The sequence below is a fragment of the Leisingera sp. F5 genome, assembly GCF_001593695.1.
This window is the reverse complement of record NZ_LUKH01000033.1, coordinates 1-49870: the sequence shown is the minus strand read 5'-3', so window position 1 is coordinate 49870 and position 49870 is coordinate 1. Positions and strand designations below refer to the sequence as shown.

Sequence of the window (49870 nt, the reverse complement as noted above, 5' to 3'; positions counted from 1 at the left end):
ACATGCTCGCGGGTCCATAGCGGTACTCAAGAATGCTTTGAGAGGCGACGAGCGCTATGCCTGGCGAGGACAGCTTGAAGGATCTTTCATCGCTCTGGATCTCTACTTGTCCAGTTCGAAGATACACTGCTTCCAACTGAAAGCCTGACATCGGTCCGAATATTTCGCCTTCCCGGTATGTACTCTCGCCGAAGGCAAAGGTTGCATCTGATCCAACAATGTTCGCAACGGATAGGTCGCTTCGGCATGTGCTCATCTTGTAGCTCTTCGCTAGTTAAACAAGGAATATTGTCTTTTTATTTTCTCTAACTGGCAAAATGAATGGCACATCAGAGTGCCTTGCGCACCCAATATGTTCACTATGGACAACTATTAACCACAAGAGATACGTGAATCCGATTGAGTGAATCGAGCCTCCCGTCAACAATTTCCAAAACGGGAGAAAAGTATCGTGGAAATTAGAGAACTGATCCGTGCCGGTCATGGCGACATCAAAGCCGACCTTGTGATTGCCAATGGCCAGCTGATCAATGTTGCGTCCGCCGAGGTCTACCCGGCGGAAGTCGCGATCAAGAGCGGCTACATCGTAGCAATTGGCGATGTCGATCACTGCAAGGGACCGGAGACACAGTATCATGACGCCGAAGGCCGCTATCTGGCGCCTGGCATGATCGACGGACACCTGCATGTGGAATGCTCGAAACTGTCGGTCTCCAGCTTTGCCGAGCTGGTAGTTCCCTATGGCACAACCTCAATTGTATCCGGACTGGACCAGATTCTGGTGGTTTCCGGCCTCGAGGGCGTGCGCCACTTCTTGGATGAAGCCAATGCTGGCCCAATGACCATCCACTGGGGGGCGCCGTGCAAGACGCCCTACACAATGCCGCGCTCGACGGTGAACCATTACTTCAGCCCCGACGATCACCGCGCCACCCATGACTGGCCGGAATGCATCGGCATCTGGGAAACCGTGCGCGAGTTCATCCAGGAAGAAGACGATCATGTGATCGAAGCGCTGGAGATTGCGCGCAAGAATAAGCTGCCGGTGTTCGGCTGCTCACCGATGTGCAAGGGTTCCAAGCTGGCCGGCTATGCCAGCGCCGGGATCCGGCTTGACCACGAAAGCTATGAGGTGACCGAGGCGCTGGAGAAGCTGCGCAACGGCATGTTCATACTGATCCGTGAAAGCTCAATCAGCCATTTCCTGGAAGAGAATATCCAGCTGGCCACCAAACACGCGCCAGAAGCCGCGCACCGGGTCAGCTTCTGCACTGACGATGTGGTGGCGACAGATATCCTCAAGCGGGGGCATCTGGACAATATGGTCCGCATGGCGATCCGCGCGGGCGTAGCGCCGATGGAAGCCATTCAGATGGCCACAATCAACAGCGCCGTCGCCTGCCAGATCGACCATAAGGTGGGCCTGATCGCGCCGGGCCGCCAGGCCGACATCGTGCTGGTGGACAGCCCGGAAAGCTTCAACGTTCAGCAAGTCATCGCCAAGGGCAAATTTGTGGCGCAGGACCGCAAGATGCTGGCCCCGGTAACCCGCCCTGAGCGTCCGAAGTTCCTGACCGAAACCATGAAGGTCGCCCCCGTCACCCCTGCCGACCTTCAGGTCCGCACGGAGGAACAAGCGGTCAAGGTGCTGTCGATGAATATGTCGACCGAAGTGCCCTTTGTCCGCAACCGCCGCGAGGCGGTGCTGCAAGCCAGTGACGGAGTGGTGCTGCCGGATACCGGGCAGGATGTGCTCTATGTCAGCGTGATCGAGCGCTACGGCAAAACCACCAACAAACCGGTCGCCTTTGTCTCGGGTTTTGGCCTGAAATACGGCGCCATGGCCACTTCCACCGCTCCGGACGACAACAACATTGTCTGCATCGGCACCAATCCGGAGGACATGGCGGCGGCGATTAACTGGGTGATCGTCAACGGCGGCGGCCAGGCCTTCGTCAAAGACGGCGAAGTGACCGTCGGTCTGGAACTGCCGATCGGCGGGATCGTCTCGGATATTGACCCTGTCGAAATGGCCGCAAAAGAAGAGGCACTGGACGCGGCAGCGCGTGAAGCCGGCTGCCAGCTGGAATGGCCTTTCATGAACATGTTTGTGCTGTCCATCACCGCCATTCCAGAATTTGCGATCACCGATCTTGGTGCCGTCGACTGCGTGGCGCTCAAGACCTTCGATCCGGTGCTGGAACCGGCCTGACATCAGCGGCGGTCCTTACCCTGCGGAAATCAAAAGACAGGGACGGACAGCTGCCCGCAGCGCCAAGCGGCGCAGGCATAGGGGGCCGGGGCACTAGCCATTGGCAAAGGGCTCCGGGCCGCAAAGACCCCCAGGAAAACAACAACGGGAGGAAGAACCCATGAACATTCTTAAACACGCAGCACTTGCAGCATTGCCATTTGCCGCGGCGGCCGGGATCGCCGCAGCCGAGGCGCCAACCGAATTGGGCATCGGCCTGATCCTCGCCACCGGGCCGGAAGCAGCCTGGGACGCCACTTTGCTCCGCGACCTGGAAGGCGTGGTGGAAGCCGCGCCGCATGGCCTTGATATCTTCTACAAGAACATCAACGGCAAATGGGGCGAGGACGCGGGCGATGCGATGGAACTTCTCGTCAAGACTGGCCGATACCAGATCATCTGGGCGCACAGCAGCTATTCCGACCAAGTCAAGGCGCTGCAGGAGAAGTATCCGGATATTTTGTTTGTCCTGGTCGGCTCCGGCAACGAAGGTTTGGGTGGCAACGCCTATTGGGTCTACAAGCGCGCGCATGAACCCTCCTACTTGCTTGGCGTGCTGGCTGGCCGGCTGACCGAGAACGATGTGGTCGGTGTGGTCGGCCAGTTCCCTTCTGAAGACGTGAACGACCAGATCAACAGCTTCTTTGCCGGCGCGCGCGCAGTGAACCCCGACGTGCAGCGCAAGGTGGCCTTCATCGAAAGCTGGTATGATCCGGCCAAGGCCGAGCAGTTCACCAACGCGCAGATCGCCGCCGGTGCCGATCTGACGTTCCAGTTGGTCGAAAGCTTCGAGACCTGTGAAAAGGCCGGTATCATGTGTTTTGGCAACTATGTCGATCACGGTGAGGTCTCGCCGGACTCGGTGGTGGCCAGCGCGCTGATCTCCTGGACCGAGGACATCAACTGGGTGATCGGCGAATGGTACGACTATGCCGCCAACGGCACGCCCTACGATGGCAACACCTCCGAGAAATGGGTGCCGATGGCCGAAGGCGGCAGCGCCCTGTCCGGCTTCCACGCCTATGAGGACAAGCTGCCCGCCGGGCTGAAAGACGAGATTTCCGCATTGTCCGCGCAAATCGCGTCCGGAGAGCTGGCGATCCCGGTCGACCTGTCACTGCCCGCTTCCGACTGACCGATACCCCGGCTTCCCGCTCTGGCGGGCGGCCGGCACATCCAGGAAATTGACGATGCCCAACCCGACCATTGAAGCCCGCGGGCTTTGCAAAAGCTTTGGCCCGGTCCGCGCCAATCACGACATCAGTTTTTCGGTTCATACCGGAGAACTGCTGTGTTTATTCGGCGAAAACGGCGCAGGCAAATCAACGCTTTCGGCCTGCCTCACCGGCCTGTTCCCTCCGGACAAGGGCGAGATCCTGTACAAGGGCGCGCCGCTCAAGATGAGTTCTGCCGCCGATGCCATCCGAGCCGGCATCGGGCTGGTGCATCAGCATTTTGTCCTGGTGCCGGATTTCACCGTGCTGGAAAACATTGTCATCGGCTCGGAAAAGCGGCTGGTGGTTCATTACGGCGAGGCCGAAGCCAAGTTGCGGCGGATCTGCGAGACCTACGGCATCGATATCGACCCCAATGCGCTGGTGCGGGACCTGTCGGTGGGTGAGCAGCAGTGGGCTGAACTGCTGAAAGCGCTCTATTTTGATGCCGATCTTCTGATCCTGGACGAACCCACTGCCACGCTGGACATCGAGAACTCCAAGAAACTGTTCCGCATCATCGATAAGCTCAAGGCGGACGGCGTGGCGCTGATCCTGATCTCGCATTTCCTGGACGAGGTAATGCAGGCCGACCGGGTAGCAGTGCTGCGCCAGGGGGAGGTGGCGGGCATCCGCTCCACGTCCGAGACCTCCCCCGAAGAGCTGACCCGCATGATGGTGGGCCGCGATCTGGAGCCGAAGATCCGGCAGGCCTCTCCTGTCGGCCCTCCGCGGCTGCTGCTGGAGAATGTCACCGTTGGCCAAAGGGGGCAGAAGCCGGAGCTGAGCAGTATCTCGCTGACGATCCATCAGGGCGAGATCTTTGGGATCGCCGGGGTGGCCGGCAATGGGCAGAATCCGCTGATGGAGGTGATCGCCGGTGTGCGGGCGCCTGCCTCAGGCCGGATCACCCTGGACGGGGCCGAGATCAACGGCCTCAGCGCCCGCACCATCAAGGACATGGGTCTGGGGCACATCCCCGATGACCGCTTTGTCGAGGGGCTGGTGCCGGAGCTGTCGATTGAGGAGAACCTGATCCTCGGCGACCACCGCGGTTATTTCGCCCGCGGCGGGCTGCTCGATTTTCCCAAGATGCGCCTGAGCGCCGAGCAGATGATCGCAGAATTTCAGATTTCGGCGCCCTCTGCAGAGACCCCTACGGGCAACCTGTCGGGCGGCAATGCCCAACGGGTGATCCTGGCCCGGGAAAAGCGGCTGGCAACGCGGGTCCTGCTGGCCAACCAGCCGACCCGCGGGCTGGACGTCGGGGTGATCGAATACATCCACACCAAGCTCTTGGAGAAGCGCGCCGAAGGCGTCGCGGTGCTGATCGCCTCCTCCGAGCTGGAAGACCTGATGAACCTTTGCGACCGGATCGGCGTGCTGTTTCAGGGCCGCCTGATGGGGATCGTTGATGCCGGCACAACCAATCTCGAAGAAATCGGCCTGCTGATGGCAGGCCAAGCGATGGAGGAGGCCGCATGATCACCATCACGCCCCGCGCATCCGCCGGCTGGCAAGCCCAGCTTACCGCCTATGTTCTGGCACTGGTCCTGGGCTTTGGCGCCTCGGCCCTGCTGATCACCGCAAGTGGCGCCAGTGTCTCCGAAGGGTTCGGCGCGCTTTACGAAGGCGCCTTTGGCAGCTGGGAGGCAGTGCTGCAGAGCCTGGTTGCGGCCACCCCGCTGATCTTTACCGGCCTTGCCACCGTCATCGCCTTCCGCGCTGAAATCTGGAGCATCGGCCAGGAAGGACAGATGTTTGCCGGCGCCATGTGCGGCTATTGGGCCAGCCTGTATCTGGGCGGCACCCCGTGGCTGGTTGCTATCCCGATCGTTATCCTGGCCGCCATGGCCGGTGGCGGCGCCCTCGGCGGGCTCTGCGGTTGGCTGAAGACTCGGTTCCAGGTCAATGAGATTATCTCGACCGTGATGCTGAACTATGTCGTGGTCTATCTGCTTTCTTACCTGCTGGCGGGCGGCCCGTGGACCGCTGAGGGCTCGACCTCCTATCACCAGACGCCGGTCTTTGCGGAAAACTTCCACCTGCCGCGGCTGGCGGAGGGGGTAAAGCTGCACATTGGTTTCCTCCTCGCCCTGGCCGCGGCTGCCGCCTGCTGGGTGGTCCTCAAGAAAACGCCGCTGGGCTTTGAGATCCGCGCCCTGGGCTTCAACCCGACCGCGCTGCGGTTCAAGGGGGTGAATGTCACCCGCACAGTGCTGATTGTCATGTGCCTGAGCGGCGCCTTGTCCGCCCTGGCCGGGGTCTCGGAGATCTTTGGCGTCAATTACCGCCTGCGCGGCGATGTGATGGCGGGCCTCGGCTTTACCGGCATCATCGTCGGCATGATCGGCGGGCTGAACCCCATCGGTGCGGTGATTGCGGCGCTGCTGTTCGGCGCCTTGGCCAATGGTTCGCTTTACATGAGTGTGCTGTCCGACATCCCGCCGTCGCTGGTGCCTGCCATGCAGGGCATTCTGCTGCTTTTCTTCCTGAGCGCATCGGTTCTGGTCCGCTTTTCCATCAGCATCGGGAGGCCCGTTCATGTCTGAGTTGCTGACCCCTGAAATCCTCATGTCGATCATGATTGCCGCCATGGGCGTGGCCACCGTGATCCTGCTGGCCGCCCTCGGTGAACTGGTGACCGAACGTTCGGGCATCTGGAACATGGGCGTCGAAGGCACCATGCTGTTCGGCTGCCTGATCGCCTATCTGGTGATGGCGGAGACCGGCTCACCCATCCTGGCAGCCCTGGTGGCGATGTGTGCCGGGCTGGCGGCGGGGGCATTGATCGGCTTCATGACCGTGACCCTGCGGGTGGATCACTTTGTCACCGGCTTGGGCTTTAACCTGCTGGCCAGCGGCCTGACCCTGTTCTGGTTCCGTAGCTATGTCGGCGGCGGCAAGCCGCCCAGCTATTCGACCATCAATGAATCCCCAATCCCGCTGCTCTCAGACATTCCGGTGCTCGGCCCGATTCTGTTCGACCAGCACCTGCTGACCTATGCGGCCTTCCTGAGCGTGCCTTTCATCGCCTTCTTCCTGCGGCGCACCACTTACGGGCTGGAGACCCGCGCCGCGGGCGAAAACCCGCAGTTCCTGGAAGCCAAGGGCCTGTCGGTCGCCACCCGCCAGTACAGCGCACTGCTGTTCGGCTCGGCGCTGACGGCGCTTGGCGGCGCCTTCCTGATGCTGGCTTTTGCCGACCAGTTCCGCCCAGACATCTCCGGCGGCCGCGGCTGGCTGGCGATTGTCGCGGTGATTGCCGGCAATTGGCGCCCGGTCCGTACCATGATCGCCGTGCTGGTCTTTGCCATCCTGGACAGTGTGGCGGTGCATGCGCAGGGCGTCGGGGTCGACATCCCCTATCAGTTCTTCCTGATGCTGCCTTACGTGGCCTCGATCTTGCTGCTGGTGATGATCCGCAGCCGCTCGGGCCAGCCCGCCAAGCTTGGCGTTCCCTATCTCAGACACTAACAATCGGAGCCCCCATGCCAATTCCCACCTGGACAGAATCCGCACCGCGCCTGATCGACACCGCCATGGGGCGCACCCCCGCAGACAGCGTCATCCTTGGCGGCAAATGGGTGAATGTGTACTCGGGCGAGATCATCCCGGATACCGATATCGCCGTTGCCGCCGGGCGGATCGCCTATGTCGGGCCGGATGCAAGCCATGCCATCGGTCCGGACACCAAAGTGATCGAAGCAAACGGCCGCTATATGGTGCCGGGGCTGTGTGATGCGCATATGCATGTCGAAAGCGGCATGGTCACGGTCACCGAGTTTGCCCGCGCGGTGATCCCGCATGGCACCACCTCGATGTTTATCGACCCCCACGAGATCGCCAATGTGCTCGGTCTGCCCGGCGTCCGCCTGATGCATGACGAGGCGGCGGGCCTGCCTATCAACGTGCAGGTGCAGGTCCCGTCCTGCGTACCCTCGGCTCCAGGTTTGGAGAACGCCGGCGCCGATTTCAGCGTTGATGATGTGAGTGAGGCGCTCGGCTGGCCGCAGACCTGCGGCTTGGGGGAGATGATGAACTTCCCTGGCGTCGCCATGAATGATCCCAAGATGATTGGCGAAATCGGAGCGACACAACGGGCGAACAAAACCGTTGGCGGGCACTATGCTTCGCCCGAACTTGGGCTGATGTTCCATGGCTACGTCGCGGGCGGTCCAGCTGATGATCACGAGGGCACTCGCAAAGAAGATCCGGTCGCCCGCATCCGCCAGGGCATGCGCGCCATGCTGCGGCTGGGGTCGGCCTGGTACGATGTTGCCGAACAGATCAAGGCGGTCACCGAGGACGGCATGGATCCGCGGAATTTCCTGCTCTGCACGGATGACAGCCACTCTGGCACGCTGGTGAACGACGGCCATATGAACCGGGTAGTCCGGCACGCGATTGAACAAGGGGTAAAGCCGATCACCGCCATCCAGATGGCCACCCTCAACACCGCCCAGCATTTCGGGATGGAGCGTGACACCGGCTCCATCGCCCCGGGGCGGCGGGCCGATATCATCCTGACCTCCGATCTGCCCACCCTGCCGGTGGAACTAGTGATGGCCGCTGGCGAGGTGCTGGCGGAAAACGGCAGGCTCACCGCCGATATCCCCGCCGCTGACTATCCGGAATTCGCCAAGAACACCGTCAACCTGGGCAAGCGTCTGGCCGCGAGTGACTTTGATATCCACGCCCCGGCAGGCGCCGCCGAAGTCCGGGCAAGGGTCATTGGCGTCATCGAGAACCAGGCCCCGACCCGGGCGCTGGAGGCGACCCTCGCAGTCGAAAACGGGCTGGTGCAAATGGACGGAGCCCAGGACATCTGCCAGATCGCACTGGTCGAACGCCACCGCGGAACCGGCGGCGTTGTAAACGGCTTTGTGTCCGGCTTCGGCTACGACACGCCCTGCGCGGTGGCCTCCACGGTTGCGCATGACAGCCATCATATGATTGTCGTTGGCACTTCAAAAGAAGACATGGCCGCTGCAGCTAATCACCTGGGCAAGGTGGGCGGCGGCATTACCGTGTTTTCCGGCGGCAAGGAACTCGCAACGGTTGAGTTGGCGATTGCCGGCCTGATGTCGGAGGAACGCGCAGAGGTCGTCGCAAGGAAGGCAGCGAAGATGGTTTCAGCAATGGCAGAATGCGGTTGCAGGCTGAACAACGCCTATATGCAGCACTCACTGCTGGCTTTGGTGGTGATCCCTGAAATCCGGATTTCCGATTTGGGAATTATTGATGTCACCAAATTCGAAAAGGTTGATCTGCTTGTCTGAAGAGGCAAACACGCAGATTTCTTCACCTGAGGATGAAACAGCTTTCGGTAGGTGAGGCTTACGCCGAACTCCCTCCGCTTATCGAATGTGCCGTTGTGTTGGTTAACGGTTGTTTCAGCTTCCCCAACTGGCCCCGCGAAAGCGGGGCTTTTCTTAGCTGAAAGCCTCAAAAGTGAACGAAAGCAACCATTGCGTCTTCCTTCCTAGCTTAGCGGGGTTCCGGTTCGGACGACATGCAGTGAAACCGGTGCCGCACTGCGGGCGCTAACTGAGTTGTTGCCGAAACGCACGCCGTCGCCGCTTCAGGACTATGTGCTCGGGCGCTTGGAGGGCGCCAAGGGGCCGGAATGGCTTGACGCTCAGGGGATTGAACAGGCGTTCCGCGCAACCGAGATGCTGGGGGCGGTTTTGAGGTTTGGTGCCCGTACAAAAGCGGCGGATCTGGATCAGATGGACTGGGACGCTGCAGGGCAGGCCGGCTGGAAATTTACCTCCGGCGGGGAGAGCGGGGTCAGAACCGCTCTGGATCAGTTTCTGGAAAATGCCCGGATGACATCGGATGGCCCTCTGCGGCGTGTGCCGACATATGGATTGCTCTACTCTTGGCTCGGGTCCGCGGCACTGTCCAAAGATCCAGGGCCGATTAGGGGCATCCTGCGCGAACACATTCTGGATAACCTGGACGTACAGGCGGGCCAGCTGCTGCTTGGAAAAGCCGTGATGACCCCACGCCGGAGCAGCATTGCCTCCTTGGCAGCTTCCGAGGGTGTGCATAGTGCTACGTTGGAAAATGCTCTGCTGGCCAAGGGAATGATCTCAGAGGCCGATGCGGAGCTGCCTGGATCCCATGTCTTGGTGGATTATGAGATCGGTAAAGTCGTCTCAGAGGAAGTAAAACGGGCGGTTGCGATCACCCTGCTGCCGCAAATGCTCAATGCATCCAGGAACTTGGTTGCAGCGCTGTTGGACGTGGGGATCTTGACCCTGTTGCATGACGGCGGGTTGTCGAAGGTCAATATCAGACGGGCGGTTGATCGCGAGCAGGTTTCCGCGCTTCTCACGCGCCTTGAGCGCATCGCTATGCCTGTTTCCAAGGTGCCCGGTACCATGGTTCGCTTGACGAGGAGTGCTGCAATCACCCAGAAGAATATGCCCTCGGTATTGGCTGCTTTGTTTGGCGGCCAGTTTCGGCGTGTCATGCGGCTGGAAGCAACGCCTGGCCTTGGTGGTCTTCTGGTCGACCCGAAGGAGATCAAAGCGCTAACATCGCGTGGCAGGCCCGGTATGAGTGCCAGCTGTGCCTTCATGATGCTGGGTATCGGTGAGGCCGCGGGTAAGCGGTTGATTGCGGAAAAGACCGGCGAAGCTGTTTTTGAAACGGTTTCCGTACCGGGTGAAACCGAGCCGTGGATTACCCCGGACGCCATGGCCAGCTTTCGCGCCAAGTATGTGACCTTCAAAAGCCTTATGATCGAGGCGAACTGCAAGCAGCCTCAATTAAAACGGATGCTGGCTGATCACGAGGTGAAACCGGCATTCGACCCGAAGACCCTGGGTGCGATTCTTTACCGAAGGGCTGACTTGCCAGACTTTCTGGACACCTAACCTCCACGTCTTTTGAGATCCAAATTGCCGCCTTCGGGCGGCAATTTTTGAAACTTTCGATGGCAGATAATACTGTGGAAATGGCAGAAAAACCGCCCCGGCTGGTTTTGTGTGGAAATGGAGTGTTTAAAAACAATAGCTTACGAGGGCAGTGCCGGCATCAATGGCAGTTTTTCAGTGGTCCCGACATTTGAGAAGAAAAACAAAGCTGCTGACAGCGATCGCGGAGCTGACCAACAATCCGGCCTGCATCGCCATCCATCGCAAAGGGTGCCAATTCGGATAGCGGTACTTTTCTTCTGTGCCAGGCAGTCATCGAACAAAGTCACTGTGATCATCGTTGTGAAGCTGGCAAAGCCCCAAGGCTTCCAATGAACAGCAGCGCTCGAAGAATGTTTTTTTGCTTCATGCAGGACGTTAGTCACGGTGCGCAGAACAAGTAAAGTATGCAGCGCCCACAGTACTATCTGTGAGCGCCACTGCGAACTCAAACAGTAAGTCTCTCTCGTTCTGACACCGGCTTAGGCCCGAGTGGTGCAGTGCGGAGAACGAATAGTTACCCGGTGATCTCTTTCATCACGCCCAGGAACGTCGCCACTTCGCCGACGCTGTTGTAGTGGCACATGGAGACGCGTACGCAGCTGTCCATGCCCAAGGGCGTCAGGATATTGCCGGAGTAGTGGTCCGCTTTGCGCAGGTGAGTGCGGATGCCCTGTTCGTTCAGCCGTTTTACCACATCTGCCGATGGCACGCCTTCGACGGTCAGCGACACCAGCCCCTCGCGCGCGGGGTTGTCTGCACCGCCCAGGATAGTGACGCCTTCCATCTCCGCGAGGCCGGGCAGGTTGCCGGAGCCGTGGATCATCGCATCGGTCAGGGCCTTTTCATGAGCATGGATTGCCTCGCCTGCCGCCACGAATTTTTCGCGCCGGTCGGTGGCATCGCTCACCTCGCCGCCAAGCCACTCCAGGTAATCGGCAACGTCGGACAGGGTGGCATAGCTGCCGGTGTCGCGGGTACCCATTTCCCAGTTGTCTTCCGGCCCATCGATCAGCGCGTTATGCGGCACTTGGGTCAGCCGGTCCGAGATCCACGCGAGGCCATAGCCGTGGCGCGAGAACATTTTGTAGGGCGAGATCACATAGCCATCGACGCCATAGGCCGTGAGGTCGATGCGCCCGTGGGCGGCGTGCTGGATGCCGTCGACGATAATCAGGCAGTCCGGCGCCACTTCGCGGATGGCTGCGGCGCAGGCGGCCAGATCCACACCCATGCCGGTGACCGGCGAAGTATGGACGATGGTGGCCACCACGGTGTCCGGAGTGACCGCCTTGGCATAGGCCTCCGCGGTGAGGGTGCCGGTTGCGTCGTCATGGGGGATCAGCACATGGGTTTGCCGCGTCACCCCGGCCCAGCGGGTGCAGGCAGAGCGGGTGGCCGGGTGTTCCAGCGTTGAGCCCAGCACGGTGCCGCCCTCAGCTGACCCTAGGCAGGCGTTCATGATCAGGCGGAACAACAGCTCGGTACCGCTTTCGCCGGCAAAGAACTGGCCGCCGGGTGCGTTCATAAAGACGCGCATGTCGTCCTTGGCCTTGGCGATCACCCGTACCAGTTCATGGCTGCCGGGGTTGTCGCGGCCCTGGTTATCGGGGATGGCGGCGTATTGGGCCGAGGTGTCCACCACCGATTTCAGCGTCAGCGCGCCGCCGGCGTTTTCAAAGAAGATCCGGCTCCCCTGCCGCGGGCAAGTGTCGACCTGGGCAAAACGGTCCCGGATTTGTTCTAGCAGGGTATCGGTGATCTGGCTCATGTGATGGTCCTATCAGGCGGAATTAGCGTTTCCGCGCCAGATTAAGGGCCAGGCATTCGAACCACATGCAAAAGATTTGGGGGCTCAGAGCCGGAAATCTCTGTGAAAGAACGGCCGGTCAGAGCCGATTTCTGTTGAGAGAAACGGTGGTTTTTCGCGGTGAGCGTTCGCCCGGGCGGGAGCGGAACGCGCCCGCCGTGGGGCGGGCGGACGCGTGCCCGCCACTTGCGTGACGGGCTGGTGACCAATTCGAGGTCAGGTAATGAAGCCGGAAAACGGCGCGCGCAAAGCGGCCCTATGCACCATTTCCGACAGGGTGATGATGTCAAACACCGGCCGGTTCAACTCTGCCTGAAGGGCATGGGCATAGGGCGGCAGATCAGTGCATTCCAGCACGATCGGGCCGATTTCCGGATTGCGGGCAATCATGCCTTTGGCGGCTGCCAGCAGTTCCGCCTCGACCTTGGCCAGATCCATGGCCGTGCGCTCGTTGCGCAGGATCACGGTCGAGAACTCCTCGGCATCGTCCAGCCCCTGCACCACGATCGGCGTGTTCTCAGCACCGACGCCCTGCAGATGCGCTTCGGTCAGGCTGCCGGAGGACGCGGTGATCACCCCCACCGTCCGGCCGGTCATCTGATGCGCCAGCGGCACCTGGATCAGCGAGGAGACAAACACGGGCACATTCACTGCCGCGGCAATCTCGCGCTGGAAAATCGCCAGGAACCCGCAGGAGCCGGTGATGGCGCGCACGCCCTTGGCCTCCAGCCGTTTGGCCGCCTCGATCAGCCGGTCTTTCATTTCGCCGGTGGGGTTGGCCAGCAGTTTCGGCACGGTGATCCCGTCCAGCATTTCATAAAGCGTGGTGAAGGCCAGGCTGGAGGGGTTCTTGATATGGCCGGGCGGTTTGGGAAAATAGCTTTCCAGCGCCAGCACGCCAATAGAGACGCCGCAGATATTCTGCCCGCCGGGGTGGATGGTCATGTCGTGATCCTTTCGTACCGCCGTGCGCGAAACGGCGCGAGGTCTTCGTTCACTGGGGTTTCGCTGACGATATCCGCCACCAGCCGCCCGGTTTTCGGGGCCATCATCAGGCCATAGTGGCTGTGGCCGAAGGCGGCGATCAGATCGGGGAAGCCTTCGACCTCGCCAATGCAGGGCAGGCTGTCGGGCAGGCTGGGGCGCTGGCCGGACCAGGTCGCCATGTCGGCGGCGTTCAGATCGGGCAGAAGTGCCTTGGCCAGCTCCACCAGCCCGTCGAGCCGTTTCTGATTGAGCGGCTGATCAAGGCCCGCGAATTCAGCGGTGCCCGCCACCCGCAGCCCTTCCTCCATCGAGGAGGCCACGAATTTCATGTCCATATCCATGATCGAGTTGTTCAGCGCGACGCCCGGATTGCGGAACGACACGTGATAGCCGCGCTCGGATTCCATGGGGATCCTGATGCCCAGCGGTTTCAGCAGCTCACCGGACCAGACGCCCATCGCCAGCACCAGCTTGGGTGTCCATTCCTGACCCGCATCGGTGGTATAGGTCCAGCCGCCGCGCTCGGCAGGCAGGATGCCCCGCACGGTCTGGGTCAGGATTTCACCGCCCATGGACTGGAACTTCTCTGCCAGCACAGTGCCGATCCGGCCCGGAGAGGTTGCCCGCGCCTGGCCTTTGATCAGGATCGCGGCCTGAAACTCGGGCGTCAGCGCCGGTTCCAGCTCGCGCAGATCCGCGGCGCCGATGCGTTCCATTTCGGCGCCGCGCGCGCGGCGCATTTGGTAGTCGACCGACTCCAGATTGGCGGCCTCCGCATTGCGGAAGGCATGGACGTAATAGCTGTCCTGCACCAGATCCTCGTGCCCGGTGCCTGCCAGATGCAGCCGGTACATCTCCACGCAATTGCGGTTCAGCGTGTCCATTGCGTCAGAGATCTGCTGGATCCGCCCGTCGCGCCCTGCCGACAAGAACCGCAACCCCCAAGGCGCGACCTTCGGCAGATAGCCCGGCTTAACCGTCACCGGCCCCAGCGGGTCCAGCAGCCAGCCGGGCACCTTTTTCCACAGCCCCGGCATGGATTGCGGCACCACTGACCAAGGGGAGATGATGCCGGCATTGCCATAGGACGTCGCCTGACCCGGCGCGTCCCGGTCAATCAGCCGGACCCGCAGGCCCCGCTCGGCCAAAGACAGGGCCGAGCAGATGCCGACGATCCCGGCGCCCAGGACCGTCACATCGGGGGTGGCGAGGCCGCTCATTGCGCGGCCTCGGCCTGAAGTTTGCGCTGCCGGCCCAGCTGCTGCAGCAGCACCGGGGCCATCACTACAAGTGCTGCAATGTCCGAACCGCCCGAGGGCGCCACCAGCAGCAGGCCGCCGATGGCCATCAGCAGCCGCCAGATGCCGTTGAGCGGCGCCAGGAAATAGGCCGAGACAGCCGTGGCGATGGCAAAGACACCTGCCGCACAGGTGACCGTGACCTGAGTGAAGCTCAGCAGCGTGAAATGCTCCGGCAGCACGATCAGCATGGTGGGCGCGTAGACAAACACCATCGGCACCATCAGCTTGCCCAGTCCCAGGGTAAAGGCGTTCAGCCCGGTGCGGAACGGGTTCGATCCCGCAATCCCCGCCGCCGCATAGGCCGAGGCACAGACCGGCGGGGTGATCTCGGAAATCACGCCGTAGTAGAGCACGAACATATGGGTGGCGAGCGGCGGCACACCCAGCTGGCTGAGGGCCGGCGTCGCAACCGCCACCAGCATGATATAAAGCGCGGTGGTCGGCAGGCCGGCCCCCATCAGGATGCAGGCCATGGCGATCAGCACCAGCGACAGGAACTGCTGGATCGACGGCTGGCTGAAGGCTTCAATCGTGGTCCAGTCCAGCAGCGGCGCAATGGCCGTTGCCATATCCGCCGCACCGCCGGTGACCATGAAGCCAAGGCGGAAGCCAACGCCGGTGGTGTTGATCACACCCACCACAATCCCCACCGCAGCCGAGGCCGCACCCACCGCCAGCGCATACTGCACGCCGACATGGAAGCTGTCGAACAAGTCGCGGAAGCTTTGCCGTTCGTTGCGGTGCAGGCAGCCGATGATCGTCAGCGCCGCCAGCATGCCCGCCATCACCGGCGTATACCCCTCGCCGGAATAGGGCGAGGCCTTCCAGAATATGAACCCGAACAAAGCCAGCGGCACCAGCAGGGTTGCGGGTTTGTCAAAGGCGCAAAAACCGACCACCACACACAGGCTAAGGCCGATAAAGGCCGCCATATTCGGCGAATAGCCCGAGAACAGCACCAAGAGCAGCGCGATCAGCGGAATGATGGTGTACCAGCCGTCCTTCCAGACCTGCAGGAATTTCGGCAGCTGATCCTTGGGATAGGCGGTGAGGCCCAGTTTCTTGGCGGTGAAATGCACGATCGAGATCACCCCGATGTAATGCATCATCGCCGGCACAATCGCCGCAATCACGATGGTGGTGTAAGGCACCTCCAGATACTCGGCCATCAGGAAGGACGCCGCCCCCATGATCGGCGGCGTGATCTGGCCGCCAGCCGAGGCTGCGGCCTCAACCCCGCCTGCGAAGTGGCCCGGATAGCCCATCTTCTTCATGTTCGGGATGGTGAGCGAGCCGGTGGAGACCGTGTTGGCGATGGAAGAGCCGGAGATCGTGCCGAAGAAGGCAGAGGAAACAACCGACACTTTGGCCGGGCCACCAGTGTAGCGGCCAGCCATGATCATGGCGTTGTCGACAAAGAACTGCCCAAGCCCCATCCGCTGCGCCACCACGCCGAACAGCACAAAGTGGAACACCACGGTGGAGACCACCCAGAGGGTGACGCCGAAAATGCCTTCGGAGGGGAAGTACATGTTGTTGACGAACTGCTGCCAGTTGACGCCCGGATGCTTGAGGATCTGCGCGGGCATATAGGGGCCGAACAGCGCATAGACCATGAACACCAGGATGATCAGCGGCAGCACAAAGCCGATGGTGCGCCGCGCGATCTCCAGCACCGTCAGGATCAGCACCGAGCCAAAGAACACATCCAGGCTGGACGGGTTGCCCTGCCGCAGCGCCTGTTCGGCAATGTCAAAACCGAACATGTCAAAGCCGCGCCAGCTGACCCACAGGAACAGCGCCGCCGCCATGCTGAGGCCGGTCAGCGCCCAGTCATACAGCGGCACATTGCCGGGGCGCAGCGCGCTGGCACCGCGCCATTCCAGATTGCGGGCGGATTTGATCAGCGGGAAGCCCACAAAGATGAACAGGAACAGCCCCGCCAGGTGAATGCCCATATGGACATGATCCACCGGCGTGCCGAACCCGGCCGTCCACAGATGATACAGGGCAAAGGCAATGCTGGCCCAATAGATGAACCCCTTCAGCCTGGGTCCGTTGTCGCGCGTGTTCAGAGCGGAATCATACTGCTTCTCCAGCTCCTCCAGCGCTTTGTTGTCAAGATGAGTGTCCAGGGACATCGGGGTTTCCAGTCTAGAAGGGTCAACGGGCACGCCTGTGCATCCGCGCCTATGCAGGCTGCAGGCGGGCAGGGGCACCGGGAAACAAAAGGCGGCAGCAAGGCGGACCCTGCTGCCGCAGTTCAGGGGGAGGAGTTACTTCAGCAGGCCGATTTCGCGATAGAACCGCTCAGCACCCGGATGCAGCGGAACGCCGATGCCCTCAACGCCTTCCAGCGCGGTTTCCAGGGTGATCGCCTTGCCCTTGGGGTGGCCGTTGTCCAGCAGCTTGCGGGCGGTATCGGACCACATCGCCTTGGTGATGCCGTAGATCAGCTCTTCATCCATGTTGGCATTTGTGACCAGCATGCCGGAGACCGCCACGGTGTTCACGTCATAATCCACGCCCGGATAGGTGCCTGCCGGAATGGTCGAGGGGATGTAGTAGGGCACGGTGGTATTGGCCTGTTTGATCTCTTCCGCCGACCAGTTGTGCAGCTCCATCCCCTTGGTGTTATCCAGCTGGATCATTGCCGCAACCGGGGTGCCCGCCGCATAGAAATAGGCATCCAGCTGGCCGTCGGCGATGCGCTCGGCGGATTGGGCGTTGTTCAGCTCGGCTTCATCCATGTTGCCGCGGTTCACGCCGTGGTCATCCAGGATCAGCTCAACCGCGATCTGGGTGCCGGATCCGGCCTGCGCAATGCCCACGCGCTTGCCCTTCAGGTCGGCGAGACCGTCCAGCTTGTGGCCTTCGGGCAGTACCAGATGCAGATCCTCGGGGAACAGGTTGGCGATCACCCGCAGGTCGGGCTTGGCGTTGCCTTCAAACTTGCCGGTGCCGTGATAGGCAAAATGCAGGGTCGCGGCGCCGGACAGGCCTGCTTCCATCTGGCCGTTCTGGATGGCGTTCACATTATGGGCCGAGGCGTTGGTGGACTGCGCCATCGCCACCAGACCGGGCACGCCGCAGTTGCCGCCTTCGTCACAGGCACGCGAGCCGGGCGGGTTGGAAATCGCATTGGCGATGATGCCGCCGATCGGAAAATAAGTGCCGCCCGCGCCGCCGGTGCCGATGCGGAAAAAGGTCATGTCCTGCGCTGCAGCGGCGCCGGTCAGCATGGTGCAGGCCAATGCGGCCCCGGTCAGTTTCTTGAAAATTCCCATTATCTCTTCCCTTGGTTTTTTGGCCGCAGCTTGCCCGCTGCAGCTCACTCCTCCGATCTTTGCATCATGGAAAAGGAAATGCATAAGTACAAATTTAAAATTATACGGTATGTATAGACTTAATTTATGGTGGCTTAACATGAACTCTCACCAGCTTGCGGTTTTTCACGAGGTCATGAAAACCGGCTCGGTCAGCCAGGCGGCGCGCAACCTGCACCGCACCCAGCCTGCGGTCAGCGCGGCGATCAAGACGCTGGAGGCGGAACTGGGCCTGACCCTGTTCCTGCGCGAGGGCCGCCGCCTGGTGCCGGTGCCCGAGGCGCAGTACCTGATGGAGGAAGCGACCGAGATTCTGTCGCGGATGGAAACCGCGCAGCAGAATCTAGCCAATATGCGCGACCGGGTGCAGGGGTCGATCCGGATCGTGGCGATGCCGGGACCGTCCACCTATCTGCTGCCGGAATTCATCAGCCGCTTTGTAGACGGCAAACCCGAGGTTCGGGTGACGCTGGCGACGCGCTCCTCGCCGCAGGTGCGCAGCCTGGTGGCGGCCGGCAGTTTCGACATCGGTTTTTGCGACATGAGCCGGTTCCGTGGCGACCGCAAGCTGTACATGGCGGAGGAACTGCCCAGCAATTGCCTGTGCGCTGTGCCGGCCGGTCATCCGCTGGCGGACCGCGATGCCATCACCGCCGCCGATCTGAACGGGGTGCCAATGGGCGCGTTGCAACCCGATCACAACACCTATCAGGCCACTTCGCAGGCGTTCCTGGCTGCCGGCGCCGAATTCAACCTGCGCTATGACGCGCAGTATTTCCTGCCTCTGTTCCACTTCATCGCCGCCGGCCAGGCTTGCGCCATTGTCGATGTCCTCAGCGCTGAAAGCTATCGCCGCAGCAACGCGGGTGAGGACAGGATCCGCTTCCTGCCGTTTGAGCCGCAAATTTCCTTTGGCTATTCCATCCTGACCCCCAGCGAACGGCCCCTGTCCCAGCTGGCCGCCAGTTTTGCCAAGGCCTGGCGGGAGCATGTCACTGAAATCCTTTCGGAAGCTGCCGGGTAGCCGGATTCTGGGAAAATCCGGGGCGCCTCCCCAACTGCGGGGTGGAGTTTGCGGCGGGCCCGCGCCCGCCCGGTTTTCCACTTAGGGAGTACCTTCGGCGCAGCCCCTGCCGCGCCCCCGTCCACCGGCGGGACGGGCACTTGGCGCAATGATCCAGCCGTTTCAGAGCAATCTCAAATTTGGTCTTCACATCTATCTACAGAATTGTATACAGTTTGGAGCACGAATCCTGGGCCTCCGCCCGGCAGTATCCATGACGGCAAAAGAGGGCCTCCCATGCAGAACACAATGACCAGCACGATGAACGGCGCCGAGGCGATGGTGCGCTCTTTGGAAGCGCACGGCGTCACCCATATCTTTGGCCTCTGCGGTGACACCACGCTGCCCTTCTATGATGCGATGAACCGGTTGGAGCACGGCATCACCCATGTCCTGACCCGCGATGAGCGCAGCGCGGCCTATATGGCAGACGGGTTTTCCCGCGTGACCGGCCGGGTTGGCGTTTGCGAAGGCCCGTCCGGCGGCGGTGCCACTTACATCCTGCCGGGGCTGATCGAAGCCAACGAAAGCTCTTACGCGGTGCTGGCGATCACCACCGACATTTCCGTGGGGTCTTACGGAAAATTCCCGCTGACCGAGGTCAATCAGGAGGTCCTGATGGACCCGCTGACCAAGTTCAACACGGTGATCAAACGCGCCGATCACATCCCGCGCATGGTGCGCCAGGCGTTCCGGGCGATGACCACCGGCCGCTCCGGCTCGGCGCATTTGGGCCTGCCCTATGACATCCAGTATGATGATGTCCCGGCAGATGACATTTGGGGCGACCCCAAGCATCAAAGCTACCCCTCCTACCGCGCAGCCCCCGAACCGGGCGCAGCAGAGGCCGCAGTCGAGGCCATCTTCACCTCCAAGTCACCGCTGATCGTCTGCGGCGGCGGCGTGGTTATCTCGGGTGCGATGGAGGAGCTGGGTCGGCTTGCCTCCCGCCTCGATATCGCCGTCGGCACCTCGATCTCCGGCAAGGGCTCGCTTGCCGATACCCACCCGCAATCGCTGGGCGTGGTCGGCTCCAACGGCGGCACGGATGAAACCTGGGAGATGATGGAGGGCGCCGATCTGGTGGTCTTCATGGGCTGCCGCGCAGGCTCCACCACCACCTCGCGCTGGGAGGCGCCGAAGCCCGGCCAGCGCATCGTGCATTTCGACAATGACCCGATGACTATAGGCGCCAACTACCCGACCGAGGTCGGCGTGGTCGCAGACCTGAAACTGGCGCTGCAGGCGATGAACGCCTGCCTCGACAGCCGCGAGGGCGAAATGCCGTCCTTCGGCGGCGCCGCCAAAATTGCCGGCATCAAGCAGCGCAAGTTTGCCAAGTTCGAAGAGCTGGCAAACAGCAAGACCGAACAGGTGCTGCCCGAGCAGATCATTCACGCGCTGAACCAGAACCTGCCGGACGACGCCATCGTGGTCTCCGACCCCGGCACCAGCTGCCCTTACTACAACGCTTATTCGCAGCAGAAACACCCGGGCCGCCAGTATATCACCAACCGGGCCCATGGTGCGCTGGGGTATGCGCTGTCGGCATCACTTGGCGCCTGGTTCGGGCGGCCCTCCAGCAAAGTTGTGGGGATGATGGGCGACGGCTCCTTCAACTTCACCTGCGGCGAGCTGGAGACCGTGGTGCGCTGCAACGCGCCGATCACCTATGTGGTGTTTTCCAACGCCAACTTCGGCTGGATCAAGGCCAGCCAGCGTGACGATTGCGGCAAGCGCTATTACAACGTCGACTTCAACCGCACCAACCACGCCGCGGTGGCCGAAGCGTTCGGTGTCAGGACCTGGCGTGTGGAACGGCCCGAGGATCTGGACCAGGCGATCAAGGAAGCCTTTGCCCATGACGGCCCGACCCTGATCGACGTGGTCTGCCAGGCGCTGGAAGAGGCCGCCGCCCCGGTCCGCCGCTGGATGGGATAAGATTTGCTGAGCTGACAAGCTCTCTTCCGCCCGGCCGTTAGGCCGGGCAGCGCCCGCCCCATGGGCGGGCGCTGCCCTCAGTGTTCCGATTCAAAGCCTCCGCCTTCCAATTTGCATTTTCCCTCCTGCCGGTTATCACTCCTGAAACCTTGATTTCAGGAAAGGCACCAGTCCATGGACACACCTACCGCCCCCAAAGCCGGAGCCATGCTGCACCTGCGCGGCAACACGCTGTCCGAAGGCGAGCCGGTGGCACTGCCGCTGACGCAAAGCTCAATGTACCACCTGCCGGGTGACTGGACCGGCGGCCCCAGCTATGGCCGGGTGGACAATGCGACGTGGGAGCAGCTGGAGCATGTGCTGGCCTATCTGGAGGACGCGCCAACGCTGGCCTATCCTTCGGGAATGGCGGCGATCTCGGCGTCGCTGTTTGCAACGGTCAAAGCGGGGGCAAAGATCCTGATCCCCTCGGACGGCTACTACGTCACCCGGCGCCTCAGCGAGCGGTTTCTACAAAATCTGGGCGTGCAGGTCGAACAGCGACCCACCACCGGATTTGCCGAGGGCGGCTTTGATGGCTTTGACGTTGTTTTTGCGGAGACACCATCGAATCCCGGCCTGGACCTCTGCGATCTGCGCGCGATTGGTGATGCGGTCCATGCGGCAGGCGGGATCCTGATCGTGGACAACACCACCATGACCCCGCTGGGACAGCGGCCGCTGGAGCTGGGCGCGGATGTGGTTGTGGCCTCTGACACCAAGGCGCCGGGCGGGCATTCGGATGTGCTGATGGGGCACCTGGCCACCCGCAACGAGGATATCCTGCAAGCCGCGCGCGAGTGGCGCCAGTTCGGCGGCGGCATCCCCGGCCCGCAGGAGGCCTGGCTGGCACACCGGGGGTTGGAGACTTTGGACGTGCGGTTTGACCGGATGTGCAGCACAGCGGAAGTGCTGGCGGAACGGCTGGCGGCGCATCCGCTGGTGCAGGACATCCGCTTCCCCGGGCTGGCCTCCGATCCTTCGCACGAACTGGCCAAGCAGCAGATGGCGCGGTTCGGCTTCCTGATCTCGATCACTTTGGACAGCTCTGAACAGGCGGATGCCTTCATCAACTCCTGCCCGCTGATCCGCTCCGCAACGTCCTTTGGCGGGGTGCATACGTCGGCTGAACGCCGCGCCCGTTGGGGCGATGCGGTGGCGCCGGGGTTTGTGCGGATCTCGGTTGGAACAGAGCCGGCCGAGGAGCTGTGGAGCGCCATGGCCGCCGCGCTGGAGATGCTTGGCGGCTAGGGGTCCAGACAACAAGACAAGCTGTCCCCGCCGGGACAGCTTGGTGAAACCCCGCAGGCCGGAGGGCCATTCAGGCGATCTGCGGCACCCGGATGCGGTGCTGATGCATCTTCTGGTAATGCGGCAGCATCCGGCGGTGGACGCGGCGGACACGCTCGGGTGTGTTCTCGATCTCCACGTATTTGCGGGCCTGGCGGGTGAGGCCGGTGGATTTCGCCAGGTTGGCGTGGAAAGACCCGCCGTCCCACCAGCTGTGCGCGGAAGGGTCGCCGCCGGGCTCCCAGGTTAACGCTTCCTTAATGAATGGAATGCCGACCGCCTCGCAGAAGGCTTCGGTCACTTCTTCGGGATTCTCCAGCAGATCATCGCTGTCGACCACCGGCGGCGGGGTGCCGTTCAGGACGGTCAGCAGGTCGAACAGCGCCCGCTGCTCGGGGAAGCCGGCCTCCAGCTCATCAAAATCCGGCCATTTGTTGTACATCGAGGTGATGGTCTTGGCCGGGTCGCGGATCAGGAAGGCATGGGTGAAGTGGCTGAGGAATTCAGGATCCCACATATGGTTGATATAATGCGGAAAATCCTTGAGGAACACCGGGCCCTTCTGGGCGCGGGCCTTGATATCCTCCCAGACGCTTTCCAGGGTCAGGCCGGGGGTGGTTTTCTCGCCCTCGGTATAGCGCGGCCACAGCGGGTCTTCGCCCTGATACCAGGCCTCGCCAAAGGGTTCATGCAGGCAATCGAGGTCGCCGCGCTGGCGCATCATCCATTCAAACGCGGTGGAGGTGGAGCGGGGCACGGCCCACAATGCGACAATCTTATGCATCAAGGGGTTCCTTTTACAGAGAAGACAGCAGGGAGCCCTGCGGTGTTTCGGGTTTCAGGCCCAGGGTTTTGAAGATCCGCCAGTAAAGCGCGATGTCATGGCCGATGACCGGCTTGCCGAGGCGCTCCTCCAGCTCTGCCGCGTAATGCACCGGGCGCTGCGCGATGCCGTCGGAGGCGCGGCGGTAATTGCTCATGCCGTTGATCAGATAGGCATCGGCCTGCGGCGCTTGTTCGGCGGTGCAGTCGAAGGATTTCCAGATCAGATCCTCGTCAAAGCACCAGATGCAATTGTCGACGTCTTTCTGGGTTTCGAACCATCCCTGATCGTGGAAATTTCCTGCCCAGACCACATCGAATCCGGCTTCCTTCAGGAACCCGACGGTGCCCTGATACCAGCTGTCCGGGTGGTAGCAGGCGTTCAGGGCGACCTTTTCGACATTCTGGTCGCGCAGGGCTTCGACCATGGCGTAGCCGGCCATGTGAAAGGGGGTTTCGTACTTGTCGCTTAGCATTTCGCAGTGCTGGCGGATGCCCTCGACGCCTCTCCCTGAGGCGTGCACCCAATTCGACCCCACCTGGCCGCAAACGTCGGCACCGTTGTTGGCCATGCATTCGACGAATTCTTCCAGCAGGCCGAAATTCTTCTGCCGCTGGCCCAGCTGATGGGCGTAGTCCGGCACGTGCAGCATCCGGCCATGCACGCCCACCGAGCGCGGCGCCATGCGCAGAAAATCCGAAGGGGCTGCGTCAAAGTCATGCGGCGGCGCCGTGAAGCCGACCTGATGCGGGAACAGCTTGTTCTTTGGATTGGCCCAATGGGCGGGTTTTTCATAGTCCGGCATTGCGGCTCTCCCTGTTTGCGCTTGGGGGAGAGGCTGGGGCAGGGGGCTGAGTCTGTCTATTGCTTTTGCGTGCTTGCAGACATATCCGTTTTGGTATGATGATGCGAAGATACAACCTGCCTTCGGTGAATGCGTTGACGGCCTTTGAGGCGGTGGCGCGGCTGCAGGGGTTTGCGCGGGCGGCGGCGGAGCTGAACACTTCGCAGCCGGCAATCAGCCGCCATATCCGCAATCTGGAGCTGCGGCTGGGGGCGCCCTTGTTCGACCGCAGCGGTTCGCAGATCCGGCTGACGCGGAAAGGCGAGGGGTTTTATGCCTCTGTGGTACAGGCTTTGGACGGGTTGCAGCGGGCGGCGGGGGAGTTTGTGAAGCCTGAGACAGGGGTGACGATTACCTGCTCTTACTCGGTTTCGCATCTGCTGCTGCTGCCGCGCCACAGCGCGCTGCGGGCAGCCTTGGGCGCAGAGACAGAGCTGCGGTTTGTCACCGCCGAATACAATTTGACCGGTGCAGCGATTGATACCGGCGCAGATATCGTCTTTGAGTATTCGCAGATCCCGCCGGAGCGTGAGCATGTGGCGGTCTGCAAGGAAGAAGTGAAACCGGTCGGAACGCCGGAAATCATCGCACAGGCGTCCTTTGCGTTGAAAAACGGCGGCACTCCGCCCGGATTGCTGAGCTTGCGGCAGGAGAACTTCGGCTGGCTGCGCTGGGAGGACTGGCAGGAGGGGTGCGGCATCATGCGTGCCTGGCCGCAGGCGGACAGCTTTGACAATTACGTCTTTCTGCTGGAGGCCGCGGCGCAAGGGCGCGGGCTGGCGCTGGGATGGCGCGGTTTTGCGGACCCTTACTTGGAGCGGGGGCAGCTGGCGGAGTTGCCTGGTGCGTGGTTCAGCCGGGACACATGCCTTTATGCCCGGCTGACCCGCTTTGGCGCGCAAAACCCGGCCGCACGCAAGTGTCTGGCCTTGCTGGAGGATATCCGGCAGTTGCGGGATTTCAGGTCAGCGACTGATAAAGCGACGTGATCCAATTACTGACCGCCTTTACTTCCTCCCGCTGCGTGGCGCGGTCGTTGACCACCATATAGTGTGAGCGGCGTTTTGGCAGCTTATAGGCGGTGGGCGCGGTCACCAGCCCCTGCTCGATATACTGCCGGGCAAAGCTTTCCAGCACCATCGTCACCCCGTGGCCGGCCGCCACCGTCTGCAGCGCCAGCAGTGAGGAATCGGCCTTGAGCCAGTCGGTGGTGACCTGCAGCGTCAGCCCGTGCAGGTCGGCCAGCCGACCCCAGTCGGTTTCCGAGCCGATGATCTGCACCACATCGGCGCGGGCGAGATCCTCGATCGACGGGTTGCCGCCAAGCGCTGCGGCATAGGCCGGGCTGCAGACGGGAATAGCATTTTCGTGGCCCAGGTGCAGGATCTGCGCCTCCTGCCAGTCGCCGGAGCCATAGCGGATGTCGATGTCCAGCGCCTCCTCGTCAAAGCGGCTGGACCAGACGGTGGTGGAGAGCTGCACAAAGATTTCCGGGTGTTCGGCCTGGAACCGGGCAAGCTGCGGCGCAATCACCAGTGCGGCACAGGAAATCGTCGCGCGCAAGCGCACCACCCGCTTGCGTTTCTTGCTGAACAGCCCGGTGGTGGCGCGCTGCATGTCGTCAAAGGATTTGCGGATCGGCTGGGCATAGGCCTGGCCGGTATCGGTGAGCGCCACGCCGCGGGGCAGGCGCTTGAAGAGCTGGGTGTTCAGATGTTTTTCCAGCAGCCGGATCTGCTGGCTGATGGCGGCAGGGGTCAGGCCCAGTTCCTCGGCCGCAGCAGAGAAACTGTTGAGGCGGGCGGCGGCCTCGAAGGCTTTGAGCCAAGTGACGTAGGGCAGGTCAGTCATGCACACCTTTAAGCACAGATTAGCCTTAGGGGTAAAACCCATTGTTTGAATTAACTATACGCCAATGCGCAAGCTGGGCGAGATCAAGGGACTCGGGCTTGCCATGGCACAAACATATGACTTCATTATCGTCGGGGCCGGTTCGGCGGGCTGTGTGCTGGCGGACAAGCTGACGGCAAATGGCCGCTACACCGTGCTGCTGATTGAGGCGGGCGGCACTGACCGGCGGTTTTGGATCAAGATTCCGGTGGGGTATGGCTTCACCTTCTCGGACCCGGCGGTGAACTGGCGCTATTCGGCAGCGCCGGATCCAGGGCTGAACGGGCGCGAGGCCTATTGGCCGCGGGGCAAGGTCCTGGGTGGCTCCAGCTCGATCAACGCGATGGCCTATGTGCGGGGCCTGCCGCGTGATTTTGACGATTGGGAGGCGGCGGGCGCCACCGGCTGGGGCTGGGAGAATGTCCGCCGCAGCTATGAGGCGCTGGAAACCAACGACGAATGGCACGACGGCCGCCGCCGGCTGAGGGGCAGCGGGCCGGTGCGGGTCACGGACCTTGGCGCGCGGATGCACCCCTTTGCCCGGAACTTTCTGGCCGGTGCGCAAGAGATGGGCTGGCCGTTTCTGCAGGACATGAACGCCCGCGCTGAAGCCGGAGCCAATACGCTGCCGGGCGAGGGCATGGGGTATGTGCGCAGCACGGTGAAGGACGGGCGGCGCTGGTCCTCGGCGGATGCGTTTTTGCGGCCTGCTTTGAGGCGCGGCAATCTGACGGTGGTCCGTGGTGCCTTGGTCGAAAAAGTGCTGATGGCGGGCGGGCGGGCAACCGGTGCCGCCTTTCGTGTGAAGGGCCAACGGCAGCAGGCGGTGGCAGCGCGGGAGGTGATCCTGAGTACGGGTGCGGTGAACTCTCCGCAACTGCTGCAGCTGTCGGGGATCGGGCCGGCGGCGCTGTTGCAACGGCACGGGATCGCGGTGAAACATGATCTGCCGCAGGTGGGGCAGGGGCTGCAGGACCATCTGGCGGTGTCGCATTTCTATTGGGCCAATACCGCGACATTGAACGACCGGCTGGGCAGTTTTGCCGGACAGATGAAGGCGGGGCTGCAGTATGTGCTGACCCGCAAGGGGCCCTTAAGCGTGCCGGTGAACCAGTGCAGCGGTTTTATCCGCACCGAAGGCGCGGCGCTGCCGGATGTGCAGGTTTACTGCAACCCGGCGTCTTACTCGACGCGGCCCAGCGGCAAGCCGCAGATCGACAAGGACAACGGGTTCCTGCTGTGCGTGCAGCCAAGCCGGCCGACCAGCCGGGGGCAGATCACGATCCAATCCGCCGACCCGGCGCAGGCGCCGCTGATTGAGCCGAATTCATTGTCAACGGACGAGGATAAGGCGACCGCGGTGCGTGCCAGCCACCTGCTGCAGGCGCTGGTGCAGACCCCGGCCATCCAGGCGGTCACGCGGGAGCGGCGGGTGCCGGATATTCTGGAGATGGATGACGCGGCATTGCTTGAGAACTTCCGGGAACGCTCCGGCAGCGTGTTTCATGCGACCTGCACCTGCCGGATGGGCAGGGATGCCGGCAGCTCGGTTCTGGACGCCCGGCTGCGGGTGCATGGGGTGGCGGGGCTGCGGGTGATTGATGCCTCGGCCTTCCCCAATGTGACCTCGGGCAACACCAATGCGCCGACCATGATGCTGGCCGCGCGCGGCGCTGAACTGGTTCTGGAAGACAATGAAAACAGGCCCTTGGCGGCGGAATGACAGGGAAAGTCAAATGAAACTCGATACCATCGAAACCTTTGTGTTCGGTAATCCGCCGCCGCGCCATGGCGGGCGCTATTTCATTTTTGTGCGCCTGACCACGGCCTGTGGTATCACCGGAGTGGGGGAAATCTATAACGCCACCTTTGGGCCGGAGCTGTGCTGCGCGATGGCCAAGGAGATGTTTGCCCGCCAGTTCGCAGGCTGTGATCCGCATCACATCGAGAAGCTGTGGCGCAAATCCTATGGCGCAGGCTACACGCTGCGGCCCGATGTGACCGTTATGGGGGTGTTGAGCGGGCTGGAAATGGCCTGCTGGGACATCATCGGCAAGGCAGCCGGCAAACCGGTTTACGAGCTGATGGGCGGCCAGGTGCATGAGCGGCTGCGCAGCTATACTTATCTTTATCCGCCGGCGGGGGATGTGTACCCGGATCCGGAGGCGCCCAATGTCTATAACGATCCGGACATTGCGGCCGAGGTTGCTTTGCAGCGGGTCAATGAGGGCTTCACAGCGGTGAAATTCGACCCCGCAGGCCCCTATACGATCTATGACGGGCATCAGCCGCGGATGGAGGATCTTGAGCGTAGCGAGATGTTCGTGAAGCGCATCCGCGAGGCGGTCGGCACCCGCGCGGACCTGCTGTTCGGCACCCACGGGCAGTTCACCGTCTCTGGCGCCAAGCGGATGGCGCGGCGGCTGGAACCCTATGAACCCTTGTGGTTCGAGGAGCCGGTCCCGCCGGAGAACCCCGCCGATATGGCGGAGGTGGCGCGGTTTACCTCGGTGCCGATCTCGACCGGGGAGCGGCTCTGCACCAAGCATGAATTCGCGCGGGTGCTGGAGGCCGGTGCTGCGTCAATCCTGCAGATGGACCTGGGGCGCGTCGGCGGCCTGCTGGAGGCTAAGAAAATCGCCAGCATGGCCGAGACACGGCAGGCCCAGATCGCGCCGCATCTCTATTGCGGGCCGGTGGTGGCGGCGGCGAACATCCAGATTGCGACCTGCAGTCCGAATTTTCTGATCCTGGAGTCGATCGGCACTTTTGACGGGCCTTATATGTCCTGCCTCAAATCCTCGATCACCTGGGAAGAGGGCTATGTGATCCCGTCGGCCGAGCCGGGGCTGGGGGTGGAGCTGGACGACGCGGCGATTGCCGCCAGCCCCTACACCGGCAGCGAACTGCATCTGGAGCTGGCGCAGGAGCCGGTGGTTCAGTAGCAGCTGCAAGCGCCTCCGTTACGCCGGGGGCGCCGTTGACTGGCGCAGGACCATGCATCCCGAGCAAGCTCCTGCGGCGGAAGTATCCGCCTCACCGCAAGCCGGAGGGACCGGCGGCGTAGAGGCAGAGCAGATCATTGGCGATGGTGGCCGCAGCGATGGCGGTGATCTCAGAGATGTCATAGGCCGGGGCGACCTCGACCACGTCCATGCCGATCACGTCAGTGCCCGCCAGCCCGCGGATGATCTCCTGCGCCTGATAGGGCGAGAGACCGCCGATGACGGGCGTGCCGGTGCCAGGGGCGGAGGCGGGCTCGAGCGCGTCGATGTCAAAGGTGACATAGGTCTTGTGGTCGCCGGTGATGGCGCGGACTTTCCCGGCCACCGCCTCGGGGCCTGTTTTCTGCACCTCGATGGCATCGATGATATTCATACCCATCGGATCGGGATTGTGGGTGCGGATGCCGACCTGGACCGAGCGGGCGGGATCCACCAGCCCTTCGCGGATGGCGTGCCACAGCATGGTGCCGTGATCGATGCGGCCTTCCTCGTCCGCCCAGGTGTCGGAATGGGCGTCGAACTGGATCAGGCTGAGGGGCCCGTGTTTCTCCGCATGGGCCTTCAGCAGCGGATAGGTGATGAAATGATCGCCGCCGATGGACAGCAGCGCGGTATCGGTGGCCAGCACATCGCGGGCGGCCTGGGCGATCTGGCCCGGCACCTTGTGCGGATAGCCATAGTCGAATTCGCAATCGCCGTAATCGACAACCCGCAGCGCCTCGTAGGGATCCGCCTCCCAGGGCCAGGGTTTCGACCAGGCAATATGGCTGGAGCCGGAGCGCACGGCGCGCGGCCCCAGCCTTGTGCCGGATCGGCTGGAAACCGAGAGGTCAAAGGGCACGCCCATCACCGCCACATCCGCGCCGCTCAGGTCGCGGGTATAGCGGCGGCGCATGAAGCTGAGCGCGCCGGCATAGCTGGCTTCGGCAATCACGCCGCGGTCATTGCCGCGGGTAAAGGCCAAGTCGCCCTGTACGGGGTTCACGCTGGAGGTTTCGGTCATCTGGGGCTCCGTTGGATTGAAATTCCGGTCGGCCCCAGTTTGAAATCCGCACTTATGCCAGTAAACTTAGCAATGGACATATATCTTTAGGTATAGAATTGAACGCTGAGATCCCCCATCCCCCGTTGGCCGCCGGCTGGGTGACCGCCCTGGCTGCTTTGGCAGAAACTCTTGGCACCGACCGCTTTCCCGGTGCGCTGCGGCAAATCCTGTCGCAGTGCTGCAGCTTTGATTCGATGATCATCTCACGCTATGAAGGCGCACTGCCGCCTGTGTCGCTGTATCAGGCCTGCCGCAACGGCTGTACTCCGGGGGCCTACCGGCTGATGGATCTGGCACCAGAGGCGTTCTACCGGTCGGAATACTACCGCGCCTTCTACCGCAAGATCAGTATCAGCGACGAGATCGGCGTGCTGGTACAGGACAGGGCAGAGCGCTGGGTCATCGTCTCGCTGGCCCGTTTTGCCCGCCGGCAGCGGTTTGAGGCGGCGGATACCGCGCGGCTGAATGCGGTGTTCCAGGTGATATCCGCCGCGGTCCGGCGGCAATGGGGGCAGGCAGAGACGGCAGCAGAAGGCGTCCAGAAGCCGGATTGGGAGGACCGGATGCAGACTTTTGGCACCGGCGTCCTCAGCCCGCGGGAACGGGAGGTGGTGCAACTGGTCTTGCAGGGGCATTCGACGCCTTCGGCCGCCGCATACCTTGGGATTGCTGAAGGCACCGTCAAAGTCCACCGGCACCACGCCTATTCCAAACTGGGAATTGCGTCGCAGGCAGAGCTGTTTTCCATGGCCACCCGGCATCTGGCCGGAGCGGGTTAGCATCAGCCGCAGGGGAACAGACATCAGCTTGATTCATTCCCGTTTGGATCCGCCCGCATTGCAAACGGTCAATTCAGCAGAGCAATGGTCATAGTTTCAAGTTGATTTCGATATAGTCCGAAGTTTCGGTCATTTTCCCATAAATTTGTTGACTATACCCACGTCTTTGCGAAAGTCTGCCATCACGCAGGGAATCGAGGCGGGCGGCTGCGCGAGCGGTTTGAAATCCAGCAGAACGCAGTCACTGCAGACACTCCGGGACCTGGATACCGTCAGAATGAAACCGGGACTGAAGATCATGGGAGTGGAACCTGGAACGATGCTGACGACACAGGATTACGCAGATCACGCCGTTCGGATTGCCGAAATCGCCGGGGATGCTGCCCGCGGCTATTTTCGTGGTCGGCTCGGGGTTGAATTCAAGGCGGATGAAAGCCCTGTTACCCAGGCCGACAAAGGGATCGAGGACAAGGTGCGCGCCTATTTGAAGCAGCATTTCCCCGGCCACGGCATCTTTGGCGAGGAACATGGCTTTGACGGTGCGGACCGCAACGATGTCTGGATCATCGATCCGATCGACGGCACCCGGTCGTTTCTGTCGGGCCATCCGCTGTTCGGCTTTCTGCTGGGGTATTTGAAGGGCGGCGTCCCCCAGGCCGGGGTGATCGGTATGCCTGCCCTGGGGGAGACCTTTCTGGGCGTGCGCGGGGCAGGCGCCACGCTGAACGGCGCCCCGATCCGCGTTTCGGACCAGACCCGGCTGGACCAATCGATCCTGTTCGTCAACGAAGGCGACAAGATCCACCGCGACTATCCGCAATTGTTCGAACGGCTGATGCAGGCCGGCCAGACCCGCCGCTTTGCCTATGATTGCTATCCGCATGCGCTGCTGGCGGCAGGCCATGCGGATGCGGTCATCGACTATGACCTGCAGCCCTATGACTATCTGCCGGTGTCAGCGGTGATCGAAGCCGCCGGCGGGGTGATCACCGATTGGGACGGTCAGCCGCTGGGACTGAAATCCGACGGCCGGGTGATTTCGGCGGCGACGCCGGAACTGCACGGTGAAATGCTGGCGCTGATCAAGGGGTAACCCGGTGGCGGCCCCCTGAACGGGCCGCATGCCCTCTATGGCGGTCAAGGGGCCGGAGTGTTGCTTAGAACAGGACGCTGCCCGGTGTTTCCGGAAGATCCGTCTGAGCCGGAGCCTCCAGGTAGTTGCGCACGGTGGGATCGATCCGCGGGCTGCGGACCGGGTAAACACCGCAGGCGGCAATCGCCTCGCGCGCCGAGACCCGCTCATCCAGGCGCTTCCAGATCGCCCGCGCCGAATAGGGGCGCGGAAACGGCCGCCAGGCCACACCCATGGTCATGCCGCGCAGGTATTTCAGCTGCTGGCGGTGGGCCGAAAACAGGATGGTCTGCGCCACGCTGCCCTCGCGGGCGCGTTCATGTTCGGTGATGAACAGCCGGTTGCCGCGCAGGGTGACCATGCCTTCATACCGCGAAATCTGCCGGATGCTTTGCTCGGGATCATGGGCGATTTCCAGGTTGCGGGACAGAATATACCCGTCCTGCTCAATAAACCGGGTCAGCGAGCAGAAGATCCCTTCGCCCCAGGACGGGGTGCGGAAATAGGCGTGGTAGAAACCCAGATAACGTTTGAGATTGCGCTGCTGGCCGCGGAACGGCGACAGGAACCGGTCTGCCGGGCTGTGCTGCACCGGGCCTGCGGCATCCTCCAGCCGGGTTTCGAATTCAGAGTTGGCGGTGAACAGCTGCGCCTCCGGGATCGAGAAATACCGGGCGATACGGCGCAGGTTGTGGGCGGCGGGCAGGCTGCTGCCATTGAGGTAGCGGTTGAATTGCTGGCGGTTGATTCCGATCTCGCGGCAGATCTGCGCGATGCTGCCATGCTCGGCGCAAAGCGAGCGCAGATTTTCTGAAAAACTTTCCGGCAAAGCTCAGTATCCTTCGCGAATTGACGCTAGTTCGTTTCTTACCGCGTCAGTTCGCGCATGTTTGCACAGTTTCGCATTTGAAGAAACCGGGTTTTCTAGAAGGACAGTAACCCAGCCAGAGACCGCAATGCCCGCTGCAAGCACCCTTCATCACTGGATCCCGATGCCGGATGGACGCCGGCTTGCGGCACGCCTGTGGATGCCGGAGGGCGCCGGGCCGTTTCCCGCAATCCTGGAATACTTGCCGTACCGCAAACGTGACGGCACCGCTGCGCGGGACGAGACCACGCACCGGGTGTTTGCTGCCGAAGGGTATGCCTGCCTGCGGGTGGACATTGCCGGCACCGGTGACAGCGACGGCGCGTTTGACGACGAATACTCCGAACAGGAGCTGCGTGACGGCGAGGCCGTTCTGGCCTGGATTGCAGCGCAACCCTGGTGCACGGGCCAGGTGGGGATGATCGGGATTTCCTGGGGCGGGTTCAACGGGTTGCAGCTGGCCTTCCGCCAGCCGGAGGCGCTGAAGGCGGTGGTCACCGTGGCCTCGGCCGTGGATCGTTATGCGGACGACATCCACTTTATGGGCGGCTGCCTGGTGGCCGACAATGCCAGTTGGGGCGCGCAGATGTTTGCCTATCTGACCCGTCCCACGGATCCGGAGCTGCGCCCGGACTGGCGCGAGGACTGGATATCGCGGATGGAAAACGTGCCGTTCAGCGCTGCGGACTGGATGCGCCATCCGCTGCGGGACGGATATTGGAAACACGGCTCGGTCTGCGAGGACTGGTCCGCAATCAAGGCACCGGTTCTGGCCATTACCGGCTGGGCCGACCCTTACGTGAACACGCCGCCCGCCCTGGCAGCCAATCTGAGCGTGCCCGCCAAAGCGATGACCGGCCCCTGGGAGCACCGCTATGCGCATCTGTCCAAACTGGGGCCGGCCGATTTCCATTCCGAGGTGCTGGGCTGGTTCGACCGCTGGCTGAAGCAGGAGGAAAACGGCGCCGAGGATCTGCCCGCCTACCGTGCCTTTATGCAAGAGCATTTCAACCCCACAGCGCAGAACACCCCGCGCAAAGGCCGCTGGGTGGCCGAGGCAGACTGGCCCTCGCTGAATGTGTCCGAGGCGGCCTGGCATCTGGTGCCGGGCGGTTTTGCGGAAACGGCAGGGCAGGGAGTGCTGGCTGTCCGCTCGCCCGCTCATACGGGACAGGCCAGCGGCTATTTCTGTCCGGGCATGCGGATAGATAATGAACTGGCAGGCGATCAGTCCGAGGATGACGCACTGTCGGTCTGCTTTGACAGCGCCGCGCTGGATGCACCGCTGGAGCTGCTGGGACGGGCCCGGCTGCGGCTGCGCTTCGCAGCGGACAAGCCGGTTGCGCAGATCGTGGCGCGGCTCTGCGATGTTTCGCCCGAAGGCGTGTCGCAACGGATCACCTTCAGGCCGCTGAACCTGACCCACTGCACTAGCCACGAGACGCCGGAACCGCTGGTGCCCGGACAGGTCTATGAGGCCGAAATCGCGCTTAATGAATGCGCGCACCGCTTGCGGGCGGGCCATAGGCTGCGCTTGGCGTTGTCGACCTCCTATTGGCCGATGATCTGGCCTGCACCGGAGGCCGCGGAAGTTACCCTGCACCTGGAAGGCTGCGCGCTGTATCTGCCGCTGCGCGCTGCGCGTGCGGAAATCGACCCGGCCAATCCCGGCCCTGCGCAGGATTATCCGGTGCTGCGGGCCGCGGAACTGCGCGCGCCTGCCGCCCGTTCGGAGCGCAGGGTGCTGGACGACAGCACCGTGCTGCTGGAAACCTTCGATGACTTCGGTGAGACGCGGGATCCCTATCACGGGCTGGCCACGGGCAGCGATGTTACGATGGGCTATGCCATTCACCCCGACGATCCGGCCTCGGCCCGGTTTGAAACGCAGTGGCGTTTCACCTTTGAACGGGAGGGCTGGCAGGTCGCCATCGATACAGAAAACACCATGCATTGCGACGGGCAGAATTTCTATCTGACCCGCAAATTGCGCGCCACCGAAGGCGCGGATGAAACGGAAGTCCTGACAAAGGAATGGGCTGAAACCCTTCCGCGCGGGCTTCTTTGATCTGATCTTAAGGGAGGAAACCATGAAGATCGAATGGACCAAAGCGCCGGTGGGGCGCCGCAATTTCCTGAAAGGCGCAACCGCGCTGGGGGCGGCGGCAGTGCTGCCGATGGGCCTTGGCAACCGCGCCATGGCGGCAGAGGGCGGAACCCTGCGGGTGCGCTCTTATGGGGACCTGCAAAGCATCGACCCGGCCTTTTCCAAGGGGGTGATCGACGAGGAAATCCATGCCTCGATCTACAACAAGCTGATCCAGTACAAGCCGGGCCGCGAATGGGACTGGCAGATGGATGCCGCCGCGATGATCGAACAAGGCGACGAGACCCACATCAAATTCGCACTGCGCGACGACATCGGGTTCACAAACGGCTTTGGCGCAATGACCGCCGAAGACGTGAAATACAGCTTTGAGCGCATCGTAGCCGACGAGACCGAAAGCCCGAATAAGCCCGACATGGGCCCGCTGAGCCACGTCGAGGTGACCGGCGAGCGCGAAGGCACAATTGTGCTGAAGGAACCCTTTGCGCCGCTGTGGAGCATCGCGCTGCCTTATATCACCGGCAACATCGTGTCGAAAAAGGCCTGGGAGGCCGCGGGCGGCAAGGCAACCACTGATCCGCTGGCGGAATCCGGTCCTTACCTGCGCGACAGCTGGTCGCCAAAGGAAAAAACCGTCCTGAAGCGCAACCCGGACTGGAAGGGTGACGCCCCGGCCTGGGATACCATCGAGATCCTGCCGATTGACGATGAAAACACCGCCGAGATCGCATTTGAGGCGGGTGAGCTGGATTTCACCCGCGTGTCGCTGGGGTCGGTTCAGCGGTACCGCGACGGGGTGCCGAATGGCGGCACGCTGCTGGAATACCCGTCGCTGTATTACACGTGGCTGGGCATGAACCTGGATCACCCCAAGCTGCAGAACAAGAAGCTGCGGCAAGCGATCCAGCACGCGATTGATGTGCCCTCGGTGCTGGAGGCCGCCTATTTCGGGGCTGTGGACCCTTCAACCGGCATCATCGCGCCGGGTCTGGCCGGCAACCGCCCGCAGTCGCTGGTGCCGCCGCAGGCGGATTTTGCCAAGGCAGCGGAACTGCTGGCCGAGTCCGGTGAGACCAACGTCACCCTGAAGCTCGACACGCTGAACAAAACCACCTTCACCACTGCCGCCCAGGTCATTCAGGCAACACTGGCACAGATCGGCATCACGGTTGAGGTCAACGTGCTGGAATCCGGTGCCTTCTGGGCCAGCGCCGACAATGAAGACCTGCAGCTGGTGCTGAACCGCTACTCGATGACCCCGGACCCGTATTACGCAACCTCGTGGTTCACCACCGAGCAGGTCGGCCATTGGAACTGGGAGCGTTTCAGCAATGAAGAATACGACCAGATCCACACCGAGGCTTCGCAGCTGACCGACCAGGCCAAACGGGCCGAGATGTATCAGCGGGCGCAGGATCTGATGGAAGAAAGCGGCGCCTACCGCTTCCTGACCCATGAGGCGACACCGGTGGTCCATTCGGCGGGTGTTGTACCTGCGCTGCGGCCTGACGGGCTGGCATTGTTGCGCTACTTCGGCAAGGCCTGATCCTCCCCTAAGGCCTGACCGACTGGCACGGCTGCAATTTGCGGTGCAGCCGTGCCGTTTTCCTCCGCACAGCGAGAATAAGGGAGCCATGCGGCCATGTTACTTTATGCACTCCGGCGCTTCGGGCTGGCGCTGCTGATCCTGATCGTGGCGGTCACCGTCATGTTTCTGATGATCCGCGCCGTGCCAGGCGATCCGGTCCAGATCATGCTCGGCCCGCGCGCCACGCCAGAACTGCAGGCGCGCCTGACCGCGGAACTGGCACTGGACCAGCCGGTCTGGAAACAGCTGGTCATTTTTTACGGCAACCTTTTGCAGGGCGATCTGGGGATTGATGTGTTCTCGGGGCGGTCAGTGACCGATATCGTGTTCCAGCAATTGCCGCACACCCTGTGGCTGATCCTGGGATCGATCATCTGGTCTGCCACTCTGGGCATCGGGCTGGGCGCCTATGCGGCAGCCCATCCCAACACCCTGATCGACCGCGTCACCGCGGCGATTTCCGTCAGCTTTGTCGCGGCGCCCGCCTTTGTGGTGGCACTGCTGTCGCTGCTGGTCTTTGCCGTGCATCTGCAATGGTTCCCGGCCATCGGGGCCGGAGAAGGTTTCTGGGACCGTCTGAACCATCTGGTACTGCCGGCCTTTGCCATCGGCCTCAGCTGGGTGGGCTATATCGCCCGGCTTGTGCGCGCCTCGATGCTGGAGGTGATGGGCGAAAGCCATATCCGAACCGCCCGCGCCTTTGGCATCCATGAACGCCGGGTGGTGATGGTCTATGCGCTGCGCATCGCCATCCTGCCGGTGGTCACGGTCATCGGCGTCGGCATGGGGTTCCTGCTCTCGTCTGCCGTCTTTGCCGAGATCGTCTTTGCCCGCCCTGGCCTTGGCAAGCTGGTGATCGACAGTATCACCACCCGAAACTATCCGATCGTGATGGGATCGGTGCTGATCTCAACCGGCCTGTTTGTGGTCTCCACCGCGCTGGCCGATCTGATCAATGCCTGGCTCGATCCCCGCGCCCGCACAGCGACTTAAGGAGGGCGTTATGACCAAATCCCGTTCCGAACTGGGCCAGATCATCCACGGCGTCGCCCGCGACCCGCTGGGGCTGATGGGGCTGATCATTGTCGGCACCATTGTGTTCTGCGCCGTCTTTGCCGTCTGGATCGTGCCCTATGATCCCGTGGCGATGAATATCAAGGACCGCCTGCAAGGGCCGTCCGCCGCACATATCCTGGGCACTGACCAGCTGGGCCGCGATACGTTTTCCCGCGTCGTGATGGGCGGCCAGGTGGCGTTGAAAGTGGCCCTGCCGGCCGTATTCGGCGCCATGGCCATCGGCCTGACGCTGGGTATGATCGCAGGCTACGGGCCGAAATGGCTCGACAATCTGCTGATGCTGTTCTTTGACACCATCCGCTCCTTCCCCACCGTGATGTTTGCGCTGGCCGTGGTCGCATTGGTGGGGCCAAGCCTGCAGACCGTTGTGGTGGTGGTTATGGCCACCTCGATCCCGACCTATGGCCGGGTGGCACGGACCCAGACACTCACCCTGCGCAATTCCGAATTCATTCTGGCCGAACGCTCGATGGGGGCCAGCATGAAACGCATCCTCGGCGTGCATATGCTGCCCAATATCGTTGGCGTACTGGCGGTGCTGGCGGCAATGGACATCCCCACCGTGATTGCGCTGGAGGCGGGTCTGTCGTTCCTTGGCCTGGGGGTGAAACCGCCGACGCCGAGCTGGGGCGCCTTGCTGAAAGACGGCTATTCGCTGATCCGCCAGACCCCCTGGCTGGTAGTGGGCGGCGGGTTGCCGATCATCCTGGCAACGCTTGGCTTCACCTTCCTGGGCGAGTCCCTGCGTGACGTGGTTGACCCGAAACTGAGGAAACAGCGATGACCGAGACACTTCTGGAAATCGACCGCCTCAGCGTCGACTATGAAACCGCCCGCGGCGATCTGAAGGCCTTGCGCGATATCAGCTTTGATGTGCGCAAGGGCGAGATTGTCGGCATCGTCGGCGAGTCGGGATGCGGCAAGTCCACCCTGATCTCGTCCATTCTGCGGCTGACCGCACCGAACACGCGGTTCCGTCAGGGCGAGGTGCGGTTCAAGGGCGAAGACCTGCTGCAACTGCCGGAGCGCAAGATGCGGGATTTGCGCGGTGCTGATATCTCTATCGTGTTTCAGGACCCGATGCAGACCCACAACCCGGTTTTGTCTATCGGCCAGCAGATGCTGGATATCCAGCACCGCTCCAAGGCGTCGAAGGCCGACAAACGGGCCCGCGCTGCCAAGATGCTGGGCGCCGTCGGCATTCCGGATCCGGAGGCACGGCTGGACCAGTTCCCGCATGAGTTCTCCGGCGGGATGCGGCAGCGGATTGCCATTGCGATGGCGCTGATGTCGGAACCGGACCTGCTGATCGCGGATGAGCCGACCACGGCGCTGGACGCAACACTGGAGGTGCAGATCATTGAGCGCCTGCAGGAACTGCAGCAAGAGTTCGACTGCGCCATCCTGTTCATCTCGCACCATCTGGGGGTGATTGCAGAACTCTGCGACCGGGTCGTGGTGATGTATGCCGGCGCGGTGGTTGAAAGCGGTGATGTGCGCGAGATCTTCCACGATCCCAAGCACCCCTACACCCGCCGTCTGATCGACTGCGACCCGGGCCACATCAAGGAACGCGCCCGCGTGCTGCCCACCATTCCGGGCGAGGTGCCGGATCTGGCCAACCTGCCCGGCGGCTGCATCTTCCGTGACCGCTGCGACCAGGCACTGGCGCGCTGTGCGTCAGAAGTCCCGCCGCTGGCCCAGTTGAAAGAAGGCCACCACGCCGCCTGCTGGCTGAACCATAAGGAGGCTGCAGAATGAGCCTGCTGGATGTGAAAGACCTTAAGACCAGCTATGGGCCGGTCAACGTGCTGGCCGGTGTCAGCTTTACCGTGGAGCCGGGCGAAACCTATGCTCTGGTGGGCGAAAGCGGTTCCGGCAAGACAACGGTGATCCGGGCGATTGCCGGGATGGCACCTGCACAGGAGGGGTCTGTCAAGTTCGAGGGCCGGGAAATCCGCGGCGCTTCGGAACGCGTATTGCGGCCCCTGCGCAAGGACATTGCGATGATGTTCCAGGATCCGGTCGGCAGCCTGTCGCCGCGCCTGACGATCCGCAGCCTGATCACCGAACCCTACCGCATTCAGGGCATGAAGGACCGTGATCTGGACGCCGAAGCCAAGCGTCTCTTGGAAATGGTAAACCTGCCTGCGCATTTTGCCGACCGCTATCCCTATCAGTTGTCGGGCGGGCAGGCGCGGCGGGTGGGCGTCGCCCGCGCGCTGGCGCTGGAGCCCAAGCTGATCCTGGCGGATGAACCTACCGCGGGTCTGGATGTGTCAGTCCAGGGGGAACTGTTGAACCTGATGAACGACCTGCGCGAGCGGCTGGGGCTGGCAATGGTGATCATCACCCACAACCTGAATGTGGTGCGTCATGTGGCCGACCGGATGGGCATCCTCTATCTGGGCCGGCTGGTCGAGGAAGGCACCACCGAGGCGATCTTTAAACACCCGCGCCATCCCTACACCCGCTGCCTGTTGAGCGCGAACCCGGAACCCGATCCCGATGCCCGGCTTGAGCGCATCGCCCTGAAAGGCGAGCCGCCCAGCCTGCTCAAACGCCCTTCGGGCTGTGAATTCCGCGAACGCTGCCCGTTTGCCCAGGAGTTCTGCATTCAGACGCCGCAATGGGAGGTCGAAAACGGCCATGGGCTTCGCTGCCTGGCGCCTCTCGGCTGACATCCTGCAAAGAAAAGAAGACCATGACGAGCACATTGTATTTCAATGGCCCGATCCTGACGATGGATGCGGCCAACTCGACGCCCGAGGCGGTGCTGACCGACGGCGAAACCATCCGCATGGCCGGGCCTGCGTCCGAGCTGCGCGCGCAGATGCCTGCAGGCACGCAGGAAGTGGATCTGCAAGGCCAGACCCTGATCCCCGCCTTTATCGATCCGCATGGGCATTTCCCTGATCCCGGCTTCATCCGGCTGTTCCGGGTGAACCTTGCCTCCGCCCCCAGCGGCGATTGCCCGGACATCCCCACCGCGCTGGCGCGGCTGCGGGCCAGGGCGGCCCAAACCCCTGCGGGCGAGTGGGTGATGGGGGTGTTGTTTGACAACACAGCCATTGCCGAAGGCCGGATGCCGACGCGGGCCGAGCTGGACAGTGTGTCCACCGATCACCCGGTTTGGGTGATTCACGCGTCGGGCCACAACGGGTCTGCAAACTCGCTGGCGCTGCAGAAACACGGCGTGAACCGCGATACGCCCGACCCGTTGGGCGGTCGGTTCGGACGTGATCCGGAAACCGGCGCGCTGAACGGGCTGATAGAGGGCCTGTCAGCGATGCGCGAGATGGGCGATACCGATTTCCTGATCGACCGCGCGCGGTTCTGGGCGGGTTTCAACAGCTGCCGGGATGAATACCTGTCCTATGGCGTGACTTATGCCCAAAATGCCTGGGCCACGCGCAAGATGCTTGGGCATTTCGCCTCGCTGCCTGCGGATCAGGATCCCGGCTATGATCTGATGCTGCTGCCCATCGGCGAGCTGGAACCGGCACTGAGCAGCGGCCCCGATGCGCTGGACTGGCCCGGCAACCCGCATTTCACCCTTGGCCCGCGCAAGCTGTTCACCGACGGGGCCTTTCAGCTGCAGACCGCATACCTCAGCGCGCCTTATCACCGGCCCGCGGACCCGGAGCAGCCTTGCGGGATGCCCTATGCCGATGAAGCGGATCACCGCCGCGAAGTGAAGAAACTGCATGATCTGGGCTATCAGATCCACTGCCATTGCAACGGCGATGCCGGCGCGCAGATGTTCATCGAGGCGGTGGCCGCGGCGCTGGAGGCCAACCCGCGCGCGGATCACCGCCATACTATCATTCACGGCCAGGCCCTGCGCGATGACCAGTTGCAGCAGATGGCCAGGCTGGGGATCACCGTCAGCTTCTTCCCGGCGCATGTGCATTTCTGGGGCGACCGGCATTACGATACTTTTCTGGGGCCGGACCGTGCCGGGCGGATTTCCCCCTGTGCCTCGGCTGAGCGGTTCGGCGTGCGCTACACCATCCACAATGATGCCTCGGTGACGCCGACACGGCCGATCCATCTGGCCCATTGCGCTGTGAACCGGCTGACGGCCAGCGGGCGGCGGCTGGGCGAGGGCCAGCGGATCAGCGCGCTGTCTGCCCTGCGCGCACAGACCATCGACGCTGCCTGGCAGGTTTTCAAGGAGGACACCCGCGGCTCCATCGAGCCTGGCAAATTGGCGGATTTTGCAATTCTGAACCGCAATCCGCTGGAAGACCCTGACAGCCTTGAGACCACTAGGGTCACGCGGACAATCCGCCGCGGCAAAACAGTCTGGGCGCAGGGGCAATGACAGGCTTGCAGGCGCAACCGCGGATTGCCATCGCCGGTTTCCAACACGAAACCAATTGCTTCGGCACCACCAAGGCCGGGCTGGCAGAGTTTGAGATGGCCGATTCCTGGCCTGCCATGCTGCAGGGGGCGGAGGTGGTCTCTGAGACCCGCGGCATGAACCTGCCGGTCGCGGGATTTGCGGCGGCGGCAGAGCGGGCCGGGATGGAGCTGATCCCGATCCTTTGGTGCTCAGCCGAACCCAGTGCGCATGTGACCGATGCGGCTTTTGAGGCTATCTGCGGCAGGTTGCTGGACGGTTTGCGCGACGCAGGGCCGCTGGACGGCCTCTTTCTGGATCTGCATGGGGCAATGGTCACGGAAACATATGCCGACGGCGAAGGCGAGATCCTGCGCCGGGTCCGCGCTTTGGTTGGTGCGGACTTGCCCATCGTGGTCAGCCTGGACCTGCACGCCAATATCTCGGCGGCGTCGGTCGGTCTGGCCTCCTACATTGCGATTTTCCGCACCTACCCGCATCTGGACATGGCAGAAACCGGCGCGCGCTGCGTGCCGGCGCTGCAGCAGCTGCTGGCGGGGGAAGTCCTGCACAAGGCGTTCCGGCAGATGGGGTATCTGATCCCGCTGCATGCGCAATACACCGGCGCAACACCTGGAAAGCAGCTTTATGCATCGCTGCCGCCCCTCGAGCGGGGCGGGGTTCTTGCGGATATCGCACTGGGGTTCACAGCGGCGGATTTCCCGGACACACGGCCGTCTTGCGTTGCCTATGGCCCGACACCTGCGGCGGCAGGACAGGCGGCTGACCGTATTGCGGTGCTGTTTGCCGAATTGGAAACGCAGTCGGAACATCCCATGCTGACGCCGCAGCAGGCCGCAACAATTGCCAATCAGCCGCGCATGGGCAAGCCGGTGGTGCTGGCGGATGTGCAGGACAATCCGGGTGCAGGCGGCACCTCGGATACTACTGGATTACTAGCGGCCCTGGCAGAAGCGGGTGCGCAGGGCGTGCTGATGGGGCTGTTTCATGACCCGCAAACAGCAGCGGCAGCGCATGAGGCCGGGCAGGGGGGCATCTTCCGCGCGGCGCTTGGCGGACGGTCAGGCACCCCTGGCGACAAGCCGTATGAAGCAGCGTTTCAAGTGGTCGCGCTCGGCGATGGCATGTGCCGTTACACCGGCGAGATGTATGGCGGCGGGGTGGCCACGCTGGGCCCCGCCGCGGCGCTGCGGCTGCATGGAGTCGAGGCGGATATCACACTGGTGGTGACCAGCATCCGCAATCAATGCCTGGATCTGGCGCATTTCACCCATATCGGGCTGCAGCCAGAGGGTTTCCGCACCATCTGTGTGAAAAGCACCGCCCATTTCCGCGCCGACTTTGAGCCGGTGGCGAGTGCGGTCTATCCGGTCGCGGCGCCGGGTGTGTTTCCCTGCGATCTGGGTTCGTTTCCCTACAAAAACCTGCATCCGAATGTAAAAGCCGCCCCTGCAAAAGCCTGAGGCTTGTTGCACGGGCGGAGTTTGCAAGCGGTCCTAAACACCGCTTGCGGGGAGGATCAGTCGTCGTCTTCGCCGTTCTGGTAAGGCACCACCAGTGTCGGGATCTGCGACCGGCGCAGCACCCGCTTGGCCACGGTGCCCAGGAAGGTGTGCGAGAACCCGTGGTCATGGGCGCCCAGCACAATCAGATCGCAGCCAAGTTCAACCGAGCGGCGCAGGATCACCTCTGCCGGGTGGCCGTCGGTCACCTCGACCGAGGTGACCTGGTCGCGGATCTTGGCATCATCGCCTTCCAGCGCAGCCCAGAACCGTGCCTGCCGCTCGGCCAGCACTTTTTTCACCATCTCATGCCGCCGTTTGGCCGCAGATTTGCGGGTCTCGTCGTTCAGCACGAACATCTCGAAGGTGATCCTGGCATCATCCGAGATCGGCTCATTCACGTGCAGCACGTGGATTTCTGCCCCCGTCGCCTGCGCCAGGCTGGCCGCATGGCGCAACGCATAGGGCGAGTTCTGCGACAGATCGGTGGCAAACAGGATGTTGGTGATCATCGGTTTCATATCAGATCCTTTCACATCAATAGCCAAACAGCCGCGGCAGCCATAGCGAGATTTCCGGGAAGAACGCGATGACGAAAATCGCAATCGTGTTCACCGCAGCAAAGGGCAGGGCGCGCAGCGAGATCTGCTCGATAGAGATGTTCGATATGCCTGAGGCAATGAACAGGTTCTCCCCCAACGGCGGCGTCTGGAAGCCGATGCCCAGCGTACAGACCATCACCACGCCAAAGTGGATCGGGTCAATGCCGACCGAATAGGCCACCGGCAGCATCACCGGCACCAGGATCAGGATGGTTGCCAGGGTTTCCATGAACATGCCGACAAACAGCAGGAAGAAGATGATCAGCGCCCAGATCACATAGAGATTCTGGGTGAAGCTCAGCATGCTGTCCGCGATGATCGCCGGGATCTGGTTTTCCACCAGCAGACGGCCAAAGACCGTTGCAGTGAACAGGATCAGCAGAACACGGCCCGTCAGCCAGGTGGTGGCCTCCAGCGACTGGAACAGCGACGACCAGGTCAGTTCGCGATAGATGAAGACACCAACCACCAGCGTATAGAAGATCGCAACAATAGCGGCCTCGGTCGGGGTGAAGAAGCCGGTGTAGATACCGCCCAGGATCACCAGCGGCGCCATCAGCGACCAGAAGCCCCGGTACATCTCGCAGCCGACGTTGCGGAACGACCAGCCCTCAGCCATGCCCTTGTAGCCGCGCTTTTTCGACATGAAGAAGTTCAGGATCAGCAGGCTGGTGGCAATCAGGAAGGCGGGAACAAAGCCGGCGATGAACAGTTTCGAGATTGAAACCGACTGGAAGGTGCCGAATTTCTCGACCGCTTCCGGCGGCGGTGCCATGCCAAGGGCGGCAATGCCGAAAATCACCATCGGGATCGACGGCGGAATGATGATGCCGAGTCCGCCGGACGATGCGGTGATCGCCGAGGCATAGCCCTTCTCGTAGCCGCGGTCGATCATGGCCGGGATCATCAGCATGCCAACCGCAGCAGTGGTGGCGGGGCCGGAACCGGAAATGGCACCAAAGAACAGGCAGGCCATCACAGTGGCAGCCGAGATACCGCCGGTGAACGGCCCGGCCAGGCTTTCGGCGACATTGATCAGGCGTTTCGAGATCCCCGCGGCCTCCATCAGCGCACCGGCCAGAATGAAGGCAGGCAGCGCCATCAGCGGGAAGGAGCCGACCGAGGTAAAGGCGATCTGCACAAATTTGATCGGGTTTTCGTCCAGATACAGGAACGACACCAGCGAGGCGACGCCCAGGGCCACCGTGATCGGAGCGCCCATCAGCAGCAGCACCAGGAACGACCCGAACAGAATTGAGACGATTTGAGTTTCCATGTTTTTCTCCCTGTCCGGCGCTTACTTGCCGCGCTCCGCTTCGGTGGCAGCCTTGATTTCATCAAGGTCGATCTGATCGGGGTCGTGGATTTCCTCGCCCTTGATCAGCTTTTTGTAGTTCACCTGCAGAATACGGATGGTCATCAGGGTGAAGGCGATCGGCAGCACCATGTAGACGTATTTCATCTCGACGCCCAAGGTCTGGGATTTCCAGAACTTGTTCATCTTGTTGAAGACAAAGTCGTAGGCCAGCCAGATGAAATACACATTGAAGAAGATCCAGAACAGATCGGCAAAGGCTTCAATATATTTGATGTAGCGTTCGGGCAGGAATTTGAATTGAAACGTCACCCGGTTGTGCGCGCTTTTCAGGGCCGCATAGCTGGCACCAAAGAAAACAAACCAGACGAACATGTAGACCGACAGTTCCTCGATCCATGAAAATGAATGGCCGAACGCCTCGCGCGAGACGATCTGCACAAACAGCAGAATGACAAAGCCGGACAGCAATAGGCGGCAGATATAGCTTTCTATATTGTCCAGGAATTTCCAGAACATGATGTACTCCTCCCCTGTGCAAAGCAGCGCACGTGGCGCTGCTTTGTTGTTTTTAGTTATATGCCAGAGGCTTACTGAACCGGGTCGCGGCCGATGGTGGTCAGCACCGTGTTCAGCTTGTCGACACCGCCGATGGAGTCATAGAACTGGGGCCACACCGCTTCGGTCGCCAGCTTGATGAACTCGGCTTCATCATTTGCCGGATCGTCAATCTGCATGCCCTTGGCGAGCAGGCCTTCCTTGATCTCGGCTTCGATGTCGCGCAGGTACTGCGCCGATTTCACTGTGGCTTCCTTGCCCGCTTCGATCAGGATCTGCTGGTCTTCTTCGGACAGGTCCTGGAACACGGCCTCGGAGACGATCAGCGGTTCGATCGAGAAGATGTAGCGCAGGTTGGTCACATATTCCTGCACTTCATAGAACTTCATCGCATTGATGGTGGTGTAGGGGTTGTCCTGACCGTCGACAACTTTGGTCTGCAGGCCGGTAAAGGTCTCGGACCAGGCCATCGGGGTCGGGTTGATGCCCCAGGACTTGTAGGTTTCGATCATGATTTCGTTCTTGGGAACGCGAATGACCAGATCCTGCAGGTCGGCAACATTGGTGACCGGCTTTTTCGAGTTCGTCAGGCGGCGGAAACCGGTGTAGGTCCAGGCCAGAATGCGCACGCCGGCATCGCGGATGGTGTTTTCGGTCAGTTCCTGGCCGATCGGACCCTGGGTCAGCTTTTCCGCATCTTCCAGGGACAGGATCACATAGGGCAGGGTGAAGACGCCAACCGACGGTGAAAACGGTGTGACGTTGTTGATGGCCAGCAGCGACATGTCCAGGGTGCCGATGGCCGCCTCGTTGACGGTGTCCTGCTCGGACCCCAGCTGGCCGTTCAGGAACATGGTGCCGGTATGCGCACCGCCGGATTTTGCTTCCAGTGCTTCAATGAAGAATTTGCCAGTGCCTTCCTGCGAGCTGCCGGCGCCGTCGCCCACGGCAATCTTGAAATTCTTGGCGGATACAGCGCCGGTGGTCAGCATCGCGGCGGCAGAAACGGCTGCGGTCAGCGTGCAGACCTTTTTGAGAAATGACATAACTTCCTCCCGTATTGTCATCTTGAAGACAAGGCGCGCGCTGGCACGCCCTCCATAGCGCTTGTGCCAGTCCGATCCTGCCTTGCTGGCGAAAGGCTACATTGCGTTTCATGTTTCTAGAATGTAAACTTATGATATCAAGGTTTCACATATATCGAACTTTAGGATGAGCCGCAAAACACACGTCAAACATGTCGCCGATGCCGATCTGAAACTGCTTCGGGTGTTCAGGGCCGTGGCTGAAAGCGGCGGGCTGGCCGCCGCCGAGACCGAGCTGAACATCGGCAAATCGACCATTTCAAAGTACATCGCCGATCTGGAGCTGCGGCTGGACCTCAAGCTGTGCAATCGCGGTCCGGCGGGGTTTTCGCTGACAGACGACGGCAGCAAGGTACTGAAATCCGCTGAAGGACTGCTGACCTCGGTGTCGGATTTCCGCGCCGAAGTGAATGAAATCAAGCAGCAGATGGCCGGCACCATCCGGATTGCCCTGTTCGACCAATGCGCCTCCAATCCCGAAGCCTTTGTGCCGGGCGGCATCCGGGCCTTTAACAAGGCCGCGCCATCGGTGGAGATCGAACTGTCGCTGGAGCCGCCGAACGTGATCGAAACCAAGGTGATCAGCGGTCAGCTGGATATCGGCATCCTGGCGCTGCACCGGCCGTCCCCCAGCCTGGACTACATGCCGCTGTATGGAGAGAACATGTTTCTTTATTGCGGCAAGGGGCATCCGTTCTTTGACTGCAACCACACCAGCCTGGGGCTGCGGGATGTGCAGGCGATGAACTATGCAGGCATCCGGGTAAATTCGCCCAACCTGCATGTGGGGCAGAAACTGGGGTTTCGCCGCTCTGCCAAGGTGCAGAACGAGCAGGCGCTGGCGATCCTGATCATGTCCGGCAGCTATCTTGGGTTTCTGCCGGATCACCTGGCCGCCGGTTTTGTCGGCAGCGGCCTGATGCGCAAAGTGCTGCCCAGAGAGGTCTTCTACCGCAGCCAGTTCGCCGCCGTCACCCGCAAGCGGCCCGCGGTAAACCGCATCACCAAGCTGTTTCTGGATACGCTGGTTGCGGCGCACTCGGGGCAGGCAGCAGAGGTTTGATGCCGCTCAGCCGCCGCGCAGTGCACTTTGGCACAATTTGGCTCAGTATATCGGAACCGGCCGGTTCAGGCCGCTGACTGCCGGGCTTAAATGATGTCCAGCGACACCTTGACCCGGTCCATCACAACCGACGACGTAAAGCGGCTGACATTGGATTCATCAAAGAAATACTCCTGCGTGAACGCTTCGTATTCCTTGATGTCGCCAACGATGACCACAAGGATGAAATCAGCCTCGCCAGTAGTGTAATAGCATTGCTGCACCTGACTGGCCTGGCGCATCTTGCGCTTGAAGGCGTCCAGATGCATCCTGCCTTCGCGCTCCAGCACCACTTGCACGATCACTGTCATCTCCCGCCCCAGCCGCGCCGGGGAAAGAATGGCGATTTCCTTTTCGATCACACCGGTATCGCGGAGCTTTTTCAGCCGTTTCTGCACCGCCGGTGCCGACAGGCCGATCTCATGGCTGATGGCTTCGGCGGTCAGTTGCGCGTTGGACTGTATCAGCCGGAGGATATCGTGGTCTTTTTCATCCATAGCTGATTTTTCCCCTGCTTCGGCCGGAATGACAACTCGAATCCGCAAGACCGCGGGCGCGCAGAGCCGGATGATCTGCAGCCGCCGCACCCGAAGACGCACGCAGGCATCCGGATTTAACGGGGAATTTGCGGCGGGCGGCCTGCCCCCGGTTTTGGCGTTACCGGTTTCTTAGGCTTGCTGCCGAAAACTTGCCTGTGAATACACATGCCACTGCTTCCAGGATCCGGCTTGTTTCATATCCGGCCTGCCTCCTGCAGCTGTGCGCGGCTGCTGCGGAGTTTTAGATGGGTATCAATCACAAATCCCTGCTGTTCAAACTGATCATCCCGGTTCCGGTGGTCTTGCTCGCCTGTCTCGCAGCGGCCTGGTTCACCATCCCGCCGGCGATGGAACGCAACAGCATTGACGCCGCATCGGACACCGCCCTGCAGACGGTCAATCAGATCAAGAAGATCCGCGGCTATTATACCCGCTACATCGTTAAGGATGTGGTGGCATCGCACTCCCTGCGCCCGGGGATCAATCATCAGGAAGATCCCGGCGTTATTCCGCTGCCTGCAACCTTTGTGCATGACGTCAGCGCCTTGATGGCCGCGGAGCGGAGCAGTTTCACACTCTACAGCCCTTATCCTTTTCCGGATCGTGAAGGGCGGCGGATGGACGGCTTTATGCAGGACGCCTGGGCGTATCTGAACAGCACCCCCGACGGCTCCTATTCGCGAACCGAAACCCAGGACGGGGAAACCTTTCTGCGGGTAGCCGTTGCCGACCGGATGGTGTCTGAGGTCTGCGTCAGCTGCCACAACAGCCATGCCGCCTCGCCGAAAACCGACTGGCAGCTGGGCGATGTGCGCGGCATCGTCGAAGTGCGCCAGAACATCAGCGGCACCCTGGCAGCCTCTGCCGGGTTCACCCGCTATCTGTAGCGGCTTGAGATTATCCGTGCTCGGGCGCGAGATCATTGCCGATTTCGGCTCAGATTGTTTGAGACTATAATCTTTCGCTGGCTCACAATATTTGCGACTGAGCGCAGATTAACTGCGACGGGCTCACGTCGTTGAGACTGGAGCCTTAGGCCTGGGTCCGATTGGTCACGAGAACGGCCGTTCGCTTCGGCTGGTGCGAACTGGCAAGGAGCGGACAAACCAGACTTTTACTAACGCAGCTTTCGCTTGCGCAGAAATTGTTCGCCTCTGCAGCGGTGAAGTTTTGGCGATACGGCGGATTTCACCGAAGCGGTCATTGAAAGCCAGGCTGAGAGGCGATTTTCAAACCGTCCATTCGCTGCCGCCAGGTTCAACAATCGAGACGCCGGACTTTGCAGACTTATGCTGCCGCAGCGGATGCAATGGATAAGTCCCAGAAGAGTGAAGCCCGTCACAAGCAGCCTTGGCGCTTGGCTCATACCCCCCTGTGTCAGGGAAGTTGTCCGCTGCTCGACTTTTCCTCTATTTTTCAGGTGGGCGGGATAGGACGATGACGTGGGATATTCACCGGCACGAAAAGCGGCTGTTCTGAAGCGGATGCTTCCGCC

The 49870-nt window shown here is 61.9% G+C and carries 42 protein-coding genes; 25 read left to right on the top strand and 17 right to left on the bottom strand.

All coding sequences use genetic code 11. The annotated features are described in order from the left end of the window. A partial coding sequence (locus tag A2I95_RS19290; RefSeq protein WP_291732259.1) for a hypothetical protein occupies positions 1-256 on the bottom strand: 256 nt, incomplete at its 3' end. Between the two features lie 195 nt (positions 257-451). On the opposite strand from A2I95_RS19290, the gene A2I95_RS19285 reads away from it, so the two are divergent. The 7 genes from A2I95_RS19285 to A2I95_RS19255 all read left to right on the top strand — a co-directional run bounded on the left by A2I95_RS19285 (position 452) and on the right by A2I95_RS19255 (position 10352). Beyond that, positions 452-2212 (top strand): adenine deaminase C-terminal domain-containing protein, encoded by a 1761-nt coding sequence (locus tag A2I95_RS19285; protein WP_291732257.1) that lies wholly within the window; start codon positions 452-454, stop codon positions 2210-2212. 160 nt (positions 2213-2372) lie between these two features. Next, on the top strand, positions 2373-3386 hold the full coding sequence (locus A2I95_RS19280; RefSeq protein ID WP_291732255.1) for a BMP family protein: 1014 nt from the start codon (positions 2373-2375) through the stop codon (positions 3384-3386). 55 nt (positions 3387-3441) lie between these two features. After that, positions 3442-4950 (top strand): ABC transporter ATP-binding protein, encoded by a 1509-nt coding sequence (locus tag A2I95_RS19275; protein WP_291732253.1) that lies wholly within the window; start codon positions 3442-3444, stop codon positions 4948-4950. After that, positions 4947-6017: an ABC transporter permease gene (locus tag A2I95_RS19270; protein WP_291732251.1), complete on the top strand. Its 1071-nt coding sequence runs from the start codon at positions 4947-4949 to the stop codon at positions 6015-6017. Before A2I95_RS19275 ends, A2I95_RS19270 begins: the two co-directional genes overlap by 4 nt. Continuing rightward, complete coding sequence (locus A2I95_RS19265) at positions 6010-6942, top strand: ABC transporter permease (RefSeq protein WP_291732250.1); 933 nt, start codon at positions 6010-6012, stop codon at positions 6940-6942. Before A2I95_RS19270 ends, A2I95_RS19265 begins: the two co-directional genes overlap by 8 nt. Positions 6943-6956: 14 nt before the next feature. Next, positions 6957-8747: an adenine deaminase gene (gene ade, locus A2I95_RS19260; RefSeq protein ID WP_291732247.1), complete on the top strand. Its 1791-nt coding sequence runs from the start codon at positions 6957-6959 to the stop codon at positions 8745-8747. 276 nt (positions 8748-9023) lie between these two features. Then, positions 9024-10352, top strand: coding sequence for a hypothetical protein (locus A2I95_RS19255; protein WP_291732245.1), 1329 nt, complete (start codon positions 9024-9026; stop codon positions 10350-10352). A gap of 556 nt (positions 10353-10908) precedes the next feature. Here the strand turns inward: A2I95_RS19255 and A2I95_RS19250 are convergent. The 5 genes from A2I95_RS19250 to A2I95_RS19230 all read right to left on the bottom strand — a co-directional run bounded on the left by A2I95_RS19250 (position 10909) and on the right by A2I95_RS19230 (position 17776). Next, the gene (locus A2I95_RS19250) at positions 10909-12162 is read right to left on the bottom strand and encodes an aminotransferase class V-fold PLP-dependent enzyme (RefSeq protein ID WP_291732243.1); all 1254 of its coding nucleotides are present in this window, start codon (positions 12160-12162) and stop codon (positions 10909-10911) included. A 255-nt stretch (positions 12163-12417) separates the two neighbouring features. Further along, positions 12418-13146, bottom strand: a complete 729-nt coding sequence (locus A2I95_RS19245) for an aspartate/glutamate racemase family protein (protein ID WP_291732241.1) — start codon at positions 13144-13146, stop codon at positions 12418-12420. Next, positions 13143-14408, bottom strand: coding sequence for an FAD-binding oxidoreductase (locus A2I95_RS19240; protein ID WP_291732239.1), 1266 nt, complete (start codon positions 14406-14408; stop codon positions 13143-13145). Before A2I95_RS19240 ends, A2I95_RS19245 begins: the two co-directional genes overlap by 4 nt. Then, the gene (locus A2I95_RS19235; protein ID WP_291732237.1) at positions 14405-16630 is read right to left on the bottom strand and encodes a TRAP transporter permease; all 2226 of its coding nucleotides are present in this window, start codon (positions 16628-16630) and stop codon (positions 14405-14407) included. The genes A2I95_RS19240 and A2I95_RS19235 overlap by 4 nt, the downstream gene beginning before the upstream one ends. A 135-nt stretch (positions 16631-16765) precedes the next feature. Beyond that, the gene (locus A2I95_RS19230; protein WP_291732236.1) at positions 16766-17776 is read right to left on the bottom strand and encodes a TAXI family TRAP transporter solute-binding subunit; all 1011 of its coding nucleotides are present in this window, start codon (positions 17774-17776) and stop codon (positions 16766-16768) included. Positions 17777-17915: 139 nt separating this feature from the next. Between A2I95_RS19230 and A2I95_RS19225 the strand changes: the two genes are divergently transcribed. The 3 genes from A2I95_RS19225 (at position 17916) to A2I95_RS19215 (ending at position 22109) form a co-directional block, all read left to right on the top strand. Further along, positions 17916-18839 (top strand): LysR family transcriptional regulator, encoded by a 924-nt coding sequence (locus A2I95_RS19225; RefSeq protein ID WP_291732234.1) that lies wholly within the window; start codon positions 17916-17918, stop codon positions 18837-18839. Positions 18840-19127: 288 nt separating this feature from the next. Beyond that, complete coding sequence (locus tag A2I95_RS19220; RefSeq protein WP_291732263.1) at positions 19128-20819, top strand: thiamine pyrophosphate-binding protein; 1692 nt, start codon at positions 19128-19130, stop codon at positions 20817-20819. A gap of 174 nt (positions 20820-20993) precedes the next feature. Further along, entirely contained in the window at positions 20994-22109 is a 1116-nt protein-coding gene (locus A2I95_RS19215; protein WP_291732211.1) for a cystathionine gamma-lyase, read from the top strand. A gap of 70 nt (positions 22110-22179) precedes the next feature. On the opposite strand, the gene A2I95_RS19210 is transcribed toward A2I95_RS19215, so the two are convergent. Then, a complete protein-coding gene (locus tag A2I95_RS19210; protein ID WP_291732210.1) occupies positions 22180-22932 on the bottom strand; it encodes a sulfotransferase family protein in 753 nt (250 codons plus the stop codon). 13 nt (positions 22933-22945) lie between these two features. Continuing rightward, complete coding sequence (locus A2I95_RS19205; protein WP_291732208.1) at positions 22946-23776, bottom strand: hypothetical protein; 831 nt, start codon at positions 23774-23776, stop codon at positions 22946-22948. A gap of 95 nt (positions 23777-23871) precedes the next feature. On the opposite strand from A2I95_RS19205, the gene A2I95_RS19200 reads away from it, so the two are divergent. Beyond that, entirely contained in the window at positions 23872-24804 is a 933-nt protein-coding gene (locus tag A2I95_RS19200; protein ID WP_291732206.1) for a LysR family transcriptional regulator, read from the top strand. On the opposite strand, the gene A2I95_RS19195 is transcribed toward A2I95_RS19200, so the two are convergent. After that, complete coding sequence (locus A2I95_RS19195; RefSeq protein ID WP_291732204.1) at positions 24776-25666, bottom strand: LysR substrate-binding domain-containing protein; 891 nt, start codon at positions 25664-25666, stop codon at positions 24776-24778. The two genes, A2I95_RS19200 and A2I95_RS19195, sit on opposite strands and share 29 nt — an antisense overlap. A 103-nt stretch (positions 25667-25769) precedes the next feature. Between A2I95_RS19195 and A2I95_RS19190 the strand changes: the two genes are divergently transcribed. Continuing rightward, entirely contained in the window at positions 25770-27428 is a 1659-nt protein-coding gene (locus A2I95_RS19190) for a GMC family oxidoreductase (RefSeq protein ID WP_291732203.1), read from the top strand. A gap of 13 nt (positions 27429-27441) precedes the next feature. After that, complete coding sequence (locus tag A2I95_RS19185) at positions 27442-28650, top strand: mandelate racemase/muconate lactonizing enzyme family protein (RefSeq protein ID WP_291732202.1); 1209 nt, start codon at positions 27442-27444, stop codon at positions 28648-28650. Positions 28651-28741: 91 nt separating this feature from the next. Here the strand turns inward: A2I95_RS19185 and speB are convergent, their stop codons facing one another. After that, complete coding sequence (gene speB / locus A2I95_RS19180) at positions 28742-29713, bottom strand: agmatinase (RefSeq protein WP_291732201.1); 972 nt, start codon at positions 29711-29713, stop codon at positions 28742-28744. Between the two features lie 98 nt (positions 29714-29811). Between speB and A2I95_RS19175 the strand changes: the two genes are divergently transcribed. Then, the gene (locus A2I95_RS19175) at positions 29812-30534 is read left to right on the top strand and encodes a LuxR C-terminal-related transcriptional regulator (protein WP_291732199.1); all 723 of its coding nucleotides are present in this window, start codon (positions 29812-29814) and stop codon (positions 30532-30534) included. Positions 30535-30853: 319 nt separating this feature from the next. Further along, on the top strand, positions 30854-31627 hold the full coding sequence (locus A2I95_RS19170; RefSeq protein ID WP_291732261.1) for an inositol monophosphatase family protein: 774 nt from the start codon (positions 30854-30856) through the stop codon (positions 31625-31627). 64 nt (positions 31628-31691) lie between these two features. On the opposite strand, the gene A2I95_RS19165 is transcribed toward A2I95_RS19170, so the two are convergent. Then, positions 31692-32495, bottom strand: coding sequence for a helix-turn-helix transcriptional regulator (locus A2I95_RS19165; RefSeq protein WP_291732197.1), 804 nt, complete (start codon positions 32493-32495; stop codon positions 31692-31694). A gap of 127 nt (positions 32496-32622) precedes the next feature. On the opposite strand from A2I95_RS19165, the gene A2I95_RS19160 reads away from it, so the two are divergent. The 8 genes from A2I95_RS19160 (at position 32623) to A2I95_RS19125 (ending at position 43135) form a co-directional block, all read left to right on the top strand. Further along, positions 32623-34602 carry a CocE/NonD family hydrolase gene (locus A2I95_RS19160; protein ID WP_291732195.1) on the top strand — a complete coding sequence of 660 codons (1980 nt, stop codon included), beginning with the start codon at positions 32623-32625 and terminating at the stop codon, positions 34600-34602. Positions 34603-34624: 22 nt separating this feature from the next. Beyond that, on the top strand, positions 34625-36187 hold the full coding sequence (locus tag A2I95_RS19155) for an ABC transporter substrate-binding protein (protein ID WP_291732193.1): 1563 nt from the start codon (positions 34625-34627) through the stop codon (positions 36185-36187). Positions 36188-36283: 96 nt separating this feature from the next. Further along, positions 36284-37222 carry an ABC transporter permease gene (locus tag A2I95_RS19150; protein ID WP_291732191.1) on the top strand — a complete coding sequence of 313 codons (939 nt, stop codon included), beginning with the start codon at positions 36284-36286 and terminating at the stop codon, positions 37220-37222. A gap of 10 nt (positions 37223-37232) precedes the next feature. Continuing rightward, positions 37233-38090: an ABC transporter permease gene (locus tag A2I95_RS19145; RefSeq protein ID WP_291732189.1), complete on the top strand. Its 858-nt coding sequence runs from the start codon at positions 37233-37235 to the stop codon at positions 38088-38090. Beyond that, on the top strand, positions 38087-39067 hold the full coding sequence (locus A2I95_RS19140) for an ABC transporter ATP-binding protein (protein WP_291732187.1): 981 nt from the start codon (positions 38087-38089) through the stop codon (positions 39065-39067). The genes A2I95_RS19145 and A2I95_RS19140 overlap by 4 nt, the downstream gene beginning before the upstream one ends. Then, positions 39064-39987: an ABC transporter ATP-binding protein gene (locus A2I95_RS19135; protein ID WP_291732185.1), complete on the top strand. Its 924-nt coding sequence runs from the start codon at positions 39064-39066 to the stop codon at positions 39985-39987. The genes A2I95_RS19140 and A2I95_RS19135 overlap by 4 nt, the downstream gene beginning before the upstream one ends. A 23-nt stretch (positions 39988-40010) precedes the next feature. Further along, a complete protein-coding gene (locus A2I95_RS19130; RefSeq protein WP_291732183.1) occupies positions 40011-41633 on the top strand; it encodes an amidohydrolase in 1623 nt (540 codons plus the stop codon). Beyond that, a complete protein-coding gene (locus tag A2I95_RS19125; RefSeq protein ID WP_291732182.1) occupies positions 41630-43135 on the top strand; it encodes a M81 family metallopeptidase in 1506 nt (501 codons plus the stop codon). Before A2I95_RS19130 ends, A2I95_RS19125 begins: the two co-directional genes overlap by 4 nt. A 56-nt stretch (positions 43136-43191) precedes the next feature. Here the strand turns inward: A2I95_RS19125 and A2I95_RS19120 are convergent, their stop codons facing one another. The 4 genes from A2I95_RS19120 to A2I95_RS19105 all read right to left on the bottom strand — a co-directional run bounded on the left by A2I95_RS19120 (position 43192) and on the right by A2I95_RS19105 (position 46695). After that, on the bottom strand, positions 43192-43695 hold the full coding sequence (locus tag A2I95_RS19120) for a universal stress protein (RefSeq protein WP_129373028.1): 504 nt from the start codon (positions 43693-43695) through the stop codon (positions 43192-43194). A gap of 16 nt (positions 43696-43711) precedes the next feature. After that, on the bottom strand, positions 43712-45052 hold the full coding sequence (locus A2I95_RS19115; RefSeq protein ID WP_291732177.1) for a TRAP transporter large permease: 1341 nt from the start codon (positions 45050-45052) through the stop codon (positions 43712-43714). A gap of 21 nt (positions 45053-45073) precedes the next feature. Continuing rightward, on the bottom strand, positions 45074-45610 hold the full coding sequence (locus A2I95_RS19110) for a TRAP transporter small permease (protein ID WP_259992774.1): 537 nt from the start codon (positions 45608-45610) through the stop codon (positions 45074-45076). Between the two features lie 71 nt (positions 45611-45681). Beyond that, positions 45682-46695 carry a TRAP transporter substrate-binding protein gene (locus A2I95_RS19105; protein ID WP_291732173.1) on the bottom strand — a complete coding sequence of 338 codons (1014 nt, stop codon included), beginning with the start codon at positions 46693-46695 and terminating at the stop codon, positions 45682-45684. Between the two features lie 166 nt (positions 46696-46861). On the opposite strand from A2I95_RS19105, the gene A2I95_RS19100 reads away from it, so the two are divergent. Beyond that, complete coding sequence (locus tag A2I95_RS19100) at positions 46862-47797, top strand: LysR family transcriptional regulator (protein ID WP_291732171.1); 936 nt, start codon at positions 46862-46864, stop codon at positions 47795-47797. Between the two features lie 86 nt (positions 47798-47883). Here the strand turns inward: A2I95_RS19100 and A2I95_RS19095 are convergent, their stop codons facing one another. Next, positions 47884-48333 carry an Lrp/AsnC family transcriptional regulator gene (locus A2I95_RS19095; RefSeq protein ID WP_291732169.1) on the bottom strand — a complete coding sequence of 150 codons (450 nt, stop codon included), beginning with the start codon at positions 48331-48333 and terminating at the stop codon, positions 47884-47886. A 287-nt stretch (positions 48334-48620) separates the two neighbouring features. Here A2I95_RS19095 and A2I95_RS19090 point away from each other — a divergent pair, with 287 nt between their 5' ends. Then, entirely contained in the window at positions 48621-49262 is a 642-nt protein-coding gene (locus A2I95_RS19090; protein ID WP_291732167.1) for a DUF3365 domain-containing protein, read from the top strand. Between the two features lie 230 nt (positions 49263-49492). Here A2I95_RS19090 and A2I95_RS19085 read toward each other — a convergent pair. After that, the coding region (locus tag A2I95_RS19085; RefSeq protein WP_291732165.1) for a hypothetical protein at positions 49493-49870 on the bottom strand (378 nt) is incomplete at its 5' end.

Excerpts from the sequence above, each read along its gene's own strand:
- A2I95_RS19280 (WP_291732255.1), top strand. The coding sequence starts at position 2,373 with ATGAACATTCTTAAACACGCAGCACTTGCAGCATTGCCATTTGCCGCG.
- A2I95_RS19275 (WP_291732253.1), top strand. The coding sequence starts at position 3,442 with ATGCCCAACCCGACCATTGAAGCCCGCGGGCTTTGCAAAAGCTTTGGC.
- A2I95_RS19270 (WP_291732251.1), top strand. The coding sequence starts at position 4,947 with ATGATCACCATCACGCCCCGCGCATCCGCCGGCTGGCAAGCCCAGCTT.
- A2I95_RS19265 (WP_291732250.1), top strand. The coding sequence starts at position 6,010 with ATGTCTGAGTTGCTGACCCCTGAAATCCTCATGTCGATCATGATTGCC.
- ade (WP_291732247.1), top strand. The coding sequence starts at position 6,957 with ATGCCAATTCCCACCTGGACAGAATCCGCACCGCGCCTGATCGACACC.
- A2I95_RS19250 (WP_291732243.1), bottom strand. The coding sequence starts at position 12,162 with ATGAGCCAGATCACCGATACCCTGCTAGAACAAATCCGGGACCGTTTT.
- A2I95_RS19245 (WP_291732241.1), bottom strand. The coding sequence starts at position 13,146 with ATGACCATCCACCCCGGCGGGCAGAATATCTGCGGCGTCTCTATTGGC.
- A2I95_RS19240 (WP_291732239.1), bottom strand. The coding sequence starts at position 14,408 with ATGAGCGGCCTCGCCACCCCCGATGTGACGGTCCTGGGCGCCGGGATC.
- A2I95_RS19235 (WP_291732237.1), bottom strand. The coding sequence starts at position 16,630 with ATGTCCCTGGACACTCATCTTGACAACAAAGCGCTGGAGGAGCTGGAG.
- A2I95_RS19230 (WP_291732236.1), bottom strand. The coding sequence starts at position 17,776 with ATGGGAATTTTCAAGAAACTGACCGGGGCCGCATTGGCCTGCACCATG.
- A2I95_RS19225 (WP_291732234.1), top strand. The coding sequence starts at position 17,916 with ATGAACTCTCACCAGCTTGCGGTTTTTCACGAGGTCATGAAAACCGGC.
- A2I95_RS19220 (WP_291732263.1), top strand. The coding sequence starts at position 19,128 with ATGACCAGCACGATGAACGGCGCCGAGGCGATGGTGCGCTCTTTGGAA.
- A2I95_RS19215 (WP_291732211.1), top strand. The coding sequence starts at position 20,994 with ATGGACACACCTACCGCCCCCAAAGCCGGAGCCATGCTGCACCTGCGC.
- A2I95_RS19210 (WP_291732210.1), bottom strand. The coding sequence starts at position 22,932 with ATGCATAAGATTGTCGCATTGTGGGCCGTGCCCCGCTCCACCTCCACC.
- A2I95_RS19205 (WP_291732208.1), bottom strand. The coding sequence starts at position 23,776 with ATGCCGGACTATGAAAAACCCGCCCATTGGGCCAATCCAAAGAACAAG.
- A2I95_RS19200 (WP_291732206.1), top strand. The coding sequence starts at position 23,872 with ATGATGATGCGAAGATACAACCTGCCTTCGGTGAATGCGTTGACGGCC.
- A2I95_RS19195 (WP_291732204.1), bottom strand. The coding sequence starts at position 25,666 with ATGACTGACCTGCCCTACGTCACTTGGCTCAAAGCCTTCGAGGCCGCC.
- A2I95_RS19190 (WP_291732203.1), top strand. The coding sequence starts at position 25,770 with ATGGCACAAACATATGACTTCATTATCGTCGGGGCCGGTTCGGCGGGC.
- A2I95_RS19185 (WP_291732202.1), top strand. The coding sequence starts at position 27,442 with ATGAAACTCGATACCATCGAAACCTTTGTGTTCGGTAATCCGCCGCCG.
- speB (WP_291732201.1), bottom strand. The coding sequence starts at position 29,713 with ATGACCGAAACCTCCAGCGTGAACCCCGTACAGGGCGACTTGGCCTTT.
- A2I95_RS19170 (WP_291732261.1), top strand. The coding sequence starts at position 30,854 with ATGCTGACGACACAGGATTACGCAGATCACGCCGTTCGGATTGCCGAA.
- A2I95_RS19160 (WP_291732195.1), top strand. The coding sequence starts at position 32,623 with ATGCCCGCTGCAAGCACCCTTCATCACTGGATCCCGATGCCGGATGGA.
- A2I95_RS19155 (WP_291732193.1), top strand. The coding sequence starts at position 34,625 with ATGAAGATCGAATGGACCAAAGCGCCGGTGGGGCGCCGCAATTTCCTG.
- A2I95_RS19150 (WP_291732191.1), top strand. The coding sequence starts at position 36,284 with ATGTTACTTTATGCACTCCGGCGCTTCGGGCTGGCGCTGCTGATCCTG.
- A2I95_RS19145 (WP_291732189.1), top strand. The coding sequence starts at position 37,233 with ATGACCAAATCCCGTTCCGAACTGGGCCAGATCATCCACGGCGTCGCC.
- A2I95_RS19140 (WP_291732187.1), top strand. The coding sequence starts at position 38,087 with ATGACCGAGACACTTCTGGAAATCGACCGCCTCAGCGTCGACTATGAA.
- A2I95_RS19135 (WP_291732185.1), top strand. The coding sequence starts at position 39,064 with ATGAGCCTGCTGGATGTGAAAGACCTTAAGACCAGCTATGGGCCGGTC.
- A2I95_RS19130 (WP_291732183.1), top strand. The coding sequence starts at position 40,011 with ATGACGAGCACATTGTATTTCAATGGCCCGATCCTGACGATGGATGCG.
- A2I95_RS19125 (WP_291732182.1), top strand. The coding sequence starts at position 41,630 with ATGACAGGCTTGCAGGCGCAACCGCGGATTGCCATCGCCGGTTTCCAA.
- A2I95_RS19120 (WP_129373028.1), bottom strand. The coding sequence starts at position 43,695 with ATGAAACCGATGATCACCAACATCCTGTTTGCCACCGATCTGTCGCAG.
- A2I95_RS19115 (WP_291732177.1), bottom strand. The coding sequence starts at position 45,052 with ATGGAAACTCAAATCGTCTCAATTCTGTTCGGGTCGTTCCTGGTGCTG.
- A2I95_RS19110 (WP_259992774.1), bottom strand. The coding sequence starts at position 45,610 with ATGTTCTGGAAATTCCTGGACAATATAGAAAGCTATATCTGCCGCCTA.
- A2I95_RS19105 (WP_291732173.1), bottom strand. The coding sequence starts at position 46,695 with ATGTCATTTCTCAAAAAGGTCTGCACGCTGACCGCAGCCGTTTCTGCC.
- A2I95_RS19100 (WP_291732171.1), top strand. The coding sequence starts at position 46,862 with ATGAGCCGCAAAACACACGTCAAACATGTCGCCGATGCCGATCTGAAA.
- A2I95_RS19095 (WP_291732169.1), bottom strand. The coding sequence starts at position 48,333 with ATGGATGAAAAAGACCACGATATCCTCCGGCTGATACAGTCCAACGCG.
- A2I95_RS19090 (WP_291732167.1), top strand. The coding sequence starts at position 48,621 with ATGGGTATCAATCACAAATCCCTGCTGTTCAAACTGATCATCCCGGTT.